This is a genomic window from Lysinibacillus sp. NPDC094177 (assembly GCF_050279145.1).
Lineage (GTDB): Bacteria > Bacillota > Bacilli > Bacillales_A > Planococcaceae > Lysinibacillus.
Window position 1 is genome coordinate 57,672 of record NZ_JBNNTW010000005.1, and the last position, 57,671, is coordinate 115,342.

A 57,671-nucleotide genomic window follows, 5' to 3' on the forward strand; every position below is an offset into this window, starting at 1 on the left:
CTATAAATTGCCAGCAGATTATATTTGGTTTATGCAACAACAGAACGGCGGTATACCAGTAAATACTTGTTTTCCAACGACTATGCCGACTTCATGGTCAGAAGATCATGTGGCGATTACAGGGATTATGGGCATTGGTCGCGAAAAGGCTTATAGCTTGTGTGGCAGTTTGGGAAGCAGTTTTATGTTGGAAGAATGGGGTTACCCAAATATTGGCGTTGTCATAGCCGATTGCCCATCAGCAGGTCATGATGTCATTATGCTTGATTATCGTGCATGTGGTGCAGATGGTGAGCCTGCTGTTGTACATGTAGATCAAGAGGCTGATTACTATATTACTTTCCTTGCGCCGAATTTTGCGACTTTTATTGTCGGATTGGTGAATGAGGAAGAATTCGATACATCAGAACAAGATAAACTTGACGATTTGAATATGGTGAAACATGTACCATTCTCTCCTTTGTTACAGTCGTTATGTGAGAAAGCTGGAGATAGAAATCGGATGGAAGCAGTTATTCGAGGTATTTGTACGCAAATTGTAGAGGACAAAGGCTATTTTGCTTTACATGCAGATGAGATATCCATGCTGATGTATGATATCCAGTTTTGGTTGTACACTGGTGCTAATTCGGAGGTGACACAATCGCAATATTTAGCGGATTACGAGAATATCATTGCACTTGCACAAGGTTTCAGTACAGGTGGATATGCCCCCGACTTTGTTTCAAGTTGGTTAAATGAACGCATAGAGCAGGGAGAAATAGTAAGTGAAGAGGGGATATTAAGTTTTACATCGGATAAGCTAGCTAGTCTACATGCTCAAATAATGAATGAAGAACTAAAACCATTTAGATGGTTAGAACATGATAGTGGAAATATTTCATTCCTATTAGAAGCAGGCATTTATAAACAGGAGTTGTTTGAAACAAGGGCAGACGAAGGATTTCAAGGTAACGGCTACGATTGGTGCTCGCTTGCGGATGTGTATTTGCAAGAGAAGTTGCCAGAGCTAGAAGGCATTGTGCGTTTCGACCCAGAAGCAGATATGTTCTGTGCGTATGCCAGCGAAAAGGACGCATTGTTGCGATTCGCTGTTGGATTTAAACAAGCGTGTGAAAATGATGAACTGATACATGATTTATTTTCTAGGGCGATATTGGATTAATACAGAGGAAAATAAATTAGTTTTATTTGGATATTATTGAAGAATAATAAATTTATTGGGGGAAAATAAGATGAAAGAAATCAATTTTTTAAAGGATATGTATCAAGATAGTTATTATCCTAAATTTTTAGTTGATAAAATTAAAGATCTATTGGAGCAAATTGTCCAATATTTAGAGCAAGGTCCTCATTCATTAGAAGATATACAAGTAAAATTTGATGAAATTACATGTGCGATTAATGATTTAGAAGATGAGTTCTTAGAACATGACAGTGAAATTGAAACGATTGCACGAGATTGTATTGCATTAACTGTTATTGATATATTGGATGTATACAACGTGAAGCTTGATATTGAAGACGCATTAAGAGAACGTGAATGGTAATGAGTTATGTTTAAAATAACTATTACAATGCTAGCCAATACTCTAAATTATAAAGGTTTTCAAAGAGGTTTTTTTATTCATTAGAAACTAAAGATAAAGGGGAATGGCCGATGCAAGATATTCGACCTACGACACGCTGGCGCAGTGCTAAAAGAGAAGAAGAGGAAGAATTTACTGCTGGATTGATTGAGAAAGATGACTGTATTTACGCGGAATTGTTTCCAGATAGTTTTATTCATCAGACGGAAATGGTGCTAGAGCAGTATGCAGCATCCATTGCGAAACTACCAAATCACCCAGATAGCTATCCTGCCATTATGAAATCTATTGAAACGGCGGTACTTGCCTTAAATGAGATTAATGAGGTGGGTGGAGGCGGATTAATTGAAACTGGCGAACGAGAGGAGCTTTGCGACTATTTTGACCAAGTACTGATTCATTGTGGACTTGATGTTGATGACCTTGCTAAAAGCCAGAATCTGGGGCGTTATGAGTTAACAGATCATTGGCGTGAGTGGTAATTAGAGGGAAGTGTACGTTTTGCTTGAATTGACGAGTGCAGTATGGGGAAATCTTACAGGACCATATGGCTCTGGAGATTATGTGCCAGCGTTGTTACATCGCTTGAAGCAAGCATACGACCAAAAAACAGTTGATGCGCTTTTTGAAGACTATTTGTTTCATCAAAATACCATTTATACAGTTACATATGCTACTGTTCCTTATTTGATGCAAATAGCTTGTTCAACGAACTATCCCGAAGTGCGACATCATTTGTTTATTATCTGCGGTATTATTGAGGCGAATCGTGGTGATAGCGGTTTTCCGACAGCTTTAAAGATACTTGATGAACATATCGGAGCAGATATTTACAATAGCTATATTGAGGCAATACGTGAGATGGCGTTATTAGGAAAAGATGTGCGTGCCTATGCAACTACTTTGGATGATAATGTGGAAAAGCGTTATGTTCTCGCCGCCGATGCAACTTATCGAGGAGCGTACAAACTGGCGGATATGCTAATGACGTTTGTGACAGGGGATGAGTATATTGCTATATGTCCACATTGCAAGGAAGTTGTATATTTGTGGGAGGGAGCTACACAGGCATTTGTACAAGACCCTGTTTTCGACAAGGAACAAAAGGCTCACAAAGTTATACCTGCCTCGAAATTTTCAGATATAGAGCAAATAGTGTTAGCGGAACAAGCGGCAATGATTGGTGAACACGAACTTGTACATGATTTACCATATTTAGCTGGTGAGGTAAACTGTCCTTCTTGTAGTGTAAATATACAAATTTGGTCGGCACTACTTGAGCAGTAATGGACATTTTGAAAATTGAAATGTCAAGAAGAAATGAACTTCAATATAGTTTCAACATTGGCGTTGCTCCTTTTTGTAACATTCCAATTAACCCACCAACTACGAAAACTACTTGTATTTGCTGTGGAAATGAAGCGAAACATACAGTTTGGTTTGCTCAAGCATACTAATAAAGTAGTAGAATGAAGTTGTAACAGTAATTTCAAAAGAAACACAAGGCTATAAAAAAGAAAAGAAGTATCTACTTTCATGTCTTTTAAAGTGAAAGCAGATACTTCTTTTTCAGGTTTTAAATGATAAAATATTCATCCACACTTTATAAATCCAGAAATAACCAAAAAACAATTGAATTTTTTGAACGGTCATGCTAATTTTAAAACATGAATATAAATAATAATACGAACAATCAAAAAAAACTTACTTTTATTGAAGCAGCTAGGCAAACGCAAATTGTGGAATGCGCAATCGAGACAATTGCTAGTTTGGGATTTGCACAAGCATCCTTAGCGCAAATTGCTAAACTTGCTGGTATTAGTACAGGAGTGATATCCTACCACTTCAAAAACAAAGAAACGTTGATTCGGCATGTCATTGAAAAGGTCTATACTTCCGGTGATTCTTATATGCGCCCGCTTATACAATCTGCCACTAGCGCAAGGAATATGCTAAGCGTATACCTCGAAAGCAACATTGCTTTTATGTCTACACATAAGACGTATATGCTAGCTCTATTAGAAATTTGGTCTGGAATTCGGCCTGAGGAAGGAAAGGAGTCGTTTGTTTATAATCTTCAAGAGGCAGCTATTTACGATTTAGAGCAGATTTTGCAATTTGGACAAAAGAACGGAGAATTTCGAACATTTTCTACCAGAGTTATGGCTATTACAATTAGACAGGCGATCGATGCATTGCCTCCGCAAATTATGATGAATCCCGAATTGGATCTGGATGCTTATGCAAAAGAATTAATCACCTTGTTTCAATTGGCTACCGATAAGAACGTTACTTTGTAAGCATAGTGAGAAGGAAATTTAAGGGGGGGAATTATGAAAGAAACGGAATCGGCCCTTCAACTGCTCGGGTTGAGCAAACAATTTGGAGACCACATCGTAGTTAACAGTGTCAACCTGACTGTACCTTGTGGTTCATTTTTCGGTTTGGTAGGCCCGAACGGTGCAGGTAAAACGACTCTATTATCAATGGCAATAGGTTTGCTACGCCCAGACAGTGGGGCGTCGAGAATATTTGGAGTTGATGTTTGGTCAAATCCATTACAAGCAAAGACGTTAGTCGGGGTTCTGCCGGATGGCATGTCATTGCCAGAAAGGTTAACCGGTCGTGAACTTTTGACTTACATGGGATTACTGCGTGGACTTGATACGAAGACTGTTGCACAGCGTACGGAAGATCTGCTTGACATCTTGGAATTCTGTGATGATGAGCGAACGCTAGTTATAAACTATTCCACAGGAATGAGAAAGAAGATTGGTCTTGCCACGGCCCTTCTACATTCACCAAAGCTTCTTGTGCTTGACGAGCCGTTCGAAGCCGTTGATCCCATCTCTGCGTCAACAATCAGAACCATCTTGCAGCGTTTTGTTACCAATGGCGGATCTGTAATCTTATCCAGCCATGTCATGCCGTTGGTCGAGCAGCTATGTGATCATGTTGCTGTTATTGCGAAGGGAAGTGTGGCGGCTACTGGTCCATTGGATCTAGTGCGTAATGGTAAAAGTCTGGAAGAGTCTTTTATTAGTTTAGTTGGACACCGCCCTGAAGAAGGAAAGAAACTATCATGGTTAATGTAATGGTTCGAATGAAGCTGTCCTTGCTTCGCCACTCGATGAGCGGAGGTCGAGCGGCTCTCATAATTATAGGTGGAGTCATCGGTCTATTGCTGGCAGTTAGTACGATTCTCCTTGGTGTACTATATAGTAATGATATAGCAGCTGATCTTATCTGTATCGTTTTTGGCTTTTGGATGATTGGTTGGATCATAGGACCTATGTTAGTTGGCGGAGAAGGGGCGTTGAAAACAGAATACTTCACCTTGTTACCTATCGTTCAACGAAGATTGGCTATGGGGTTGCTTGGCGCTTCGTTCATTAGTATCGGACCAATCGTTAGCTTAGTCGCGTGTTTCTCTCTCATCATTTATGCAACAAGATTTGGATTCTGGGCTGTTATCGTTGCTGTACCTGCGATGTTGTTGCAACTGGTCATCTTCATGCTGATGTCCAAGGTAGTGCTGGGAGCGATTGGGGAGACATCGAAATCCCGGCTAGGTTTGGAATTTGGGGCGTTGATTATTGGAGCCGTTATTGCTTTTCTTAACGTTGGTTGGTATTTACTTCCTGCAGTTAACCTGTTCGTAGAGAAACCTTCACCAGCAATTTCCTTAGCGGTTCGAATATTACCATCAGGGTGGGCGATGGTTGCGATCGAAGCCGTAAATCGATCCCATTATTTTTTAGCTGTTGGTGTTCTCTGCGGATTGGCTTTATTGTGTGGATTACTATTCATTGCATGGGTAAGATTGCTGTCAGTGAGCACAACGAATGAGGCTCGTTTTAATCGATATAGCAGGAATAAATCATTGTTCCTTACTTGTGCTAGCATGCTAACGCCGAAAACTTCAAAAGTTGGGGTAGTAGTTCTAAAGGAACTTAACACTTGGGTGCGTGACCCACAGCGAGGACGTTTGTTGCGTATGGGGCTGTGGACGGGGTTATTCTATGGCTTATTCGTATCGTTTGGCGGTGTTACATTATTAATGCCCTGGATCGGCGTAGTCCTCATAATGTTCTGTTGCATCTTTTCAAACAATCTTTATGGGTTTGACGGTGGTGCATTGTGGATGTCTATTTCTACACCGGGTTCAGAACGAGTCGATGTGCGGGGACGGCAGATTGCATGGTTATTGCTTGTAGCACCCGCATCGATCGTAATTTCTCTCATATTCCTTTATTTTAGCAAGTTGGACTGGGCGTGGGCATGGGTTTTGGCTTTACTTCCATCTCTATTGGGTGGAGGGGCAGGACTATTCATGTTCCTCTCAGTTTACAAAGTTGTACCTGTGACAGACCCACACCGACGCGGACGCGGAACCATTATCTCTGGTGATGACATGAATGCAGGAAAATTATTTTTAACCAATTTACTTTTGTTGGCATTGCTGTTTATTGCTTCGATTCCTACCTTAGTCATATTGATCTTAGGGACGTTGTTACATCAAAATTGGCTAAAATGGACCGGTGTACCTGTGGGGTTGTGTACCGGGCTTCTCATCGCTTGGGGTTTCGGACGATTAGCATACCGTCGTTTGGAAACTCGTGGTCCAGATATTCTTTCTTTTATGCAGTGCGGTGGAATAGTTCAATCCGTGGATAACAAAGTAGCTGAAACAGAGGAGACCTTATCTAATCTATCTGCAGGAAAGTCCGTTTTGGTAGGACTACTTGTTACGATAGGAATTATCTTCACGTTGCCACAGGGGATTGTGCCCATTATTCTAAAGCTTTTAGACATAAAAGTACGAAGTTGGTTTATTGCTCTTTATCTCCAAGAGAACGTCCAATTACCTGTATGCATCTTCTTCATTTTAGCTGGTGTGAGTGCCTTGATGATAACTAGAATCATAATTCGGAAACGATGAAAAAGAGAAAGAAGAGACAAAATATACTTCTTGTAGAATACCATTTAACCCACCAACTATGAAAACAACTTTTGCTCAAGCATACTAAAAAATTTATTCATAACATGTAATCCTAGCAGGCAAGCTATAACTGAAGATCGTTACGTCCATCTTATAGTATCCAAACACCCTCTTACCAATCGAATAAGAGGGTGTTTAACATTTCAAAGTGTTTGACCATTATCAATTGTAAAAACTTGTCCTGTCACTGATTTTTGAGTCAATTGAAATATAATAGCCTCTGCAATATCATCTGGTGTTGAAATTCTTTTCAATGGTAAGTTACCTGCAAGTTGATACATTTTATCTTCATTACCAGACCACCATCTCGTTTCAATGGCACCAGGAGATATACAATTCACTCTAATATTAGGCGCTAATGCGATAGCTAACGATCTAGTCATTGTGTGAATGGCTGATTTTGTTGCTGCATAGGGGATAGATGAGCCTATTCCGGTCATTCCCGCCACGCTACCCATATTCACAATCACACCCGATTGTTGCTTCTTCATATAAGGGACAACTGCTTTTACGCAATGAAACATTCCTTTCACATTTACTTTGAAAAGGGAATCCCATACTTCATCAGTAACGGCATCTATATCATCCAAAGCTATTTGAGCTGTAATACTTGCATTATTTACTAAAGCATCAATCGTCCCAAAAGTTTCCGCAATATAGGATACTAAATCATTCACTTCTTTTTCTATCGCTACATTTGCTTTATAAGCGACAGCAGTTCTTCCTAGCTGTGTAATTTCATTTACAACTTCGAAAGCTTCTTTTTCAGAACGGCTATAATTAATGACAACTTTTGCACCTTCAGCTGCTAACTTTACAGCCGTTGCTCTTCCAACACCAGTTCCGCCACCCGTTATTAAAACTACTTTATCTTTTAATTCCATGCTAAGACATCCTTACTTTATTTGTATTTTAATATGTTTCTATTATATTTTTATGAATATGAAGTGTATAATACTGAATAATGAATAAGGTATCATTTTAAATGATATCAGTGAGAGGAATATAATTCTTGGAAAGTCATGATTTGTGGATTTTTAAACATGTTGCGGAATTACAGTCGATATCAAAAGCCGCTGAAAAACTGGGCTATGTACAACCTAATGTTAGTCAGCGCATTAAAGGGTTGGAAGAAGAACTAGGGGTAAGATTATTTAAACGTAATAATAGAGGGGTAACATTGACCGAGGAAGGAATAATCTTACTAGAATATACAAATCAAATTATGCTTTTAATGGATGAAGCCAAGTCAGTAGTTAATCCTAGAAAATGGAGAGAATCTCTTACAATTGGTGCTTCTCAAACGATTTCTGCAGTTAAAATTCCTCAATTATTTTCTTCTTTTTTGAGTGAACAAAAAAATATTAATGCAAAAGTAAGAACGAACAATCAGGAAAAGTTACAAGAAATGCTTACATTTGGCGAGCTCGACGGTGTTTTTATAACGGGTCCTTATAATCATCCACAGTTTGAAACCGTTTATAGCTATTTTGAGAAACTCGTACTTATTTCACCTAAAAATAAACAATGTGAAAAGCAACATCATCAAACGTTAATTGTAAATAGTGATGAAAATTGCCTATACAGAAATAAAACATTAGATCTTTTCAAAGATAATAAATCCATTATAGAGTTTGATTCTCTTGAATCTATTCTTCAAGCAGTTCATGATGGACTTGGTATCAGTTTAATACCAGAAGACGTTGCAAATAGTCGAAAAAAAATACAATCTATTCAATATAAGGAGCTCTCTGAAACAATAAAGATAGACTTTATCATCAAACATAGAAAACAGCAATCGCAAAGTCTAAAAAAATTTATTGATTTTTTACAGAGGATATAACTCCTAATTTATAGCAAGTTAATTAAAAAAAGAACCAAAAAGTTCGAGTGGCGAAAACAAGCATTCAACGAATGAAGAAAAAAATACGAGAAATTACCTCTAGAAAGAAGCCATTTCCAATGGACTACCGGATCGAGAAATTCAACCAATATCTAATTGGATGGTGCGGATATTTTGCGCTCGCAGACAAACCTTCAATATTCAACAGATTAGACAGTTGGATTAAAAGGAGGTTGCGAAAGTGTCTTTGAAAGAATTGGAATAAACCCCTAACGAAAGTCAGAAATCTCATTCGTATAAAAGTTCCATACGGAAAAGCATACGAATGGGGAAAAACCCGAAAAGATACTAGCGCATCTCAAAAAGCCCCATATTACACAGAAACCTCGGCAATGAAGGGGGAATTAAAAGGGATATCGGTTCGAATTGAATTAGGACCTCGTGTCTTAGAAAACAACCAGGAATTGTTAAAAGCACGAGATGAAGATGAGAAACAATCAATTGACCTGAATGGGATTGTATCAGCAATTGAAGTAGAAATCATTTATACAGGAAAACTTGTAGGTTATCATTTTGGTCGATTGTGGCTAAAAGGACATCTCTAATCTCTCCATTATATATTGATGTGATTTGATTTTTTAGCCAATCCTCAGTAAATTTTGTTTTGCTTAATTGACAGTAATCAATTTTCCCTTCTTTAATAAGGACAGAAGGGAGAGAAAAAGGTTCAGGTATTATCTTTAGATCTGCCCGTGTTGGTGTTTGGTGTTGTGGGTATAAAAAACTTGAAATAGTTCCGTCTGGTTCCCATAATACGAGAGCAATTTTTTGAACATCTTCTATCTTTTCTTTTCTTAACTCTGATAAAAGATAATCAACAGAGATCCTAGCTTTTCGCAAATTTGCGGATATAATCTGCCCGTTTTTAATAAGTGGAATCGGAGGAGGGTCTAAAAAATTTTGGAACGAAGACCATTTTAGTGTTAACAATACACCGACTGTATATAAAATAACTAAAACCGACATAGTAATCATGGAACCCTTCATTCCTAATCGTTCATCAGACAAGGGATGGGCAATGATATTACCTAGTGATATTGCCATTGCAAAATCGAGTAATCGTAATTGAGAAATAGAGCGCTGTCCAAGAATTTTTGTCGCAAAGAGTAAAAAGAAAAAAGCAACAATCGCTCTTAGAATCCATTGAATTCCTGTAAGTGATTCTTGTCCATGAAAGAATTCCACTATGACACGTCCTTTCTCTCTTTATTTTTTCTTATTCTCTCCTTTAACACTATTTTTATGTATTTGTCCCAATGGAATATCTCGGTCACTCTTCGTTTTATCCCAGTAAAAGAATAAAACGAATGCCAATATCTCAAAATAAAATTTGACTGGACACTATTTGGTGTCGTATAATTAAGACACTAATCAGTGTCCTATTCAAAAGGGAGAGGGGATTTTGAGCGAAAAAAATCAAGACCGTGATGTTTATGCTGCTATTGCTGATCCAACAAGACGTCAATTAATACGTTTGTTGGCAGATGCAGAAGAATTACCTCTTCATGAATTAACGTCTCAATTTCAAATGGGTCGTACAGCAGTTTCTAAGCATTTGACTATCCTTAAAGATGCTGATCTCGTAATTGCTCGAAGGGTTGGTAGAGAGACGAGGTATCGCTTGAATGCCGGTCCGTTGAAGGAAATTCAAGATTGGGTATCCTATTACGAAGGATTCTGGAAAAAAAGAATGGCTATATTAAATCTTTTATTGGAGGAAGAAAAATGACAGCAGATGTATCTTTAGATTATCAATTTACAAGTTCAATCGAGAAGGTTTGGAACGCATTAACGGATTCAGACATTCTTGAAAAATGGATATGGAAAAATGACTTTAAACCAATCGTAGGACATCAATTCCAATTCCGAGCTGAGCCAAATGAATGGTGGGATGGAATTGTCAATTGCGAAGTGCTCAAAGTGGAAGAACCTCATACATTATCTTACACTTGGGCTAGTGCCGGAGAAACTACTACTGTGACATGGACGTTGACAGAAGGTTCAGATGGAACTACACATTTACATTTTGATCAAAGTGGATTCAGTGAAGCAACGAAAGCTCGCCAAGGAGCAATCGAAGGAGCTAAATACGCTTGGATTAACAATGGTAATCAGCTTGAAAAAGTGTTAGCAGAACTGTAAAAATATGATTTCTTCATCATGATAACTGCTCTTCAAGATCAAAAGTAGGATCAAAAAGGAAATGAATAAAATAAACTGTTCTTCAACACTTGGACGCTTTCGGAACACGGAAGCGTCATTTTTTTAACTTCTTTCAGCAAAGGCTGAAAGAAGTTAAAGCCTTCGGCGGATGTCATAAACACAGCAAATACAGTTGAAGTTATACTAACATGACATTACTAGATGAAATGGAGAGAATATCCGATGAAAATAAATCAATTAATTGCTAACAATATAAATCGTTTAGATGTCGACTTGCCGGAAGATCAATCTTTAGGAATTGCTGGTTTGTCCGGATCTGGTAAAACTACATTTTGTCAAACAATTGGTGAAGAATCTAAGAAGCGTCTCGTTTCTTTATTACCAAAAGCTGAGTATCAGTATTTGTTTCCTAATATTATGGAAACGAATTTCAGCGCCATCAAGATGGAAGAAATGCCTTTAGTACTTTTTCTCGGAAAATCATCAATTTCTACCAATCCACGTTCAACAGTTGGTACTCATACTGGCGTTTTTAAAGACATTCGTGAAAAGCTTGCAGATAAGTTTGATCTTTCGCCAGAGGTTTTTTCCTTTAATAATGCGTTAGGTTGGTGTCCTGCTTGTAAAGGACGTGGAACGACCAAAAATGTCGAATGTAAAAAGTGTGAGGGCAAGCGTTATAATCCGGAAGTCGAGCAATATAATCTTGAATTAAACAATCAACCTCATAGTATTTCCGATATCAACAATTTAAGCATTGAAGCGATTTATTCCCTTTCAGAGGAATTAACTATTAGCGAAGAAAGACAACATGTTCTTAAAAATATTATCAATATGAATATTGGTTACTTAACAATAAATCGGATTATGGGTACTTTATCTGGCGGGGAATTAACACGACTTTACTTAGCAGAATTTATGGCAGCTAGTGAAAATACCGTGATAATTATTGATGAAATCTCTGTTGGCCTTGATCACCAAACCTTGTTGAAAATTTTAGAACAGATTAAACAATTGGGCTTAAAAAATCAAATCTGGCTGATCGATCATTCTGATACGGTGCTAAATACAGCGGATGAGCAATTGTTCTTTGGGCCAGGTAGTGGGAAATACGGCGGAAAAATTGTCGAAGAATCACCACGTCCAAAACCAGTTTATGGGGAACTAAATCAGTCAATACCAACAGAATACTATGAATTTCATGATCTTTACTGTCGTAATATTGAAATGGCTGAAATTCAGATTCCTAAAAATAGACTTGTAACCGTTACGGGTGAATCCGGATGTGGAAAATCGACCCTTGTCAATGAGTGTATCTCCAAGGATTTCTTAAATCGATATCCAAAAGATAAACTAGTCATGGTAGGACAAGACCGAAACCAATCGATTACTAGCCGATCAACTGTTGCAACGTTTCTTGATATCAAAAAGAAAATGACGAAATACAGTGACGATATTGACGATATTTTCCAACGTTCCATCGAAGACATTATTGAGGAGCTTCCAAATGAAGATATCGCTCATAAACGTTTAAGTTTACTAATCAAGCTGGGGCTCGGTTATTTAACGTTGGAAAGAAAAACACAATCTTTATCGACAGGTGAATTTCAATGTGTTCATTTAGTTTCTGAGCTGTTTTCGAACTCAAGAAACCCCCATACACTGTTTATTTTTGACGAACCTTCAAAAGGTTTATCACAAAATATTTTGAACCAATTCATTGATAGTGTCAGGGACATTCTGCAAGATGAATCTGTTTCTATTGTGATGATTGAACATAATGCCTATATGATGGAAAGCTCAGATTTTATCGTTGATTTTGGTAAAAGACAGCAGGAACCTGTTCGACATCTTGACGTTGTCAGTCACGAAGATTATTTCAGTCAACATAACAGTACAAATAGTGTTGCTCCTTTGCATATATCTTCAACACTAGATTCAAAAAATGGCATTCATTACTTAGAAGAAAATCATATTAGCTATTTTAAAGATGCAGAAAACGTCTATAAAGGCGGTATCTTAAAAAGCTTATCATCAATGGCTCGTTTAATTTATGGTGAATACGAATCTGCAACAATCGCACCCGTCGTCGCTATTGATCTTGAAAGACATTTGTATAGTCAGTATAGCTTTTTATATGAAATTGGTGGCCTGATCAACCATATTGTGGCTACCCATCCGACCAATAAAGATACAAGAAACTTCGATTTCTTTAGTCAAGAAAATCATTGTCCAAGCTGTTCTGGCCGCTTAGAAATTGAAAAATTTGATTTTGATATAGTCATTCAAGACAAAACAGTGCCATTCTGGGATGGTTTATTACATCCTGACGTGATGGAAGTATTAAAATATTATCAATATCCGAAATTGCAATTCCTGTTTGATGAAATCAAGAATGAACTCGGCCAAGATATAAGTAAAAGCTATAACGAGATGACAGAAGCAGAAAAGCATACATTTTTATATGGTTATTGGGAAAAGTCATTTTATGATAAAGCAAGTAAATCCTCAAAAAAATGGGAAGGTTTTAATTTTATCCTTGGACGATATATAGTTATCTCAAAATCAATTATTAAAGAGCAAATGAAAGAATCAAAAGAGATGATTGCCTGTCCAATCTGTCAAGGAGCCGTACTAAACCATAAGAAAAAACTAACATTTAGGGACACTGATATTCGCGATATTATTCACCAACCTATCGACCAGGTCATAAAAACAGTAGGGAACTTACCAGAGCTTGAAAAACTAAAAGCAATAGTTGGTGGCGATATGACCCTTACAGAAGATGTCTCCTTACTTCCTAAGGAAACACAAGTATCGTTGAAAATGCTTGAATTAGAACTAGCAAGCTTTGCCGATTATGAAATAGTACTACAAAATGTTTTACCATTCTGGAATAGCATTAAAAATAATATCGAATCCATAAGCAGCAAAAATCAAATAACAATCTGTGATTTTGCCAATATTGGCGAAACGAGAGAAACCATTATTGATAAGTATTTCACAAATGGAAAATATAAAAAACTAACATACGTCTATGAAGCATTTGGCTACAAAAAAATTGTTACACAAATTAATAAAATTAAAGCAAGTCATAAATGTCCATTCTGTGGTGGGAAGAAAGTCATTTCAGAAGACAACCTCCATGATGGCGTCTTTAAATTGTCGGTACCATGTGTTAGTTGTTATGCAAGTGGCATCAATGATGAAGGACTTAAGGAAATCGTCGATGGCATAGACGTGCAAACATGGCTTATTGGCAAAGTAAGTGATGTTGTGGCTGAAAGCTTATTAACGGAGGCTGTTGCAGATATTCCAATTTTCAACCGCATTCGCGAGTTAAATAAACGAGATATGATGGCTATTTACCAATGCCTTGAGCACAATAATTAAATCAAGCCATATGTTTCATACGCGTAGAGTGGCGACTCCTACAGGATGAGCTTGCACTGAAAGCCAGTGACGAGAAGCTTGAAGCCAAGCAAGGAGAAAGCGTCCACTCGAAGGGAAAATCAACTATTTTTTATTAAAATACATTAATTTATATATTCTTTTGTCGACAAGCTAAGCTCATGTGCAATAATAAAATTGCACATGAGTTTTTATGCTATTCTGAGGAGGAACTTAAAAAAGTCATTAGAATAAAGGGGAAAGATATGAATGACCGCATTATTAGATTGGAAAACTAGTGCTCGAGGGCATAAATTTATAGCTTCATTTAGCGGAGGAAAGGATAGTGTTTTAGCTCTATATAAATCAATGCAGATTGGAGAGGCGATTGGACTAATCGTAATGTTAGAGGAAGAAGGGAAACGTTCCAGATCCCACGGAATGCCTCCAGAACTAATTAGTGCTCAAGCTAAATCTATAGGTTTACCTGTTTATACTGCTGCTTCCAGCTGAACAGAGTACGAAAAAACATTTATGCATCTTTTAGAAGATGCTAAATATAAAGGTGCAGAAGTGTTAGTAACTGGAGATTTAGATATGCCTGAACATGGATGCTGGCATGACAAAGTTACGAAGAATGCTGGATTAAAGCTAGGCATGCCTTTATGGGAAATGAATCATCTCGAAGCTGTCGAAGAATTCATAAATCTAGGATTTGTAACGATCCTCGTAACTGTTAATTTAACTTTAGGAATGCGAGAGGACGATTTAGGGCGAACGTTAACCCATGATTACGTGAAGGAGCTTGAAGCTCGCGGAATTGACCCTTGCGGAGAAGGTGGAGAGTTCCATACAACCGTATTAGATGGGCCCATTTTTAAACATCCTATTCCAGTTCGTAAATGTGAGGTTATTAGGAATGGAGAGTATGCTTTTCTGCCTTTGGAGCTAGATTAGATTGTAGAAAGGGATACCTTTTAAAGTAGGGGAGGCGGAGAGTTAAAGTTAGTTCATTTTACAATACAATTATAAGATCTTACTACATTGTATTGTGGTAAAGCTCTTTAAAGTTGTTTAATCCATAATACGGAAGAACCCAACACTTTCTTATCCATATTATTTTTAGCACTATTGACGAACTTTTTCGCGAAAAACTTTATTAACATTCGCCTTTAAGCGATAAAAATGCTATTTCTCCATCAGCTGAATACTTCGTTAATTACATAAAACACGAATATTATAGTTGCCAGCTATCCCGCTAACTGAATGTATAATAAGATGTTTTTTACTGTATTTTCCTGCAAGTATTAAATGGAGAATATTGAAAGGATCACCGGAGGATAGTGACCCTTCATTAGATTTGGAGGGTGAAGGATAAGTTTGTATTATCATAAAATTATGAGCATTAGAGGCGGTATTGGGTATTAATAAGCTGTCATGAAGCTAGCGCCTACAATAATAAGTAGGATGAATAGTACAACAATTAACGCAAATGCTGAACCTGTGCCGCTACCATAATATCCTGACATAGTAATTTCCCTCCTCTCTATAATTTATAATATGTATAGTTGTCAAAAAGAATTGCGATATTTATCTTAGGATATCTTTTTTTAAAATAAAAATATCTATACGCTAACATAACCATATGTTAGGTGTTAACGAATTTCATATCTAAAAGGGGCGTGGCTTTTTATTCTGTTCGAGAGGTTGAGATGACATTGTATGAGGAAAATAATAATAGGGCCACCGGAGGATAGTGACCCTTTGTATAGATTTGAAGGGAAAGGATAAGTATATTATTTTACCCTAATAATTATGGGATAGAAGGCGGGATTGGGTATTAATAAAATCCTATGAAGCTAGTGCCAACAATAATCAATAGAATGAATAGAACAACGATTAGCGCAAATGCAGAACCTGTGCCATAGCCGCCGCGATTACCACAATATTCAGACATTGTAGTTCCCCTCCTTTCTATAATCTATAGTATGAATAGTTGTTAAAAGGGATTGCGATATTTAACTACTCATTAAATAAAAAATAAAAAAGTTCAAGAGATTAACAAGCGACCCAACATATTGTGATGAAAGGCAAAATAAGCTTTATATATATTTATCACTATTTTAATGTGTCTAGACAATCATATATATTTCATTGAGTAGTCACTATGTAAGTGTAATGTATATTACACACAAATAGACACAGTATTTTGATTCAAGATTACTCTAAACTCTTGATATCGCTGCATATAAAATGCCAACGTTTTGAAAAAAATTTAATCAAAACGTTGGCATTCCTTTAAATACAGTAACTATTTTTTATAATAACTAATTAGGTTTAATGTATTCTCCTGTTGAAGCATTAAAGCCCGCAGCTTCCATTTTTGTCTGATCACTATTCCACCCTATCACTAATAGTAGGTTAATATTTCTTTCTGTATCTTTTCTAAGCATAAAATTAAAACCTTTAGCCCAATCTTTACCAGGATAAATACTGCCCATTTTCAGTGCTTTTTTAAGCAACTCTGGTGAATCATACTGAATATCTTTCATTTGAATAAACTCTTTTTTAGGATAAGGAGAAGAGTCATCCCCCGTTAAATCACTTGTATGATCTACTTTTCCTTCGTGAATGGTAACTAAGAAATACTTATTAGTATCTGGTACTCCAAATGAAATATTCCAATTTTTCCTTTTACCGTTACTTCCAATTGACTTCCCAGGCTTATCTAAATCTATATTGATCGCCTGTAATAATTGAGCATCTTTATTCCATTTCAAAGCAAGCGGAGATGCTAATTCAATCGCTTGCTTTATTGATAATTCTCTATGATTATTAATTTCAAATGTATCTTCTACTTGTAGGGAATAGGCAGATACTATCTCAACAGCACCAACTGGAACTAACAAAAGTAAGACAATAAAAACGATTTGTTTCATTTTCTCAAGCCCTTTTTAGGTATATTGTTTCCTAACCATGTTCAATTATTCTGCGTCGGTCAATAAGCATAATTTGTAGAGCAATTATTTCAATGACAAAAAGGGGTATATTGGATTTTATCGAATACTATTAACGAACCTATTAAATTAATCGGGAGTGAGGAAATTGGAAGTTACTCAAGTACAAAAGTCGTTATTCAGTAGAATTGGGTATCTCTATTTACCAGCTAATAATATTGATGAGACAATTGAATGGTACCAAAATAAGCTCGGCTTTAAGCTTAAAACACCAAAGTTTCAGGATGATATTGGTTATGTTGCAGTACTAACCCCGCCAGAGGGATATGTTGTCTTACTCCTTGTAGAAACAGGGGAAAATACAACAGCAGATTTTTTACGCGATGGTCGCCTATATCAAACTTTTACTTTGAATTGTCCAGACCTTGAATATACACATAAATCATTAAAAAATAATGGTGTAGAGGTTACCGAAATTGTTTTGCGTGGGAAAAATGCAAAGTACTTTGTCTTGACCGACCCATCAGGGAATCATATTGAGGCTGCTTGGTCCATATGGGATTAGGTGACTAAACATACAAGTTTGGATGAAATTAGAAAAGAGAATTTTGCGAAAAAAATGAAGCCTAGCTGATTCAGTAGGCTTCATTTTTTCATAGATACCATGGCAATTTATAATCCATTTTCTTACCTTGTTTACTAATTTTATCTATTATTTTCCATTTATCATCTTTCTTTTGTACTTGATAACTTACATTTGTCCCATCAGACTGTTTAAAGAGTATATAACCTGTATTGCCTTTCATAAAGGTTACAGGGTCTATAACATTTTTGTAGGGTATCTTTCGCTCAGGTAACAAAATGTTGGTTACTATTTCTTCTACAATATTAGCAAGGGGTTTAAATTCATTATTTATTTCTGCTTTGTATTGCAATTGATTATATGTGTAAGAATTGTAAGACGCTAAGTTCAGCTTAAACGTCTGTTTTATATCAGAAAGTGTTGCACTATAGAATGCATTTAAATTCTTTTCTACTTGATCTCCCACATGTTTAAAACTAATTGTTTTTATCCCATTTGGTCTTACCTCAAAAGTCATTGTTTCTGTACCAAAAGGAGGGTCATGTGCATGTTCAAATGTTGTGACTTGAACTTCGATAATAAAACTAAACTGACTATTATGTTCTCTGATGATACTCAGAATCTTAGCATCATATAAACCATATTGCTTAAGATTTCCATAGTAATTTATAATTTCTTTTTCTATGGATGGGTTAAGGATTGTAATCAATGTATCATACATAAGCTTATTATCAGCTTGTTCACTTACGGCATTCATCTTACTAGGGATAATCAAAATAGTTACTGTAGCCATTAAAATAAAAGTTAATTTTTTCATGGAGTATTAAGCCTCACTATAATATGTTTATAAATAACATGTGTTAATAAGAGCAAATTATCTATAGTTTTTTTTGAAATTGAAGAAACGCGATTGATCCTGAGGTGAGAACATGAGAAAAATATTATCGCTTTCGTTATCCGTAATGTTTTTAATGATACTATGCACAGCGGACATTTTCTCAAATCCACTACGATAACATGCATCTAATTGTTTCTTTTCACACGATTAACAAAGCTATCTTATTATGTTACTTTTTGCTTTTTTTGCTGACACAGAATCTATAACGTTTTCAGCTTTCACTATGGGCGATAGTATTTGTTACAAAAACAATCTTGGGAAAAACCAAATAAAGATATGAAAAAGGCTTTGAATGGCGGTTATTACCGTTTATTCAAAGCCTTTTCACTGCGGATTATTGAATCATACTCTTCTTAATTAGATGGTATTACAGCACCATTATGACTTTAGTAAAAAAATAATGATATATACATGCCATATTCGCAATTCGTTTACTATTTAGCAAGTCAAACACAATACAAAACTACTATATTTTAACAAAATACTTTCATGGTATAATGTTCCTGAAAAAGGAGTGATTTATTTGGGAAATCGAAATTATTTTAAAGTAATAAAATTTCTAGTATGTTTATCTGTTTGTTTATGTATCATAAACTATCCGATTATTTCCTTTGCTGAGACATTTGATACCAATTTAACTAGCGAAAAAAGCAATTCTAATGATATTGATACTGGTATAGCAAACTTGAACTACAATAACAACGAAGTATTAGCAGTGAAAGGGGATAAGATTGATAGTTTTGTTCCAAGAGAAGGTATAAACTCCAATGATAAATTTATAGTGGTTGAACGGAACAAAAAATCACTTACTACTTCACCAGTGGATATTTCAATTATCGATTCAATGGCGAATCGTGCCTATCCAGGAGCAATACAACTTGCAAATCAAGCTTTTGTGGACAATCAACCTAGTTTATTGACGGCTAAAAGAAAACCGATGAATATAAGCATAGATTTACCTGGCATGAGAAGAGAAAACACAACGACCGTGAATAATCCTACATATGGAAATGTATCTGGTGCAGTAGATGAGCTAGTATCTACTTGGAGTGAAAAATATTCAACAACCCATACTTTACCCGCAAGACTACAATATTCAGAAGCAATGGTTTATAGCAAATCTCAAATAGCAAGCGCTCTGAATGTTAACGCCCAAGTTCTTGACAATTCACTGGGAATTGACTTTAATGCGATTGCTAATGGAGAGAAAAAAGTGATGGTTGCGGCATATAAACAAATATTTTATACCGTAAGTGCGGAACTACCTAACAATCCATCAGACCTGTTTGATGATAGTGTTCATTTTGAAGAGTTAACCCGTAAAGGGGTAAGTAATGATGCGCCTCCTGTTATGGTGTCAAATGTAGCTTATGGCAGAACAATTTATGTGAAATTGGAAACAAGCTCTAAGAGCAAGGACGTACAAGCTGCATTTAAAGCCTTACTGAAGGATGCCAATACTAATGTAGAAACTAGTGGACAGTACAAAGATATATTTGAAGAAAGTTCCTTTACTGCTGTAGTATTAGGCGGGGATTCACAAAAGCATAATCAGGTTGTCTCAAAAGACTTTAATGATATTAGAAAAATAATTCAAGATAACGCAGAATTTAGTCTTAAAAATCCAGCATACCCACTTTCATATACAAGTGTTTTCTTAAAGGATAATTCAATTGCTGCTGTTCATAACAATACAGATTATATCGAGACGACAGCTACAGAATATTCTAGAGGCAAAATCATCCTTGATCATTACGGTGCATATGTTGCTCAATTTGAAGTAGCTTGGGATGAAATTTCATATGATGAAAACGGGAAAGAAGTACTATCCCATAAAACTTGGGATGGAAGCTGGAAAGACAAAACGGCTCATTTCACTACAGTAATACCACTTCCGCCTAATTCAAAAAATATAAGAATTTATGCAAGAGAATGTACAGGTCTTGCATGGGATTGGTGGAGAACAATTATTGATGAATACAATGTTCCATTATCTAATGAAATAAAAGTTTCAATTGGAGGAACTACATTATATCCAACAGGTAATATTAATTAATTAGGTATAAACTTAAACTTCCATCCTGAAAAAACAAACGGCTGAGACTCTTGTTACACAAGAACTTCAGCCGTTTTTGTTTTAGATGAAAATTGTTTTGTAACTTAGAATAAACAATTCCGTCAAATATTAGGGGGGATGTGCATGAGGAAATATTTTTTATATTTAGTAGCTCTTTTTGGACTTACTATAATGGGGTGTTCAAATACTAATGGATTGTCAGGAGGAGAGCCGCCTAAAGTCTATATAGACATTGATAATAAAAAATTTGAAACTACACTCGGTACTTATTGTTGGCAAAGTACATGCGTTGATACTGCTGGACCAGTTGAACAATTAGCAGGTAAAAAGCCTATAAAAGTTAAATCTGGTGAAAATATAACTATTGTGATAAATTACGAACCAAAACCAAGTGAATTTCATCTTGCACAAATAAGTAATAACAAGGAAACCGAAGTCATGGTTAAAGACAATAGTTTTACCGCACCTACACAACGTGGCGTTTATTATTATTCTTATGGCATATGGTGGAAGGATGAAAAAGAAGCGAATTTATCTAATGGCGACGCTTTCTATGCCTTCGTTTTAGAAGTAGATTAGTTATTCCATAACAAATTGGCTGAGTATCGTGTGCTATAGGTTTGCCAGTAGAGTAAATCAGAAAACGTCAAAATTAGCGAAGATGCTGTCGAGATAACAAAAGCCAAATGCGAAGTTCTAAAAGTCAAAAGAAGTTTGTTATAAGAAGGACCCTTATAGTTCATTTAGAGTGCGAAAATCGCCATTATCGCACTCTACCTTTGATTTAATAATTTTCATATTAATAAATGTTGAAGGTAGAGTTTTAAAATATCGGTAAATTTTCTAATTCTGCGAAAATTTTAGAGCTAATATCTTCAGGTGAAGTAATTGATAATAACGGAATATCAATTGATACAGCACTTTGCATTCCCCAGTAACGGTTCTTTGCTTTTTCTAAGGTTGTGCTTGTCCATACGCCATTAATTTTAGTAATTTCAAAAAATTTATCTACTCTGAATGGATCCCAAAAAACCCAGTGATCAGAAATCGTTGGAATTTTGTTCCATTTTGAAAAATCGAATTGATACCTAGTTAATGAAATAGTAGGATAATTGTTTTCTCCTTCGAGGTCAACCTCAATACCATAAATAAATCCATCTTTCAAATTTTGAATATGTTTTAGAGGGACATCTTTTTCTAGTTGATATAATTTAATAAAATTGTTTGTTAACCATCCGTCATAATCTGAATCTGATTTCCAACGTAAAAATTTTGGAGTAAGTGGAATAAACCCTTCTTTCTCTGCAATCCTGTCTAATTCAGAAAATAATAAATTTAAATTTTTATAGGTTTCTTTTAATACAAAAATTGAATTCGAAATATTTTGTCCCACATTAGTCAGTTGTGTTGTATTCATAAACTTGGTCCTCCTTAATTGTTTTAGTTGGCCAAATCCAAGTGTTATTGCTTATTGAATCTTCATGCTTAAAAGAATAGGCTGATCTCACAATCGGTTGATTAAAAATATTTGAATTAAAGCCTTTAAAGCAAGTAAGTCCCTTTTTTGATAATAAAGCTTGTAAATCGCTGAGTATTAGCTGCTGTCCTGTTTCAATTTGATCAACATCCAGATTTAGTAACGAGTCGTGAATATCTTGCCAACACATAAATCCAAGTTCGATCGAAGGTGAAATAATAGATCTATTCAAAATGTTTTTCCTTACTGTATTCATCATCTCGTATGGAGCAAGAAACAGTAAGTACGATTCTCGATCTTTTGAATATTTCTCAATCATTCTTGAATAACGGGCCAATTGATGTATACTTTCTGTGTAATCTAGCTCAATTCCATCAACTTGATCCTCGGATGAAAGGCCGCTCAAATATTTAACTTCTATACCAATAACCGCTTTGTCATTAATAAGTAAAACATCAATTTCTCCCTCTTCCTCACGGTGCCAGAACTCTATTTGAGTTGCATGTCCTTTTTCATTCTCTATAAATTCCAGCCATTTTTCACTAACTTGTTTTTGATTAAATTGCGCTGTTGAAAAAACATGCTTCAAACCGAGTTCAAAAGGCAGATATCGAATGGTCCCAAAGAAATCACCTGTAAGCTTATCTTCAAGACGATCTGATAAATTGCTACCAGTCTGTGAAATTTTATTATAGATTTCAGCTAACAAATTCATCACTCCATTCTACTATTTTTAGTTTACAATAAGTAAATAGGAAAATATATCCTTAATGAGGTGTAAAGTATTTTATTTAATAATTGTATTCAGTCATAAGTAAGATAGTTTTCGGTGAAATAAATGATAGTAGTTAGGGAGGGGAAGATGTTTGGAGTTTATTGATTTCCTAAAAAATAGGTATTTACTAATTAATGGTGTAAAAAAGTTGAAAGACAACTCAGTTTCTCAATATAATAGCAGACTTATCCAGCTGAAAAAATTTACTTTATGGTTATAATTGATGTATGAAAAACACCAGCAACTAAAATAGATTAAGTTTAAGGAGGAAGAGTATGTATAATGAACTTCTCAAAATAGGACCGATAACCATTTATGGATATGGATTAATGATTGCACTGGGTATATTCCTTGCATACCGACTCATTGAATATCGTGCTAAGAATCGTCAGTTAGAATTATCACATGTTTTTTCTTTGACAGTGTGGGGATTGATAGGTGGTTTTACTGGCGCAAAGCTTCTGTATTGGATCACTCAATTCCCAAATATCATCAATAATCCTAGCATTCTTTGGAACATTGGTGAAGGATTTGTTGTTTACGGTGGAATTATTGGCGGGATTGTGGCCGGTTTCATTTATTGTAAACTACATAATATTAATTTTTTGCAACATCTTGATCTTTTTGTCCCCTCAATTGCACTAGCTCAAGGATTTGGAAGAATTGGTTGTCTACTTGCTGGCTGCTGCTATGGAGAAGAAACACATAGTCCATTTGGAATTACTTTTCATAACTCAGAAATTGCACCGAATGATATTAAATTAGTACCTACACAAATTATGGAGAGTGTGTTTAGTTTTATACTATGTATACTTTTGCTTTTATTAGCGAGAAAGACTAAAAAACCTGGACTAGTTTCTTGTGTGTATTTGCTTCTTTATAGTGCAGGAAGATTTGTAATTGAGTTTTACAGAGGTGATGTAATTCGAGGACAAATAGGGATATTTTCAACTTCGCAATTTATTGCATTACTTATCGTCCTTATGACTAGCCTAGTATTAGTTTTTTCACAATACCATAAGAGTAAATATACAGGTAAAAATGCATAGTAGAATAAGTACTATTTGACTTGGCTAAAATATTACGCTTCTGTCCATTATGGACAAGAAGCTTTTTTTGTTGCTTTGAAAAAAACAATGGGATAAGGCAAATAGCTGTTTTAAATCTGTTAATGACATACTGACAGGGAAATAATAATCGGTCTTTGGTGATTCAATCACTGTGTAAAATCATTAGCAAGTTAGTGATCTTTAAGACAATATTTGGAGAACGATTATAAGACAAGAATATTCAGACAAACATGTTAAATTTTTTATATAAACCCAAAAGAAATAGTTGTTGATGGATAAGATCAATCTCAGTTGGATAAAATATTTGTGAGCTAAAAAAGTTCAAATTTCAAGGATTGGGAGGACTAAATATGTCATCTGAAATGGGAGAAATACATCGTACTGGTCGAGACATTAATGACGAAATAGTACATTTTGGTGGGCAAGCTGAGAGTGTTTTTAGTTCATTGGCTGAACCAGCTCGACTTTCAATACAAAAGAAAGCAGACGAATTAGCTGCACAGTATCTTGAAAGTAATCCTAATCCAGACTATTATGATTGTGTTGAAATTGTAGCAGAGGGAGTTTTGACAGCAGGGAAAGATATAAAGACTAGCAGTGGTTCTTGGGGAGAATCAGTAGATGTAGCACTTGGTGCTGGTGTTCAAATTCCAGCAGCAAAAATAGCTTGTAAAAGAATAACGACGTTGTCTTAACATTAATTTTTGAAAAAGCGTAGGCGTAAAAAGCTTATGCTTTTTGATATTTATTGAAGTCTTTTATCCTCTCCTCAATAGTAATATTAGTTGTCTGGACATTCTTGTCCAAAGTGTCTGCAAGTTCTTGACAATATACGATATGTTCATATGAGTATTTTTCGATCCAAGCCCATTTTCAACGCTAAATAATTTTAGTTTACATAATATTAATTCCTTGGTCACTACATTCTAATTATCGAATGGTTCCTATAATTTATCATTCAAAAGGGAATTATTCGTTTAAATAAATGTATATCTATCCAATATTGATAAAAATTATTCAAAAGAGAGATGAACCTAGCTGGTTGTTACTGAATCACGATACATGTTTGTTAAAGAATAAATATATAGGATTTAAGAACAGGAATATCCGAAGTAGAAAAATGGTCGAATTTGTTTTAATAAATAGCTGAAATGGTTGAGAAAAAAGTGGTTGTACTTAAGCTAGGGCAAAATAGCTCAATATCATACACTTTCATAGTCCGATTACCTGAGAGCTTTCTACTCGAATGTAATTTATAGTATGCTAACCATAAGGAGGAGAGGAATTTATGGTTAAACAATTGATCGTCGGTGACGCAACGTATGAATTGGCTAATACACGTCGCCTTCTGGAACGCTTACCCGAGGAGCATATGTCATGGAGACCACATGAGAAATCAATGAGGCTTGCCGAGCTGGCCACGCACCTGATCAACCTGCTGAACTGGCAAATTGCAATTCTTCAGTACCCAGAGTTTGATCTTTCAACCGTGCCGCTGCGACGGAAGTCTTTGGAAAAACAATCTGAAATTCTGGATGAGTTTGACGCAAACGTCGGCAAATTGAAAAATTTGCTGGATGAATGTGACGAGAAAACGCTCGGTGAGGAATGGACGCTGCGCCACGGTGACCAAATCATTCGCCGTGAGCCACGAGCAATTGCGTTACGCACCTTCGGATTAAACCACATGGTCCACCATCGGGCGCAACTCGGGATATACTTGCGCCTACTTGATATTTCGGTGCCGGGCATCTACGGTCCCTCGGCCGACGAGGACGCCAAATGAACTAAGTATCTTGATCCTATAAGTGTAATAGACTTATGTATAAAATCTCATATTTAATGAAGATATATGTCACTTTTAAGTAACGTGGACAGTTATATCAAAACTTTGATCAATATTGGTTGTAAAATAGCTAATCAATACGCTAGAGCAACTACCCTTAATCGATGTGCAGGACACCGCACCGTTAGATACACTCATGCTCAGATCAGAGAAGATTCTGACTATCTTTAAGGTGCCGAAAAAATAATGATTTATATTATGGTAACAGTAGCGCCCCCTGAACAACAGGTGGGCGCTATTTGACGCTTACATTTATTCTTTCTTTGCTATAATATTGTGCGGCTTTCCTCGGATGAATCCTCATCATTTGGTATAATAAAGTATAGACTTTTTTTAGAACGGAGCAATTGATATGAATAGAGCGCAAAAAGCGTTTTTTGAGGAAAAGGAGCGTTCACTTGGCGTTCGTCTAAATGATGTGCAGACGCAGGCAGTGCTGCAAACGAATGGCCCGCTGTTACTATTGGCATCTCCCGGTTCAGGAAAAACGACGACAATAATTATGCGTATTGGCTATATGATTGAGGCGCTTGGTGTGAATCCTTCTCGCATAAAGGCTGTCACGTTTAGTAAGGCATCGGCCAGTGATATGAAGGAACGTTTTGCAAAGTTTTTCCCGCATTTGCCACCGGTTGATTTTTCGACGATTCATAGTTTAGCATTTCAAGTTGTGCGGCAGACACTTGAACGACAGGGAATTTTGTACGGCATCATTGAAGAATCGGACAAGCCTGGTGTTGTTTCAAAAAAACGAGTGCTTCGCGAGATTTTTGAACAATTAAATGGCTCAAAAATTACTGAAGATGAGTTAGACGAGCTACTGACGTACATAACGTTTATCAAAAATAAAATGCTGCCAGAACAGGAATGGGCAATTGCAGAAGTAAAGGTGCCAAGAAAAGTCGAGATTTTACAGCGTTATGAGGAATATAAGCGCACAGGTAGTGACCGTTTGTTAATTGATTTTGACGATATGCTATTAATGGCGAATGATATTTTCACGAAAAATCGAGAGGTGCTGTCGCAATTCCAACGCCGCTACGATTATTATTTAACGGATGAAAGTCAGGATACATCGCCCGTTCAACATGCGATCATCGCAAAGCTTGTCGCAGTCCATCAAAATTTATGCGTCGTTGCGGATGAGGATCAGGCCATTTATAGCTGGCGCGGTGCAGAGCCAGATTATTTGTTGAATTTCCGAAAGATATATCCGGAGGCGCATGTTTTACTTATGACGCAAAACTATCGTTCATCCGCAACGATTGTAGAGCCAGCCAATATATTCATTCGGCGAAATAAAAAGCGTTATAACAAACAAATGTTTACGGAAAATCCTGCAGCAGAGCCAATCTCGTTTAAAATCCTAGAGAATTACAATTTGCAGGCCAAATATTTAGTGAACCAGTTGAAAAATCTGTCTAAGCGTGGCTCAACGGCTATTTTATATCGAAATAATACGTCAGCCATTCCGCTTATGGACGCGATTGACAGAGCAGGTTTGCCTTTCTATATGAAAGATTCCACGATTCGCTTTTTCACGCATTGGGTCGTGGAGGATATTATGAACTTCATGCGTCTAGCGTACAATACAAAAAATATATCGGTGTTTGAAAAAGTTTACAGAAAAATGAATGCTTATATTACACCAACGCAATTGAAGGCACTACAGAAATTGCCGGAAGATGGCTGCGTATTCACACAGTTGTTAGAGCATGTTGAGTTAAAGGATTATCAGCCTGAATATATTAAGCGGATTCGCAAAACGTATGATAGCATTCAATTTGATAAAACCACGCCAACAGCCATGCTAGAGCATATCCGTAATGACTTTGGTTATGAGCGTACCTTAAAAAACATGAGTGAGAAACTCGGTTTTAATTATGAAAATTTACTAGATATTGTGGATGTACTTGGTTTAATTGCTCGTCATACACCGACAATGACCGAATTTGCAGGTCGTTTGAAGCAGCTTGAAAATTTAGCACGCTCTTCTCATATAAAAAATGATTTGAATGCAATTACACTGACAACATTGCACAGTTCAAAAGGCTTGGAGTTTGACCGTGTGTATTTGATTGACTTGATTGAGGGGATTATACCTAGTGAGACGGAAGAAGAAATCGAGGAAGAAACGCGACTCTTTTATGTCGGTATCACACGTGCGATTCGCCATCTAGAATTAATTTCGTATAATAGGCGCTTTAATACAAGTGTGGTGCCATCGATTTTCATGAAGGAATTAAAACAAATCGTCTCACCTCAGCAATTGCCTAAGAAAGCGCCGAAAAGTCCGAGGAAAGCTCAGAAACAATACCGTAATGAGCGGACGATTACAACCGAGTCAGCGTTAATCGTTGGCTCAAAAGTAAAGCATGTGATTTTGGGAGAAGGGGAAATATTAGCCGTTACGAGTAGCACGATTGAATTGTCATGTGCTACGGGGATTAAGAAGTTTTTAACGGATACATGTTTACAGCAAGGCTATTTAGAAACGATGGAAGATTAAATGAAGCGTATTCGGGATATTTTCGAATACGCTTTTATAGTTGTGCTATTTTGTAGGGATTCCTTAATGGGAAAATATCAGACTTTACTTCGTAATGTGTCAAAGTATGCGAGTTATGTGTGTATATAAAATTGAGAAAAAAGAGAGCCAGTGTCTCAAGTCTGTTTATGTTTGACTGTTTTCTTATAGATTGTTGCTATCAAAGAAACGAAGTAGGTTTTTGAATAAAAAGTAACAAGATACGAAGAATAAGCAGTAAACATAAATCAGAGGTGAGTGTTGATGGTTAAACAATACTTAGTCATATTAGGAGTTTTATTTATTGTTATTACTTCTACGCAAGTTGTTAAATCAGAAACAATTCCAAAAGCAGAAGAAATGTATGTCACAACAGAGGACATTATTTTAGATATTGTATTCCCACATATTGATAAAAGAGTAATAAGTGAGTATGGGCAGAATACACTTTTGAATTGGCAATGGAAAGGAATTTTTGATATAACTTACAATGACAATCATTCCTATGATGTTACTGTAAAAATTGAAATCCCATCGAAAAATCTTGACGATGCTAAAGAAGATTTAGTTAAAGTAAGAATTTCCCCAGCTTGTGATAGTGAAAAGATTAATAAGCAGAAATGTAATCATGGTTTCAAAATTGATATATTAGATTACAAACATTTATCACAATTGCCTTCACACTGACCTGAGCCTATGCCACATTAACAAGTATCCATCTATCCCATTCTTTAATAGTCTGAGCGCTGTTCATTAGGACCAAAAAGAAAAGCACATCAGCTACCACAATCCATCAAAAAATACTGAAAAAGGTACTATGATATAATTGCGGTAAATTTGATTAAGTTAAAAAAGTTGATTAGGAGTAGATCTCCTTATCAACTTTTTTATGTGCGCCCGGCATGCGCATGAAGTAGAGGATGCAAGACAGAAGTAGAGGTTAGCCACGAGCAAGGGGCGGTGTTTTAAATGAAAGCTTATTCCTCAATAAATACCATTAGTTAAAACTTATCTGTATTTTATAGTTACTCAAAAGTACACTATAGGATAGACTTCAGTCTAGAAACAGAATGGTTAATTATAAGTATTAAAAAATAATATTTACTATATCTTCACTCCACCTTCCTTATTGTCCAAACAACTATATTCGATATGAATAAAATAATATATAGAATAGGAGGTGAATATAAAATGGCATCATTTGAAATTGGAGCGAGAAGTCTTTTCAATTTTCGAAACGAACGCTTTTTCCTATTAGTTGAAGATGAAATTACAATTCCAGATCAAGGTGTGGAGATTGACCCAGTCAATATCTATGAGATTGACCAACAAACTTTCAACTTTATAAGAGATGAAGGAGATACACCTGTAATTCGACCAGTTATTACTCTTCCACCTGTACCACCTGGATTTAAATTAGAACGAAAATGTATTTTTACAGTTGATAATGCATACTACGTAATTTATGATTTAGAAAATGGAACAGATAACAATGTTTTATTAAGAATCGGTGCAGCTTTATTTAACTCCATGAGAAATTCTGGTGTTCGTGAATGTGTTCCACAAAATTTCATTTAATTAGATGGGTATGTTATATATCCCCTCAATAATGGCTTTATATTTAACAAACGGCTTTACAAAAAACAAGCGATCAATTTTATTGGTTGCTTGTTTTTTATTTTGAAGGTACTTACGCATGTTTAACACTTCAAAATTAAACGGCTGAATTATTATTTAACAGTTTACAAATAAAACACACTGGATGTTGTCCTTATTTTGATATAGCGCTTCATCTGTACGATTGTCATAAACTCTAAACATATTTTCTTTCCTTCTTTGTGACACGATCCTCATATTGTTCATTATTTTTTATTTCCCTTTTTACTTTGATAACTTATACTTCATAGTAACGAAAGGGAAGATTTTCAATGAACAACAGTTTAATATCAAAATTAAAAGGCTATGCAAAAAAATTAAAACAAAATTTATATGTACTTTATTTGTCCTATAAAGATCCCAGAACACCATGGTATGCTAAGCTTGTAGCAATGTTCGTAGTTGCATATGCTTTTAGCCCTATAGATTTAATTCCAGATTTTATTCCTGTTATAGGGTATCTTGATGATTTAATAATTGTACCTTTGGGAATTATCCTCGCCTTAAAATTAATTCCACCACATGTAATTGAGGATAATAAAGAAGCTGCAGATAAATTAAAACTATCTGAAAAACCAAAGAATTGGTTTGTTGGAATACTTTTTATAATCATCTGGATTATATTCGCTGCTTGGATTAGTAAAATTATTATTCATCATATTTAAAGAAATGTTCAGCAAGATTCCTCCTTCCTTGCTGAACATTTCTTTTAGATACTCATTCAATAGAGAGGTTGCCCAGAATGCCAGAGACAGATTATTCAAAGGAGATTACCGATAGGCTGTATATATCCGTAACAACTGTCTGTACGATTCTAAGAAATGTATACAGAAAACTAGACATTCATTCAAAAAACGAACTAGTTTCAAAGAAATTCTGATAAAAACGATTAAATTGTTGGCAGTAACATTTGCAATTTGCATTTACACTGTATTTGAAGGATATTCTGAAAGAGAAATTCACAGTAATTACGAGTTACTAATTTGGTCTGAGGCAACTTATTTTTATGTTCTAAATTTATTTAGTGATGGTAAAAAAGGTTGTTGTAGACCCACTCGATATTCGTCTGATATCATAGTTGAGTATTAATTTAAGGTAAAAGATTAAGGGCATTTGGGGAGAAATTCTTCCCTCATTTTTAGTTATACAACTCTTAATCGGAGGAGAAATAAATGGTTAGTGAAAGAGAACAAATTAGCAAAAAAGTTGCATGGATTGCACTTATATCCAACCTAATTCTAATGATGGGTAAAATCTTCTTTGGTCTTTTTGGAGGGAGTGAGGCTGTATTTGCAGACGGAATACACTCTGGTGCAGATGTAGTAGCTTCGATTGCTGTGCTAGCAGTTGTAGGTATCTCTAATAAACCACCTGATAAGGATCATCCCTTTGGGCATGGTAAGGCAGAGGTTATTAGTGAGGCGATCGTCGGAATTATTCTAATATTAGTTTCACTTTATATATTAGTAGAAGCAATTTTAGCATTTTTTGATAAACCCGGTGTACCACAGTACAGTGCATTAATTGTAGCTATAATTTCTTACATAGCGAAAGAAATATTATATAGATACTCCATAAAACAGGGTAAAAAGTGGAATAGCAAGGCTATTATAGCGATTGCTTATGATCATAAAGGTGATATCGTTGCTTCCCTTGCAGCATTTATAGGAGTCCTCTTGGCGATTATAGGAAATGCAATTGGATGGACATTTTTGTTATACGCGGACGCTATTGCAAGTGCTTTAGTAGCATACTTTGTTTTTAGAATCGCAATGGAATTAGTAAAACCTTCTGTTGATATTTTAATGGAAAAAAGCGTGGATCAAGATCTTTTAGATGGATATGAATCTACTATTCATGAATTTTACCAAGTAAAACGAATAGACAAAATCCGTGCAAGAGAACACGGTCACTATAAGATTCTAGACGTTCGTCTATCACTTAATCATGATTTAACAATTAAAGAAGGCCATGATATTGCTCGTGAAATAAAAAATAAACTATTAAATAACTATCCAGATGTAGGGGAAGTCCTTATTCATATAAATCCTTACTATATAGAACCTATTCAAGAGTAGTAGTACCATTTTGTGCAGCTTGAACTAGTGACGCTAATTTCGATGCAGTTATTGCTTGTTTTACAGCTTTAATAACCACCGTATTCATGAATTGCCTAAATCGAATCATGTATTTTGATAAAAACAAGAAGCCTTCAAATATAAGGCTTCTTGCTTTTTTATTGGCTAACCTTGATGGTCATTCAATTGTAGAGCGCCTTAGAAGTCCTGTTCACTTATGAATGCACCCATTTCGGTTCATGTTCGATGAACCTTATACGAACGAATGATAGCATTTTGCTCAGGCGCACGGTTTATTTTTGTTATAATTAACAGAAAAGGGAGGTATTATATGAAATTAACCGTTTTAGTTGACAATAATACTTTAATTGATCGCTATTTTTTGGGGGAGCCTGGGCTTTCTTTTTTTATTGAAGAAGGGGATAAACGTATCCTTTTTGATACCGGATATTCTGATGCATTTTTAAAAAATGCAGATAAAATGAGAATTGATTTAAGAAATCTCGATTATGTTGTCTTGTCGCATGGGCATGTGGATCATACATGGGGACTTACGCATTTAATTAGACTACATATGGAAGCAAAAAATGAAGAAATACTACACAATACGCCTAAGATTATTGGGCATCCATTGGTTTTTAACACTAAACTATTTGATCCAGTAGGAGAGATAGGGAGTATCTTATCTCATGAAAAGTTAAGTAGACACTTTCCAGTCCGATTAACTAAAGAACCATTGTGGCTAACAGATCGACTAGTATTTCTAGGAGAAATTAAAAGAATTTTTGATTTTGAAGGGAAAGATTCTATAGGCCAAGTTGTGACAGATCAAGGGAATGTTAACGACTTCGTTTTGGATGACACAGCAATCGTTTATAAATCTTCAGAAGGGTTAGTTATTATCGTTGGATGTGCACATTCTGGGATATGTAACATTATTGAATATGCCAAAGAGGTATGTCAGGAAGAGAGAGTAGTTGATATTATTGGAGGATTTCACCTATTAAATCCGACGAAAGAGCAGTTAGACAATACAGTTCGTTATATAAAAGATCTTAAACCTACTAAGCTTCATGCTTGCCATTGTACAGATTTACACTCTAAAATAGCTCTTTCGACAGCTGCTTATTTAGGAGAAGTTGGAGTAGGTTTACAACTTTCCTATATGGAGTTGGGAAAGTAAGTATTTAAAAGCACTATATAAATGCAATTATATTTCGTGTTACAATAGATTCGCAGCATCCAGCTGACTCCTTTTTAGGAAGGAGGTGTACTGCTGTTTCTTATCCATCACGCGTTAAAAAGGCCAAGGCTGAAACGAAAAAGAAACGTGAAAAAAGATTAGCCATCTTTCGTCACGCTACAGATTTATTCCGTTTTTTTGATACTTTGTATCGTCTTTTTCGGATGATGCTGTAAAAAACTTACGTTTCACCGCTTTGTCTAGCCAACAAAGCGGTGTTTTTTAGTAAAATAATCAAAAAAAGCGACTGGGAGCCACCCAATCGCCGTGTACTGCTGTAGATCCATCACGCATGAATCTTACTATCTTCATTGTATGCAAATAGCACAAACATGTCAATGAATTACTTTAATCTATGCAACAAAACTTCATTTTATGCATAGATATTATGGACAGCTTAAATTGACTTATTAAAGTTTAGTAGATATTCATAATTAATTCCGTTGAGGCCAATATTATTTTGGGATTTCTTATTAACAGCTATTATGTACTTAACATAAGCATTAATGTTGAAAAATCTTTGTAAAATGCACTTTTCGTACAGATTGTTGCTATAATAGCCTTGATCAAATTTTGTAGAAGTAGTTTATTTTTGTTCTTGATAATGAATGGCCACTTTAAATTCTTCGGTAGCTAAGATATTGTAAAACATATTTCTACTATTTCCGTTTGCTATTGTCCCTGTAATCGTATGGACTATCCATAAATAGAATTCCTCATCGTTAAGTTCGATCTTATATTGCGGACCTATTTTGTTATCTACTTTACCGAATTCTCTAGCTTAAATTGGTACATAATCGATTTATTATTGAACTTATAAGCAATGATTACACTGTAAAGAGTCAAAATTTATTAGAAAAAATGGGTGAAAATCTGTTGCAATTATCATTTAATATGCATAACATAAGTGTATAGTTATATATTAATTTAATCACCTGTACTTATCCGGTGATTTTATTTTAGATAAAATATAAGCAAATGATTATATAAGGAGAATAGATATGGAAAACACACTAATTGAAAAACAATTAAAAGCAGCAGCAGATTTGAATCGCATTAAATTACTTGCATGCATGAAAAATGGGGAAGTTTGTGTATGTGACTTTGTGGATGTTTTAGGTATTTCACAACCAGCAGTTAGTCAGCATCTTCGAAAATTAAAGGAGGCAGGCATTATTACCGAACGCAAGGTTGGTACATGGAAGCATTATCGTTTAGTTGAGGAACAGACGACACTTATGAAAGGTATTTTAGAACAAATTGAGCCTTTAAAGGGTTGTAATTGTAGCTCGGACTGTACACAAATAGGGGATGAAAATTAATGGATAATGAATCTTTAACAAAACAGCTCTCATTTTTAGATCGCTACCTTACTCTTTGGATTTTTGTTGCTATGGGTATTGGCGTTCTTTTAAGTATAACAATGCCCAATATCGGAGAAGCATTAGAATCCATGTCAGTTGGTACAACTTCGATACCGATTGCCATAGGGCTAATTGTGATGATGTATCCACCACTGGCAAAAGTAAAATATGAGGAAATGTGGCGTGTGTTTAAGGATTGGAAAGTTCTTTTACTGTCACTTTTCCAAAACTGGTTACTGGGTCCGTTCTTAATGTTCTTTTTGGCCATTATATTCTTACGAGATTATCCAGAGTACATGGCTGGGCTCATTATGATTGGCTTAGCTCGATGTATTGCGATGGTAATCGTGTGGAATGATTTAGCTCGTGGAGATCGTGAATATGTGGCTGGTTTAGTTGCCTTTAACTCCATATTTCAAATCGTTACATATTCGATTTTTGCTTACTTTTTCTTAAATGTATTACCTGGTTGGTTTGGCTTAGTGAATTTTAATGTATCCATTTCCATGTGGGAAATTACGAAAAGTGTCCTTATTTACTTAGGAATACCGTTTGCAGCTGGATTCCTAACACGTTTAATAGGTATCAAAACAAAAGGGAAACAATGGTATGAGGAAAGGTTCTTACCAAAAATTTCACCCCTTACTTTAATTGCACTACTGTTCACAATTGTGATGATGTTTGCATTAAAGGGTGAGAAATTAGTGGAATTACCACTTGATGTTGTACGAATTGCTATTCCATTATTTATTTACTTTGTTGTGATGTTTGCAGTTTCATTCTTTTCTTCTCGTAAAGCAGGTGCATCTTATCCTGTCACAGCAGCTCTTTCGTTTACGGCTGCTAGTAACAACTTTGAGTTAGCCATTGCTGTAGCTGTAGGCGTTTTTGGACTTCATAGTGGAGTGGCTTTTGCCGCTGTTATTGGTCCACTTGTTGAAGTACCGGTACTCATTGGACTTGTATGGGTTGCTCTACGATGGCAAAAGAAATACTTTAAAACTATTAAATTATAAGAATTATAAGGAGCACTTAATATGACAAACACACTTTATTTCTTATGTACTGGGAACTCTTGCCGTAGTCAAATGGCTGAGGGGTGGGCAAGAAAATTATTGCCTACAGATTGGACAGTCAAAAGTGCTGGTATTGAAGCACATGGAGTAAATCCGAATGCTATCAAAGCTATGGCTGAGGTAGGAGTTGATATTTCAAATCATACTTCTGATCTAATTGATTCTGAGACATTAAATAATGCAACACTAGTTGTTACTCTTTGTGGTGATGCAGCAGATAAATGTCCAATGACGCCACCTCACGTTCGTCGTGAGCATTGGGGGTTTGAAGATCCTGCGAAAGCTACAGGGACAGAAGAAGAAAAATGGGCAGTTTTCCAAAACGTACGTGATGCTATTGGAAAACGAATAGAACAATTTGTTGCAGAGGAGTCGAAATAAAATGAAAAAAATTCATATTTATGAACCAGCAATGTGCTGTTCTTCGGGCTTATGTGGACCTTCTATTGACCCAGAGTTATTACGCATGTCATTTGTAATGAATAATTTAAAGAAAACAGATATAGAAGCTGAACGATTTAATCTAACAAATGAACCAAATGCCTTTGTAGAAAACGAAGCCGTCAATCAGCTTCTAATGTCAGAAGGGATGGATGCCCTGCCTGCAACATTTGTTGATGGAGACTTACTTTGTAAAGGGAAGTATCCTACAAATGAACAATTTTCACAGTGGTCAGGACTTTCAGAAGAAGAACTATTACAAAAACCAAAAGTACGCTTATCACTAAAAGGAGATGCGTAAAATGGAACGCTTTACAAGAAGTCATTTCCCTGATACCCCGTTCTTGTTTTTCACGGGGAAGGGGGGCGTTGGAAAAACATCAGTTGCTTGTAGCCTATCTATAGCTATTGCAGGTGAGGGAAAAAAGGTGCTGTTAATTAGTACAGACCCAGCATCCAACTTACAAGATATTTTCGGTCAGACGCTATCAAATAGCCCGACAAAAATTGAAGGTATAGACAATTTATTTGCATTAAATTTAGACCCTGAACAGGCAGCACAACATTATAAAGAGCAAATGGTTGGTCCGTACCGAGGGAAATTGCCTGATGTAGTTCTTCAGAACATGGAGGAGCAACTTTCAGGCGCTTGTACAGTTGAAATTGCTGCCTTTAATGAATTTGCGACACTATTGACTGATACTTCAGTGATTGAAAAATTTGATACCGTTGTGTTTGATACGGCACCAACAGGACATACGTTACGCTTGTTACAATTGCCTTCTGCATGGTCTACGTTTTTAGATGATAACACTACTGGTACCTCTTGCTTAGGTCCATTAAAAGGACTTGAGCCGCAACGTGAAATCTACAAAGAGGCAGTTGAACGTTTAACAAATGCCGATCAAACGACACTAATGCTTGTGACACGTCCAGACGTAAACCCATTAAAAGAGGCAGCACGTGCTTCTCATGAACTGTTTGAAATCGGCATTCAAAATCAGATTTTACTAATTAACGGATATATGAAAAATGTTAGTTCTAATGATGAAATTGAGAAGGCATTCATTGCCCGCCAAGCAGAGGCATTAGAGATAATTCCTAAAGAGTTAATGCAATTTGAACAATACTACTTACCGTTTGTACCATACTCATTGTCAAATATTGAGCGTATGCAAGCATGGATGACAGATCAAGATATCAAACATGAAACTGAAGTAGACAAAGGTATGACGATCCCTGAAGTAGAAAAAATGATTGCTGATTATTTAGAACGTAAACCGAAGCTTATTTTTACAATGGGTAAAGGTGGTGTTGGTAAAACAACAGTTGCTTCGTATATTGCCCTACGCTTAGCAGAAAAGGGTATGCGCGTGCATTTAACAACGACTGATCCTGCAGCGCATTTAAATTGGACGTTCGGTGATGACAAAGTTAAATACGTAACGGTAAGTCGTATTGATCCGAAGGTAGAAGTTGCAAATTATGAGGCAGAAGTACTTGCAAAAGCAAGTGAAACAATGAATGAAGAAGGCTTAGCATTTGTGAAAGAAGACTTAGCTTCTCCTTGTACTGAGGAAATTGCCGTATTCCGAGCATTTGCCAATGTTGTAGAAAATCATCAAGATGAAGTCATTATTATTGATACAGCACCAACTGGCCATACGTTGTTGTTACTAGATGCGACAGAAGCTTATCATCGTGAAATAAGCCGTTCGCAAGGTGACATCCCTCCAGCTGTTTCAAACCTGTTACCAAGATTACGTGATGCGAATTATACAAGTGTAGCAATTGTAACACTGCCAGAAGCAACACCTGTTTTTGAAGCAACACGTTTACAGGAAGATTTAAAGCGAGCTGGTTTATTTGTTGGTTGGTGGGTTGTCAATCAGACATTTTCATCTATCAAAACAACAAGTCCGACATTAATACAAAAACAACAAGCCGAAACAAAATGGCTAGAAGAAGTCAAATCTATCAGCAACAATCAATTCGTGGCAATCCCATGGATAAAAACGCCACCAGTTGGAACAAAAGGTTTACATGAACTTAAAGGAGAGAAAATTAAATGAAAATGAGTCCAGAAGGTAAAAATTATTTAGAGCAAGTATTAGCTGATTCTGAGGTGAAAACACTTCGCTTCTTTGGCATTCCAGGATGCTGTGGCGTTAATTTAGGTGTGGGCTTAGAAGCGCCAACAAATGAAGATGCTGTTGAGACAATTGAAGGTATCGAAGTTGCTATTCATCCTGATATTGCACCTCAATTAACAGAAATTACAATTCATGCAGAAGAAGAGAATGGTGAACTAGGTTTAGTGTTAGTAGGATATTCACCAAAATCTTGCTAAGAGGTGATTTTATAATGATGAAAGAGGACGATATTCGTACGAATGTACGTGAAAATTATGCGAAAGTTGCCTTGAAATTAAACAGCACACAAGGATGCTGTACACCTGCCTCTAGCTGCTGTAATCCGAATGACAATCAAAATATTTCCATTGAAGAAATTTCGCAAAAAATGGGCTATACAAAAGAAGAACTAGCTTCTATTCCTGATGGAGCCAATATGGGACTTAGCTGTGGTAATCCACAAGCTATCGCCGATATAAAGCTTGGAGAAATTGTTGTTGACTTAGGTTCTGGTGGTGGCTTCGATTGTTTCTTAGCAGCACCAAAGGTAGGAAGAGAAGGTCAGGTAATTGGCATTGATATGACACCTGAAATGATTTCTATGGCGCGCCGTAACGCAGAGAAACCAGGTTTTGAAAATGTAGAATTCCGTTTAGGTGAAATTGAACATATGCCTGTTGCGGATCATACAGCTGATATTATCATTTCAAATTGTGTGATCAATCTATCGCCAAACAAACAACAGGTTTTGAAAGAAGCTTACCGTATTTTAAAAACAGGTGGTCGTTTAGCAATTTCAGATGTTGTGTTAACGGCAGCCTTACCAGAGAGTTATTTAACAGATATGAATTTATATTCCGGATGTATCTCTGGTGCCATTTCAATTGAGGAATATGAAGCACTGTTAAAAGATGCAGGCTTTACAAAAATCTCGATTGAGCCAAAAGACGATTCAAAAGAATTTATCCGAGAATGGGAACCTAATTATGATTTAGAAAATTATATTGTCTCAGCTATTATTCAAGCTGTTAAATAAAAGGTTTAATTAACTGAAGTTGAACAAAACCACAAGCAAGCATAACCCCGTTCTAAATTAGAACGGGGTTATTTGAAGAAACATTAGTGCATTGTTGATTAGAAAGTAGATAACCATAATCTTCAACATCATTGTTAATTTCTCCAGACATTCTTGTCCATAAACACAAGGATAGTTAACGTATCCAAGCCCTCCTCCACACCAGATAATTTTAGTTTACATAATATAAATACCTTGGTCACAACTTTCAAGTTATCGGATAGTTCATATAATTTTTCGTTCAAAAGGGGACTATTCGTTTAAATAATGCTAATTATGGAGCTTGTGACACGAGAAAAGTGATGTGTCGTTTACAGGTCTATTAACTCTGACTTGTAGGCACTTTTTTTATTCATGTAAAGATTTTGCTCTTTCTGGATAAATGACTGTTGATAGGGGAATATATAACCTATTCACACTATTTAGGCGGTGAGTAATTAATGATTTCATCCATAAAAAGGCTTTTAATCGGACGACCTTTGAAATCCAATGAATTAGGAGAACAGAAGCTTAACAAAACAAAAGCATTAGCGATTCTTTCTTCTGATGCTCTGTCATCCGTGGCATATGGCCCTGAACAAATTTTAATAGTATTAGTTACGGTCGGTGCAGCAGCATTTTGGTATTCAATTCCTATCGCAGTTGGCGTATTAATTCTCTTAACAGCTCTCATATTATCTTATAGGCAAATCATCTTTGCTTATCCACATGGGGGTGGAGCGTATGTGGTTTCAAAAAGCAATCTAGGTGTAAATCCAGGCTTAATAGCTGGAGGTTCTCTATTGGTGGATTATATATTAACTGTTGCTGTAAGTATGTCTGCTGGTACTGATGCGATCACATCTGCCTTTCCCACCTTACATGGCTTTAACGTAGAAATTGCCATTGCTTTTGTGATTTTTATTACAATTTTGAATTTAAGAGGAGTAACGGAGTCTGCTTCCATATTAGCCTACCCCGTTTACTTATTCGTTTTAGCGTTGTTAATATTAATTGGTGTGGGTATTTATAAAATTCTAACTGGAGGAGTTTCGCCCGAACTACACACCCCAATAGGTACACCTGTGGCGGGAATCAGTTTATTTATTCTTTTAAGGGCATTTGCTTCAGGAAGCTCTGCCTTAACAGGGGTTGAAGCCATATCGAATGCCATTCCTAGCTTTAAAGACCCAGGTCCTAATAATGCTGCTAAAACATTAATGGCAATGGGAGCCTTGCTTGCCATACTGTTTTCAGGAATCATATTTTTAGCTTATTATTATGGCATTGCTCCAAGTGGGGAGGTAACCGTTGTTTCCCAAATTGCTGAAAAAACTTTCGGCCGAAATTTCATGTACTTTTTTATTCAAGGAACTACAGCATTGATATTAATCCTTGCTGCAAATACTGGTTATTCCGCTTTCCCATTATTGGCGGTTAATCTCGCAAAAGATAAGTTTATACCTCGAATGTTTCTGATGAGGGGAGATCGATTAGGATATTCTAATGGAATCATCATACTCGGAATTGCTTCTATCATTTTAATCATTGCTTTTCATGCAAAAACAGAGCATCTTATCCCCCTTTATGCAGTTGGAGTATTCCTTCCATTTACTCTGTCTCAATCGGGAATGATGGTTAAATGGCTACGAGAAAAACCCAAAGGGTGGACTCTAAAATTCATAATCAATACAACGGGTGCCGTTATTAGCTTTACGGTCACAATGATGTTCTTTTTAACAAAATTCTCACAAGTTTGGTCAATTTTAATTTTTCTCCCTATTATTGTATTCATTTTTCATCGAATTAGAAAGCATTATGAAGCTGTTGGAGACCAACTTAGGCTCACAACTTGTGAATCATCTATGACCATCGAAGGTAATGTTATGATAGTGCCTGTTGCTGGCATGACTCATGTTGTAGAAAATTCCTTGGATTATGCTAAATCTCTTTCTCCTGAACAAATTATTGCTGTATATGTTGCATTTGAAAGAGAAGACGAGCAGAAGTTTGAAGAAGAATGGAAGAAGTGGCAACCTGATGTAAGATTGGTAACACTGCATTCTCATTACAGAAGTATCATCAATCCACTTACAAAATTTGTTGATATTGTCGAGCATAAAGCGAGGGAAGGGAATTATAAGGTAACTGTTGTCATTCCACAATTTATTCCTAAAAAGGGCTGGCACAATATTCTTCACAACCAATCAAGCTTACTGATTCGTGCCTTCTTGTTATATCGGAGAGACGTAGTAGTAACAACTGTACCTTATCATTTAAAAAAATAAAAAAGCTGGGCTTCATGAGCTTCCTTACTTTGATATTAATCAGAGCTATTTAAGCAGCTCTTTCTTCTTGAACTACCATGTAAGAACAGTATTTTCTTGCTTATCATTGATTAAACTTTTTTTCAAAATGGATTCTTTTATTTGCCATAAAACACGGATTCGAATGATATTTTTGCTCAAACTTTGTTTAAAAGCCTATACGGCACCAGAGTATAAACTTATTGACATTGAAGCAAAGTTTATACTCTGGTGTTTTTTAAAATTTAGACTTTGATATCCATTTTGACAGGTGATTCAGCAGAAGAATTCGCTGAACAAAAATGGGGAGAAGTTATTGAATCGACAGTTAAATTACATGAAAACATGGCTTTATTATCTCTAATATTGTTTGGTGAGATTTATTATCTCTAATATTGTTTGGTGAGATTTATTATCTCTAATATTGTTTGGTGAGATTTCTATTTTAAAATTATTTGGAAAGAAACTGAAAATAAATACTTTAATATCAGTTCCATAAGAAATTTTATAAGGTATTCAACACTTCCCATGGTAGTTCTAATTCCACCTCTCATATTTATATATTAAAAGGTATGTATAGAGGGGGAGGGTAATTAATGCAATATTATTATGGAAACCAGATGCCGTTACGGGTACTTGATGAAGCTGAGTTTTGGAAACACCAAGAAATGGAACATACTGTTGTAATTAGGGAGCTTGTAAAAAATCTTGAACAGAAATATGTGGAGGCATTGAAAGAATGGGAAAAAGCATTTGCCCAGACACATCAACAAGTAATAAGATTTATTGAAACCGTCAATCGTTCACAAGGACAGGTTTCACAAGTACTCTTCCAGGATATTCTGAAACTTTCTTCTTTTTGCTTAAATCAGAGTCAGCAGTTTATTAATTTTTGTCGTACAATTATGGAAGAAAGTAAACCTATTAGTACCAATTCAACAGCCAAAGTTGTATTAAATCATATTATTGTTGAATCAGAGTATTTTATTGGAGTTGCACAAACTATTTTATATCAGCAGAAACTTTAATTGGGTTGTTTAAAGAATCAAAAAAAGCTATCGTTTTGATCAATCTTATTTCAAAACGATAGCTTTTTTATATGAAGTGAAATTAAGAATTTATATTAAATATAAACTTAAACTTTATTGTATTCCACAATGGGGTACTGATATTAGCGGGATAGCGTTGTGTAACAACACTTGGGGCGATACATTCAACAGTTTACTATCCCAAAATAAGTGTATGCACTTGTAATTAAAACCATCATTAAATCTATAAATATGTGTGGAAAGAATGAAAAAAAGCCATATCTTTAAGAAGAAATGGCTAATTGGCAATTTAAGAATATGAGAAAATTGAGGTATTTTTCATTCTTGGGAGTACATTAGGATTTTTTAATGAAAAACAAAAACCATACAGCATGATTTTGTTCATCTGATGCAGCACGTCGAAATCTTTCTCTAATAATGGTATCATTTGCTTTATCTGCTATATCTAAATAAGAATCAACGGCTTCTTGTTCATCTTTAAAGGCAAATTCAATCCCTTTCCTATAATTATCTGGGCATTCCTCAGTGATTTGATAAGAGGGATTTCTACCTGTTAATTTTGTATAAAGTTTGCTAAATTCTTCAAGATGGCGTTTTTCATCTTTTTGTATTTCAAGTATTATATTTTTTTCATCCTCTGTAGGTGCCAGTTTGGATAATTTCTCATAACAAGCAATAGCACTGTATTCTGCGTTAATTGCTTTCTGAATATCGTTTACAAGTTGAGCATCATTTTGCATATGATAATAATCATTATACTGTGGAACATAAGGATAAAAGTATTGATTTGGATACATGATTGTCCTCCTTTTATTTAACCATCAACTTATCTTATGTTTTTGTATGGGAAGCTGTGCAAGTTCAACAATTACTTATTCCATCTACCGTAATTGTTTCATTACTAACTTCATACTCCTCATAGCTAATATTATGGGTAGTTGAAGCATTCAAGCCCTCCTCCACGCCAAATAATTTTAGTTTACATAATATAAATACCTTAGTCACAACTTTCTAATTATCGGATGTTTCTCATAATTTATCGTTCAAAAGGGGAATATTCGTTTAAATAATGCTAATTATCGTTTAATGTAGATTTGTCCAATCTTCATAAGAGGGGCAAACTTAGCTGGTTGGTACTATAACTTAACAAAAGGAAAAAAAGTTGATATGGAGTACTATTTATCAACTTTTTTATTGTCAAATATCATAAGTTGGGTTTAAATAGCGAAAAATGAATAAGGTTGTTAGTTTATTATCAATTTTTTATAATGGAAGGAAAAGGACACTTTACTGAGTACTCTCTCGGATGCAAACAAAAACTATCTTATTCAAACGCAGAAGTTTTGTATGGAATTACCATACTTACTTCTGCTTTTTTGTAACCAATATTATTTTTTTCGAAGCAAATTACATTTAATGCAAAGCCTTTTCTGTTTAGTTTTGTTAAATCGTTTCCACTCTAACGGTGTCATTGCATCGCCGAACTTCTCCGTTTTTATTAACTTCCCACAAGCATCACAAATTATCATTCGAATGTTAGGTATAGGCATTATTATCTCTCCTTTGGCTTGAAAAAATATCACAATATAACCACAGGTGATGGTATAATTTAGGTATATTGTAATATATATAATACATATTTACATGGTCATAATATGTCCTATTGTTTTGGTATTATGATTTTAAAGAGGTGATTCAATAAGGCGCGAAAAAGAAAAGCAGAAAGCAAACAACCTTCTCATATAAATTCCCATACTACGAGCGCTTTCAAGAAGTCGAATTTCGCAAGCCAGTGAAGTTTATGTATACAGGTGAGCTGATAAAGATTAAGTTTCAATTACAGGATCTTCACCACATGCGTTATTAGACCGATTAGCGTTAAAGGTTAGTAAGAAGTTTGGTGATGGCCTGATTTTTGAAGCTGAGGTGATTGGTCAGGGTATTAAGATGTGGATACGATTCAAGGAGAGTTTGTTGAAGTCCTCGAACCGGAAGCATTCGTAAAAAGTTGATTGTAAACTTGGAGCGGATGTTCATGAATTATCAGAAAAGTATAGCATAAAAACGATTTTTAATTAAGGGAGTGTTCAAATGTTAGTAAAAGAGAAAGATTATATTATTGAATCTTATCATGAGAAAATTAAAGAATTAGTAATTCAACTTCATACAACTACGTTTAATAGTGTGGGTGAGGCTAAAAAATCGGAGTTGTTAACACAATTGACTGCACTGTATAACAAATTTGCATTGTCAAATTTAATGGTAGACCGTTCATTGTTAGCTATTACAGGTTTACAAGGAACAGGGAAAACGACACTCATGAAAAACCTTTATGAATTACCTGAAACTCTATTGCCATCGAATAGTTCAAGGGGAGAACGTTTGCCAGTTTTTTTCACAGAAAAAAATGTTGAAAAAATTGAAACATACGTGTATCGCTTTTCAAAAGATGAAGAAAATCAAATTCAGGTGAAGCGATATGAAATCGATGAGGAAATATTTAATCGAATTTCGATGAATCCGGTCCCGAATTCGGATTTATGGCTTGAATGTGTTGTCCCATATCGTTATTTGAAAGATGAACAAAAATCGATAGTTCTCTTACCAGGCTTTGAAAAAGATCGACAAGATATTTCACAGCTATTGTTAGAACATATTTTATATTTGTCTTCTTCTTCAGTTATGGTTATTCGAAAAGATACATATGCACGTGAATCGACGCAATCAATGATGACAAAAGTAAAAAAGATTTATCGCTCAGTGAAGCCGATTGTCGCAATTTCATTCGGTAATATTAATGAAGAACAAAATGAGCAATTTAAAAAAGAGATTTTAGCTGAATTTGATGTACCAGCTGGAGAAGAAAATCGTGTTGTCATCACAGGTGTTGGTCCTAGTTTTTCATCAAATTGGAAGGCGGAACTCATTGATTCAATTAACGATTATGGCTACTCGTCTCAAACGTCTGATGATTTAGGGAAACAGTTAGTTTTTAGTTTAGTTGCCGAAATTGATGATTTAATGCTGCAAATTCGTAAGCTCGTTGAAGATGAAATGAAGTGCCGTCAATTAAGCACAGCAAATATAGAAAACAGCAATCAAGTCATGTATGAATATGAACAGGCGTATAAGAAAAAATTAATTGAGCTTGAACAAGAAATCATTGAAGATTTGTCAAAGCGTATTGAACCAGCAAAAGAAAAGCTTCGTAAATACTTAGATAGAAATTCGAGCTGGAAGAAAGAGTTACATACAAAATTTTTCGGACAAAAGCCTCGTGAGCTATATGAATTTGAAGAAAAACTGAAAGAAATTTGGGGAAATCCATCAGAAGATAAAATGATTTTAGAATCGGGAGAAGCAAAGCCACTCACTTTCCTTACGCCAAATTTAACTGTACTAAAAGTTGTGTCGAATTATATTGCGCGTGAAGGAAAGGAATTACTAGAAAGCTTTGACAGTCCGATAGAGGAAGTGCCAGCGACAAAAAATTTATCACCGTTCCAACTGAAATTGCAAAAAAAACAAGAGAAGCAAGCAACAATTCAAATAAAAGGGCAGCCACTTGATCGTATCAACAAATATTTTGATACACAAAATAATCAATATTTTGCTCTAGAACATAAAGATTTTAAAACCTTAGCAATGATGGGAACGATGCTAGTACGTGAATCGTATATTGATAACAACCCAAATGATTCTAATGAAGTGACGCTTGATAAACAACTTTTACAGTTAGATGTACAAGAGTTTAATGTGATGAAAGGTGTAGAAAAGCTTTCTACAACAACACCAAAAATTTTAAAAGCAATCCCATTAATTTTAGGGACCGATGCACTAATTGATGGAGAGTTAGATTTAATAACAAATGCATCAACAGCTTTATCATCAATCGGTTTGACCATTTCTGCTGGGCAATTAATGGGGGTATTGGGTGTAGGAATTGCTGGTGCCTATGCTGGTAAGGCAATACAAGAAAGTATGAAAAAAGCGAATGAACGTCAATTACAACTTGAGCAAGCTGGTGTGCGTGTATTCAACGACCTACCTAAAGTACAAGCTAAAGCGTTTATTCATTCGTTAGAACGTATTTATGAACGTATTGGCTATCAATTGTACGAACGTCATGCACAGCTATCAGGAAATTTTGATAAAATTGGTGAACTTGAACAGCTAACTTATACAATTCGTCATATTTCTCAATTAACTAATGATATTAAGAGGGCAAAACATGAGCAATCACTATTTTTATCTGTATGATTCGACAAAATGGGATTGGACAGTACAAGCTACAAAAAAATTTATGAACGGCTTTAAACGTTTTGATACGAACTTCGAACAAAAAGAGCAAGTATATGTTGGGGTTTACGGGCCAACACAGGTAGGAAAAACGACGTTTATTTTGACTTTGCTTGGCATTTCTCCACTATATTTAAATGAAATTGCAGACAAGCTTCGCGGTGGGCGAGAAAAAGGTAAATCAGCAACGATTACATGTACAATATTTGAACGCTCATCGAATCATGAATTTCATATTATTTGGCCAACTGGTGAAGCGTTTCAATGTGTCCATCTTGATGAAGTTGAAAAAATAATGGGCAATTTAAGAAGGAAGATTTATAAAAATCAATCTTTTTCATTAGAACCTTTAACTATTAAAGTTCCAAGCCGTTTCTTTAATCAGCAAGATGTAGATACACGTATTCGTGATTTATCCATTATTGATCTTCCTGGTGACGATAGTAAAGATTCACTTGAAATGCTGCATGTTGATAAAATATTAAAAGAATACATCGCTCGCTGTAAAGTCTGTATCATTATGGAAATTTCGAGTCAAATGACAGCATTAACGAAACTTGATAAAGAGATTGTGCGTGATTGGCAAGAGCTACCTGAGCAGTTTCGAATTGTGTTAACACGTAGTATTTCAAATGATTCTGTAATGGAAAAAATAGATAAGGGTGAAATACAATCAACAGCTCAGCTAAAAGCGGAGTATGATTATGAATTAGGGAGAGTTTGCGAAAATAGTCCGTTACAAACCCGTATATATCCATTAGAATTTGGAGATTCATGGACAGACTTAAAAGGCAGATTCCCAAATGTTTTTTCAAATGCTGCCGTATGGGTAGAAGAATTATTTTCAGATTTAGTCGATGATTTAACTAGAATAAACTCTCCAGAACAGGAAATAAAAAAATTAAAATCAATGGAGCGCTATATTGAAAAGCATCAAAAAGAAGAACTTGAAAAATTAGAAATACTTCAACAAATCGCGACAGCCGAGTTTTCTCAGCAAACGATAGATGTCGCTCTATATGTAAAGCAGTTAACAAAAGAATTAAAGATGCTTAAAGATATGCAGGCGTTTGAAAAAAAATGGGCAAATCGCTCTTATAAGCTAGAATATACTGCTTCTTTGCCAAGCTGGAGCAATTTACAGTTATACGAAAAGAAAAGTAGCTACTTAAAAGCACGATATTTTGGAGAACTGGAAGATTTGAAAGATGCAGCAACAGAAATTGTTAATCGACTAAATGACGTAGCAAAAGAATCAAATCGTTTCCAACATAATGCGCTCCGTCAATTCGATTTAGATGAATCATGCTTTGATCGTAATTTAACGTTGGATTATTTGGTCGATCGGTACTTTTTTGAATCGCGCTATAGTGAGGATAGAGAGAAGGCGTTAACTCAGTTAAAGGCATGTGTTTCACATTTTGATAGTTGGATTAATTCTTGTATAGCTGAAAATACACGACAAATTCAAGATACGATTAAGCAACATCAAAAAATTTGTCGTCTAAAGCAGCAAGATTTAAAGAGGTTGATTGAAACGAGTATAAATAAAGTAATTGAAATAGAAAAGAACGCTTTAGATATTCAACTTGCTAATGAAGAGTGGACACTAGACAAGGAACGTGCTTCGCAGTTAGATTCATTTCTAATGGAGAGCTACGTGACACATGCTAATCGCTTAAAGCAAAAGTTATTTGACCCGAAAACTGAACTAGTTGAAAAATGGTTTGTTCATTTTTATTGGAACGTTATGAAAGAGCAAGCAAAAGGACTGATTACGAATGAATAAAGTGATGAAGGAATACAAACAATCGCTAGAAGATTTGAAAAAAATTAATGATGATTTGTTTTATAATGAACTCAAAAATAAAATGAATGAGCATTTGTCAAACATGAATGCTGGAGCTGAAAAAGTGGAGAGTACCGTACAGCTTATTAAAAATGAAATGGAAAAAATGCATTATTCATTTGAGGATAAAACGACAAATGCAACAAGTGCGATGCGCAGCGCGGCTAGTCAAGTTAATACGAATATTTCTGAAATACTTGAAAATGAAACGAATAATATGGTCAGTACTTTAGAAAATGTGTATGGCATTTTTCATGAATTAGCAGAAGCGCAAAAAAAGTTTGTTGAGCAAGAATTTATCGAAACGTCAAAAGCATTGTTTGAGACAAATTTAAAAGAAATCGAGGCTATTCAGTTTAAAATTAACTCTATTTTTGAGGATCAATCATTATATATTGAAAATAAAGAAAAGAAATGGTTAGAGCAATCTAAAAAACTTGAAGCAGATTATAAAGAGGAAATGCAAAAGTTTGAAGCGACAATCAATCAAAAGCTTGAGAGCCTTTCTTCAATGAATCAAACGCTCCAAAAAACGATTAAAGATAATGAACAAAATGCGCAGTTAATAATTCAACAAGGCTTTCAGCAAACGGAACAAAACATGCTTGCCGTCAAGGAGTTATTTAAAGAAAGCGAACAAAACTATCAGCTTGTAGTAAGAGAACAGCAAGAAAATCAACAAGTAAAATGGACAGAACTTGAAGCAATGCAAGTAGAGCAAGGCACAACTACGAAAAAATGGCTAGTAGCTCTTTCAATTTCACAAGTTGTTACGTTCGGAACAATCATTGGTTTGTATTTCTTTTAATGAGTAGAGCTAATACCAAAATTGAGTTAGAAAAAAGATACCGAATGGTGAAATTTATTATAAGTAACCTGACAAATATTTAATGTGATTCTTTAGGATTTACGAAGGTTTTGATTTACACATATTCTCCAGAAATCCCCACAAAACCAATAACATCAAAGTCCCAGCGAATACTTAAAAGTAATCCTTGGACGTCCAATAAAACTGTCTAACTTGATTTTATATCGAGTTTGGCGGTTTTTTATTATCAAATTTTTTGGGGAAATTTATTAAGCAGTGTCTTAACTTTACATTTCACGCAAAGGTGCTTCCTTCGAGAATTTTGCATTTTTTCCCATTCCATCGGCGTCAACCCAAGCCGAGAGAAGTTGCTTTAAAGATTTATTCTTTATTTAAGTAGAAAACTAGCTGATGAAGTGTAATGTTACTAAACATTCTGAGAATAGAAATTATAAAAGGGTCACTGAGTTAAGCTGACCCTGAATGTGGGAGGATGCGACGGTCAACCAACGCCACAACCGAATAAGTGCGTGCGATACACTAATAAATTTGTGCAGGTAGAGGTTACTTATACATAAAAAAACGTAGCATCGTCACACGCTACAGCTAAATAATGGAACAATTATTAGGAAGATTAATCAAATGATATTGTTCAGAAAAATTATGGCTAAATGTGATGATTGTAATTAACAAGGATTATGTAATTAACATCCATTGCGAAACATTCGAATTATATTACTTTTTTAGGACTACTTTTTATTACTTAATATGTGAACTAATAAGAATAAGTGTAATTCCCGTAAATAGGCAAATGATTCTCGCCACAGGAATTTTATCAGCTAGTCCAAATAATGCAATTGCAGTCGTAACGATTAAAACTGTTGGACCAACCAATGCAAGCATTGTATTAATATAGAATGCTTTTTCTAAATTATTCAACTTTAGCATCAACAATCCAGCACTTACTTCAATACTTCCAGACAATACACGTAATATAACCATAGCAAGAACCGATTTTTCAATAATTGTCATCATCCAATCTTTATAGATAATTTTTTCTTATATTATAATTCCATCATTAGGATAATTATAGACTTCTGTTTTAATGAAATACTAAAATCAATATATGTATGATTCGTATCAAATATTCTATTATGCTTTATAGTGTTAGTTAATAATGATTTTCTAGTTAAAAGTTCAAAGAATTTATTAATTGAATTAATTTCATAAATCCATTTTTTGTTATTGAAAGGAAATAGTATAGGTGCATATAATTAAATCTTAAAGATTTATGGGAAAGATATATTCATTCAAACACTATCTAGAGATAATACACTCCTTTTACTGTCGAAGGAGATTGCTCTAGTGGTAATATTATTTAATTAAAAACGCTTAACGGCGCAATGTAATCCTTAAACAATTTGAGTAAAAACAATTAGGGGGAAACTAATATGACAAAGAAAAATAACGAGCTATCACTAGAACAACGTGAGGAAATACTCAGAACTTTGAAAGCCCGTTTTGAGAAAAACATGAACCGCCATAAAGACCTTGAATGGGCTAAAGTACAAGCTAAGCTCGAAACTAATACTGAAAAACTGTGGTCGCTCAATGAAATGGAGGGAACTGGCGGTGAACCAGATGTTGTTGGCCATGATAAAAACACGGGCGAATACATTTTTTATGATTGTTCAGTGGAAAGTCCTAAAGGTCGCAGAAGTGTTTGTTATGACCGTGAAGCACTGGAGTCAAGGAAAAAACACAAACCAGAAAATAACGCTATTGATATGGCAACTGCCATGGGCATTGAACTTTTAACAGAAGAACAATACCGGGAGCTTCAGAAACTTGAAAATTTCGATATAAAAACGTCGAGCTGGGTGAAAACACCTGCTAATATTAGAAAACTCGGTGGGGCCATCTTTTGTGATTATCGCTATGAAACTGTCTTTGTGTACCACAATGGAGCAGAATCCTACTATGCTGCAAGGGGCTTCCGCGGCTCACTAAGGGTCTAAAAATTTGCATAGACAGAATAAATTTATATTGTTAAGTGATGTGTCTTCAGGTCTACTAACTCTGACTTGTAGACATTTTTTTTATTCATGTAAAAATTTTGCTCTTTTTGGATAAATGACTGTTGATAGGGGAAAATATAACCCATTCACACTATTTAGGCGGTGAGTAATTAATGATTTCATCCATAAAAAGGCTTTTAATCGGACGACCTTTGAAATCCAATGAATTAGGAGAACAGAAGCTTAACAAAACAAAAGCATTAGCGATTCTTTCCTCTGATGCTCTGTTATCCGTGGCATATGGTCCTGAATAAATTTTAATAATATTAGTTACGGTAGGTGCAGCAGCATTTTGGTATTCAATTCCTATCGCAGTTGGGGTAATAATTCTCTTAACAGCTCTGATATTATCTTATAGGCAAATCATCTTTGCTTATCCTCATGGGGGTGGAGCATATGTGGTTTCAAAAAGTAATCTAGGTGTAAATCCAGGCTTAATAGCTGGAGGTTCTCTATTGGTGGACTACATATTAACTGTTGCTGTAAGTGTGTCTGCTGGTACTGATGCGATCACATCTGCCTTTCCCACCTTACATGGCTTTAATGTAGAAATTGCCATTGCTTTTGTGATTTTTATTACAATTTTGAATTTAAGAGGAGTAACGGAGTCTGCTTCCATATTAGCCTACCCCGTTTACTTATTCGTTTTAGCGTTGTTAATATTAATTGGGGTGGGTATTTATAAAATTCTAACAGGAGGAGTTTCGCCCGAACTACGCACTCCAATTGGTACACCAGTGGCGGGAATCAGTTTATTTATTCTGTTAAGGGCATTTGCTTCAGGAAGCTCTGCCTTAACAGGGGTTGAAGCCATATCGAATGCCATTCCTAACTTTAAAGACCCAGCTCCCAATAATGCTGCTAAAACATTAATGGCAATGGGAACCTTGCTTGTCATACTGTTTTCAGGAATCGTATTTTTTGCCTATTTTTACGGAATTGCGTCAAGTGGAAAGGTAACCGTTGTTTCCCAAATTGCTGAAGAAACTTTCGGACGAAATTTCATGTACTTTTTTATTCAAGGAACTACAGCATTGATATTAGTACTTGCTGCAAATACTGGTTATTCTGCTTTCCCGCAAAAGATAAGTTTATTCCCAGAATGTTTCTGATGAGGGGAGACCGGTTAGGATATTCAAATGGGATCATCATACTTGGAATTGCTTCTATCATTTTAATCTTTGCTTTTCAGGCAGAAACAGAGCATCTTATTCCACTTTATGCAGTTGGAGTATTCCTTCCATTTACTTTGTCTCAATCGGGAATGATGGTTAAATGGCTGCGCGAAAAACCCAAAGGGTGGATTCCAAAATTCTTAATCAATACAACGGGTGCCGTTATTAGCTTTACGGTCACAATGATATTCTTATTAATCTTCTACATTACCGAACGGGCTAGATACATTAACATGTGGAACTTTTCACCCTTAACATGATAATCAAAAAAAGGTCCAGGATCTGTACAATAACCGATATTATCGCTTTGTGTTATTTGAAAGCCATTGACTAATAAATTCTCCTCTATGTAATTTGGATATAAAATGTGTTGGTGAGAATCTGGATATATGGATGAAATATTTTTCAATGAATTGGACGAACTTTCGTAATAAGAGTAACCCCCAACTATAATTGAATCGCTGTGGAAACGGTCTTTTAGAATTGGTATAGGAAACTGTGGATTGAGTAATGAAAAATCATTTGTTGTAAAACTGTCCACAAAAACATCGATACTAAGTGGTTTTAATGGCAGGTTTAAATCGGAATTCAAAATATAAAGTACGTTAAGTAAAGGATTGATACATTCAATCCTTTTTCTAACCTTCTTGAGCATCTCAAGTGAGTAGCCACTGAATACATAGGATGCACTCAAGTCAAAATTATCACTAAATTTGGGTAGTGTCACAAAAGCATCGATGTTGGTTTCCACAATTAATTTGTTTTTCAAATCTATATTTTGCAGTGTTTTTTGAAACCAAAAGTTACTTTTTTCAAACAAATTTATCATCCCGTGATTCATCTCTTTAATTGTTTGTATGTCATAAAAATAGGACGGGTATGGAGAAATCTCATACAAGTTAGCGGTGATGATAATACCTTCTTCAATAACTGCTTCGTAATCACAAGTACAAGTTAAATAACCTTTTTGAATGGAATTATTAATAATCGACACATCTTTTATTTCAAGTGGGATGTGGCACTTTGGACAATAGAGAATATTTACAAAGGATAGCGGGACACCTTTTAAATATTCCTTTTCGGACGCAGAATTTTTGGTGTGAATCGATTTATCAATTAATTGGATTGCCTTTGATAACTCGTCTTTTTTCTGGACTAACTGGTCCTTTTTATCGATTAGCAAGGTATTGTAGTAGACGAGATCTTCATGGTCCATGAAATTTGTAACACGCTGATACGATAGAATTTGTTGTATTTCTAGCAGTGAAAAATGGAGCTTTTTTAGCTTAGCAATAAAAGTCATATCATCGTGGCTCGATTGATTCATTTGATACTGAGTGTTTTTTTTGTCTGGAAGTAACAAACCAAGTTCGATGTAATAACGAACAGTATCGATTGAAACATCGAAAATCTTTGCAAATGTACCGATTTTCATAGATTCCCCCCAGTAAAAAGTGGAGTTACTCCACTTTTTTTTTGAAATGTGTCTAAAAAGTGAAAAAAAGACTATTGACCTTGAGTCAGCTCCAAATATTATGATAGCTCTAATAAGTTTAAATAATCAGAATATTGTTAGGGTAATTGTAACATATCAGTCAACAAAGGAGAATTTCTATATGGATAAAATGGATCGAATGGATACGCTTTCATTGTGGAAAGCGACCGAAAACAGCTATAAAAAAGAGAATTCTCTTGAAGGAAATCAAGAGGCAGATGTCGTTATTATTGGCGCAGGATTTACAGGTCTTTCTTCTGCGTATCATTTACAAAAATTAGGGCGAAGCGTTATTGTGCTTGAACAAGAATCGATTGGATATGGTGCTAGCGGTCGTAACGGTGGAATGGTCTTACCAGGCTATAAACCAACAATGCAGGAGCTTTCTAAAAAATATGGGTCTGTCGAGGCGGAACAACTAAATAATCTTTCATTACTTAGTGTTGAGCTAGTAAAAGAAATTATAGAAGAGCATCAAATTAACTGTGATTTTAGAAGGACAGGTCATATTGTAACAGCTTTCAAGGCGAAACATTTTGAAGGATTGAAAGCTGAAAGCGAATACTTAAATAAAAATTTCGGATATGAATCAAGTGTACTTGATAAAAGTCAGTTACATGAAGAGATTGATTCTCCAATTTATCATGGTTGCTTAGTTGACAATTCAAGCTACTCATTCCATCCGTTGAACTATGCAATTGGTTTGGCAGAAGCCGCTAAATCAGTTGGTGCGAAAATCTTTGAGTTTTCGAAAGCGCTATCAATTGAATATGACCAATCAAGTGTGAAAGTTGTAACAGCAAATGGGGTTGTTACTGCGAGGGATATTATTGTGGCTACAGATGGCTACTCCGGGAAAATTGTAAATGAGTTAAACAAAGCTGTACTCCCTATTTCAGCACGTATTATTGCTACAGAACAGCTTCCGGAAGCACTGTTAAATGCCGTTATTCCTAAAGATCGTATGGTTTTCGATACAAGCAATTTTTTATACTATTTCCGTCGTACACCTGATAATCGAATGATTTTTGGAGGGGGGGATATCCGACCCAACTTAGGAGATAGCGTCTACCAGAGTGTTTATAATGCTATGGTTACAACTATGCCAAAATTGGCTGGAAGCAAGATCGATTACCAATGGGGTGGATTTATTGGAGTAACTATGGACACTTTTCCGGTTATAGGTAGATCTAAAGAAGGTGCCTATTTTGCAACAGGTTATTCTGGACATGGAGCATCGCTTAGCACTTTGTTCGGTAAGTTATTGGCTCAATGGATTGTTACGGGAGATGCAGGAGGATATCGTTTTGAAAAGGAACGTTTAAAAACAATCCCATTTTATAATCAAAAAACGATGTTGGTAAACCTCGCACATATCGGATTCAAAGTGCTAGATAAAATTAGATAAAGGAGAGATACAAATGAAAATTGATATGTTTATTGATGGGAAATGGAGAGAATCGTTATCAGGTGGAAGAAAAGACATTTTAAATCCAGCAACTGGAGAGGTAATGGCTTCGGCTGCTAGTGGAACAGTAGAAGATACAAAATTGGCAATCAAGGCAGCTCGTGTAGCGTTTGATAGTGGCATCTGGTCAAATTTATCAGCAGATGAAAGAGCGAATTATCTTTATAAGATAGCAGATCGTCTTGAAGTAAAGGCGGCAGAAATAGCACTCTTGGAAACGGAAAATAACGGTAAGGTTATCCGTGCAACGACAAATGTGGATATTCCCGCTACTATTCAAATCTTCCGCTATTATGGAGACCAGATTAAACTTATTAAAGAGAAATCCTATAACCGCGAGGATTCTTCGGAAACGATTATTACTCAGGAACCGATAGGTGTTTGTGGTTTAATTGTCCCATGGAATTTTCCACTTATGATAGCTGCTCAGTCTATTGCTCCGGCCCTTGCCGCAGGAAATACAGTTGTACTTAAGCCTGCTGAAGTCACTCCTGTAAGCGCATACAAATTATTTGAAATTTTCGAAGAGGTCAGTCTTCCAGCAGGTGTGGCCAATTTGATTTTAGGACCTGGATCCAAAATGGGGAACGAGCTTGCTGAGAGTTTTGAAGTTGACCAGGTAACCCTTACCGGTGGAACAACAGCGGGACAAAGCATATTGCGAGCTGCTGCTGGCAATATGAAAAATGTCACGCTTGAGCTAGGGGGGAAATCACCACTGATAGTATTTAATGATGTGGATTTTGAAACGGCAGTCGAAAATGCAATGTTCGGCATATTCCACAATGCGGGTCAAGTTTGTACAGCCGCTTCACGTTTACTAGTACATGAGACTATTTATGATAGGTTTGTAGAGAGATTGGCAGAACGTGCAAACAAAATTGTAATTGGCAATGGGGAAAGTGAGGACATTGAAATGGGGGCACTTACAAGTGAGTCCCATATGAATGAGGTTTTACAATACATTAAAGTTGGAATTGAAGAAGGCGCAAGATTAGTATGCGGTGGTAATCGCATAACGGAAAATGGGCTTGATAAAGGATTTTTTGTTGCTCCAACGATCTTTGCAGATGTAAATTCGAACATGCGTATTGTTAAGGAGGAAATTTTTGGTCCAGTTCTTGTAGTAGAGAAATTTAAAGATGAGGAAGAAGCAGTCCAAAAAGCGAATGATTCCATTTATGGATTAGCGGCTGCTGTATTTACGGAAGATATGGATCGCGCAAGACGTGTGGTTAGTAAATTGCGGGCAGGAATTACTTGGATAAATAGTTATCACTTAGCTTATATTGATAGCCCTTGGGGAGGGTATAAGCAAAGTGGAATTGGCAGATCATTGGGTGTTGCTGGACTAGAACACTTTATGGAATTGAAGCAGATTAATATTCATCAGAAAGCTAAGCCTGTAGGTTGGTATGAAAATTAGAGTTAACTTGCTAATAAAATTGAATATATAGGGGGATATGCCTATGGGGGATAAAGAAAATCGCCCTTCTCTAAAGAAAGATCATGGAGAAGTATTAAATAACTTGGAGAAGGATTCAATACTAGGAACAAAAAGTATTCCTTCACTGTATTTTCGGTTTGCTTTAGCAGGAATCATGGCTAACTTGATTCTGGGGGTTTTTGCCCTTATTGATGGTCATTTCGTCGGCTATTTTTCAGTTTTAGAAATTGAAGGGATCGGAATTGGTTTCACAGTAATGGTTATTACTCGTATGGTAGGGATTCTTTTTGGAGTAGGAGCAGGAGCAGTTATTTCTCTCCGACTAGGTAAAGGGAAGGTAGAAGAAGGTAGATCAATAATGGGGCAAACCCTATGGTTCACACTATTCGTCTCTAC

52 protein-coding genes and 3 pseudogenes (2 of these 55 cut by a window edge) are annotated in these 57,671 nt (G+C 35.6%); 44 read left to right on the plus strand and 11 right to left on the minus strand.

Annotation, left to right across the window (positions count from 1 at the left end; all coding sequences use genetic code 11):
- From ACQKNC_RS10115 to ACQKNC_RS10145, 7 genes are all read left to right on the plus strand, one after another.
- Positions 1–1,165: the 3' portion of an Imm51 family immunity protein gene (locus tag ACQKNC_RS10115; RefSeq protein WP_427424720.1), read on the plus strand. 500 nt of this gene lie to the left of the window's left edge; only the last 1,165 of its 1,665 coding nucleotides appear in the window; the start codon falls outside the window, past its left edge; its stop codon occupies positions 1,163–1,165.
- Between the two features lie 70 nt (positions 1,166–1,235).
- A complete protein-coding gene (locus ACQKNC_RS10120; protein WP_427424721.1) occupies positions 1,236–1,550 on the plus strand; it encodes a DUF5713 family protein in 315 nt (104 codons plus the stop codon).
- A 110-nt stretch (positions 1,551–1,660) separates the two neighbouring features.
- Positions 1,661–2,071 carry a hypothetical protein gene (locus ACQKNC_RS10125; protein WP_427424722.1) on the plus strand — a complete coding sequence of 137 codons (411 nt, stop codon included), beginning with the start codon at positions 1,661–1,663 and terminating at the stop codon, positions 2,069–2,071.
- A gap of 19 nt (positions 2,072–2,090) precedes the next feature.
- Entirely contained in the window at positions 2,091–2,876 is a 786-nt protein-coding gene (locus ACQKNC_RS10130; protein ID WP_427424723.1) for a hypothetical protein, read from the plus strand.
- 380 nt (positions 2,877–3,256) lie between these two features.
- Complete coding sequence (locus ACQKNC_RS10135; RefSeq protein WP_427424724.1) at positions 3,257–3,889, plus strand: TetR/AcrR family transcriptional regulator; 633 nt, start codon at positions 3,257–3,259, stop codon at positions 3,887–3,889.
- Between the two features lie 33 nt (positions 3,890–3,922).
- Complete coding sequence (locus ACQKNC_RS10140; RefSeq protein WP_427424725.1) at positions 3,923–4,684, plus strand: ABC transporter ATP-binding protein; 762 nt, start codon at positions 3,923–3,925, stop codon at positions 4,682–4,684.
- The gene (locus ACQKNC_RS10145; protein WP_427424726.1) at positions 4,672–6,531 is read left to right on the plus strand and encodes a hypothetical protein; all 1,860 of its coding nucleotides are present in this window, start codon (positions 4,672–4,674) and stop codon (positions 6,529–6,531) included. Before ACQKNC_RS10140 ends, ACQKNC_RS10145 begins: the two co-directional genes overlap by 13 nt.
- 203 nt (positions 6,532–6,734) lie before the next feature.
- Here the strand turns inward: ACQKNC_RS10145 and ACQKNC_RS10150 are convergent, their stop codons facing one another.
- The gene (locus ACQKNC_RS10150) at positions 6,735–7,475 is read right to left on the minus strand and encodes an SDR family NAD(P)-dependent oxidoreductase (RefSeq protein ID WP_427424727.1); all 741 of its coding nucleotides are present in this window, start codon (positions 7,473–7,475) and stop codon (positions 6,735–6,737) included.
- A 128-nt stretch (positions 7,476–7,603) separates the two neighbouring features.
- Here ACQKNC_RS10150 and ACQKNC_RS10155 point away from each other — a divergent pair, with 128 nt between their 5' ends.
- Together ACQKNC_RS10155 and ACQKNC_RS10160 are read left to right on the plus strand one after the other, a co-directional pair.
- Complete coding sequence (locus ACQKNC_RS10155) at positions 7,604–8,434, plus strand: LysR family transcriptional regulator (RefSeq protein WP_427424728.1); 831 nt, start codon at positions 7,604–7,606, stop codon at positions 8,432–8,434.
- A 29-nt stretch (positions 8,435–8,463) separates the two neighbouring features.
- Positions 8,464–8,864, plus strand: a pseudogene (locus tag ACQKNC_RS10160) (group II intron maturase-specific domain-containing protein); the annotation flags it as partial.
- Between the two features lie 110 nt (positions 8,865–8,974).
- On the opposite strand, the gene ACQKNC_RS10165 reads toward ACQKNC_RS10160, so the two are convergent.
- Positions 8,975–9,679, minus strand: coding sequence for a DUF421 domain-containing protein (locus ACQKNC_RS10165; protein ID WP_427424729.1), 705 nt, complete (start codon positions 9,677–9,679; stop codon positions 8,975–8,977).
- Between the two features lie 217 nt (positions 9,680–9,896).
- Here ACQKNC_RS10165 and ACQKNC_RS10170 point away from each other — a divergent pair, with 217 nt between their 5' ends.
- The 4 genes and pseudogenes from ACQKNC_RS10170 (at position 9,897) to ACQKNC_RS10185 (ending at position 15,004) form a co-directional block, all read left to right on the plus strand.
- Positions 9,897–10,223, plus strand: a complete 327-nt coding sequence (locus tag ACQKNC_RS10170) for an ArsR/SmtB family transcription factor (protein WP_427424730.1) — start codon at positions 9,897–9,899, stop codon at positions 10,221–10,223.
- On the plus strand, positions 10,220–10,636 hold the full coding sequence (locus ACQKNC_RS10175) for an SRPBCC family protein (RefSeq protein ID WP_427424731.1): 417 nt from the start codon (positions 10,220–10,222) through the stop codon (positions 10,634–10,636). Before ACQKNC_RS10170 ends, ACQKNC_RS10175 begins: the two co-directional genes overlap by 4 nt.
- 243 nt (positions 10,637–10,879) lie before the next feature.
- A complete protein-coding gene (locus ACQKNC_RS10180; protein ID WP_427424732.1) occupies positions 10,880–14,050 on the plus strand; it encodes an ATP-binding cassette domain-containing protein in 3,171 nt (1,056 codons plus the stop codon).
- 267 nt (positions 14,051–14,317) lie between these two features.
- Positions 14,318–15,004: pseudogene (locus tag ACQKNC_RS10185) on the plus strand (diphthine--ammonia ligase).
- 467 nt (positions 15,005–15,471) lie between these two features.
- Here the strand turns inward: ACQKNC_RS10185 and ACQKNC_RS10190 are convergent.
- The 3 genes from ACQKNC_RS10190 to ACQKNC_RS10200 all read right to left on the minus strand — a co-directional run bounded on the left by ACQKNC_RS10190 (position 15,472) and on the right by ACQKNC_RS10200 (position 16,986).
- Entirely contained in the window at positions 15,472–15,576 is a 105-nt protein-coding gene (locus tag ACQKNC_RS10190) for a YjcZ family sporulation protein (RefSeq protein ID WP_427424733.1), read from the minus strand.
- Positions 15,577–15,887: 311 nt separating this feature from the next.
- Positions 15,888–16,004: a YjcZ family sporulation protein gene (locus ACQKNC_RS10195; protein ID WP_427424734.1), complete on the minus strand. Its 117-nt coding sequence runs from the start codon at positions 16,002–16,004 to the stop codon at positions 15,888–15,890.
- 370 nt (positions 16,005–16,374) lie between these two features.
- Positions 16,375–16,986, minus strand: coding sequence for a hypothetical protein (locus ACQKNC_RS10200; RefSeq protein WP_427424735.1), 612 nt, complete (start codon positions 16,984–16,986; stop codon positions 16,375–16,377).
- Between the two features lie 166 nt (positions 16,987–17,152).
- Between ACQKNC_RS10200 and ACQKNC_RS10205 the strand changes: the two genes are divergently transcribed.
- The gene (locus ACQKNC_RS10205) at positions 17,153–17,569 is read left to right on the plus strand and encodes a VOC family protein (RefSeq protein WP_427424736.1); all 417 of its coding nucleotides are present in this window, start codon (positions 17,153–17,155) and stop codon (positions 17,567–17,569) included.
- A gap of 88 nt (positions 17,570–17,657) precedes the next feature.
- Here ACQKNC_RS10205 and ACQKNC_RS10210 read toward each other — a convergent pair whose 3' ends face one another.
- Positions 17,658–18,404, minus strand: coding sequence for a DUF3888 domain-containing protein (locus ACQKNC_RS10210; RefSeq protein WP_427424737.1), 747 nt, complete (start codon positions 18,402–18,404; stop codon positions 17,658–17,660).
- A 604-nt stretch (positions 18,405–19,008) separates the two neighbouring features.
- On the opposite strand from ACQKNC_RS10210, the gene ACQKNC_RS10215 reads away from it, so the two are divergent.
- Together ACQKNC_RS10215 and ACQKNC_RS10220 are read left to right on the plus strand one after the other, a co-directional pair.
- Complete coding sequence (locus ACQKNC_RS10215) at positions 19,009–20,541, plus strand: thiol-activated cytolysin family protein (RefSeq protein WP_427424738.1); 1,533 nt, start codon at positions 19,009–19,011, stop codon at positions 20,539–20,541.
- Positions 20,542–20,685: 144 nt separating this feature from the next.
- Entirely contained in the window at positions 20,686–21,141 is a 456-nt protein-coding gene (locus ACQKNC_RS10220; protein WP_427424739.1) for a hypothetical protein, read from the plus strand.
- 244 nt (positions 21,142–21,385) lie between these two features.
- Here the strand turns inward: ACQKNC_RS10220 and ACQKNC_RS10225 are convergent, their stop codons facing one another.
- Positions 21,386–21,979: a hypothetical protein gene (locus ACQKNC_RS10225; RefSeq protein WP_427424740.1), complete on the minus strand. Its 594-nt coding sequence runs from the start codon at positions 21,977–21,979 to the stop codon at positions 21,386–21,388.
- A complete protein-coding gene (locus tag ACQKNC_RS10230; protein WP_427424741.1) occupies positions 21,957–22,748 on the minus strand; it encodes an NERD domain-containing protein in 792 nt (263 codons plus the stop codon). The genes ACQKNC_RS10225 and ACQKNC_RS10230 overlap by 23 nt, the downstream gene beginning before the upstream one ends.
- A 341-nt stretch (positions 22,749–23,089) precedes the next feature.
- Here ACQKNC_RS10230 and ACQKNC_RS10235 point away from each other — a divergent pair, with 341 nt between their 5' ends.
- From ACQKNC_RS10235 to ACQKNC_RS10325, 19 genes are all read left to right on the plus strand, one after another.
- Entirely contained in the window at positions 23,090–23,863 is a 774-nt protein-coding gene (locus tag ACQKNC_RS10235; protein WP_427424742.1) for a prolipoprotein diacylglyceryl transferase, read from the plus strand.
- Between the two features lie 371 nt (positions 23,864–24,234).
- Positions 24,235–24,579, plus strand: a complete 345-nt coding sequence (locus tag ACQKNC_RS10240; protein WP_427424743.1) for a hypothetical protein — start codon at positions 24,235–24,237, stop codon at positions 24,577–24,579.
- Positions 24,580–25,172: 593 nt separating this feature from the next.
- Positions 25,173–25,670 carry a DinB family protein gene (locus ACQKNC_RS10245; protein ID WP_427424744.1) on the plus strand — a complete coding sequence of 166 codons (498 nt, stop codon included), beginning with the start codon at positions 25,173–25,175 and terminating at the stop codon, positions 25,668–25,670.
- A gap of 412 nt (positions 25,671–26,082) precedes the next feature.
- Positions 26,083–28,239: an ATP-dependent helicase gene (locus ACQKNC_RS10250; protein ID WP_427424745.1), complete on the plus strand. Its 2,157-nt coding sequence runs from the start codon at positions 26,083–26,085 to the stop codon at positions 28,237–28,239.
- A gap of 282 nt (positions 28,240–28,521) precedes the next feature.
- The gene (locus ACQKNC_RS10255; RefSeq protein WP_427424746.1) at positions 28,522–28,944 is read left to right on the plus strand and encodes a hypothetical protein; all 423 of its coding nucleotides are present in this window, start codon (positions 28,522–28,524) and stop codon (positions 28,942–28,944) included.
- Positions 28,945–29,448: 504 nt separating this feature from the next.
- On the plus strand, positions 29,449–29,835 hold the full coding sequence (locus ACQKNC_RS10260) for a spore coat protein (protein WP_427424747.1): 387 nt from the start codon (positions 29,449–29,451) through the stop codon (positions 29,833–29,835).
- Between the two features lie 350 nt (positions 29,836–30,185).
- Entirely contained in the window at positions 30,186–30,578 is a 393-nt protein-coding gene (locus tag ACQKNC_RS10265) for a YkvA family protein (RefSeq protein WP_427424748.1), read from the plus strand.
- A 77-nt stretch (positions 30,579–30,655) separates the two neighbouring features.
- Positions 30,656–30,793 carry a LuxR C-terminal-related transcriptional regulator gene (locus ACQKNC_RS10270; RefSeq protein ID WP_427424749.1) on the plus strand — a complete coding sequence of 46 codons (138 nt, stop codon included), beginning with the start codon at positions 30,656–30,658 and terminating at the stop codon, positions 30,791–30,793.
- Between the two features lie 292 nt (positions 30,794–31,085).
- On the plus strand, positions 31,086–31,991 hold the full coding sequence (locus ACQKNC_RS10275) for a cation diffusion facilitator family transporter (protein WP_427424750.1): 906 nt from the start codon (positions 31,086–31,088) through the stop codon (positions 31,989–31,991).
- Between the two features lie 331 nt (positions 31,992–32,322).
- Positions 32,323–33,174 carry an MBL fold metallo-hydrolase gene (locus ACQKNC_RS10280; protein ID WP_427424751.1) on the plus strand — a complete coding sequence of 284 codons (852 nt, stop codon included), beginning with the start codon at positions 32,323–32,325 and terminating at the stop codon, positions 33,172–33,174.
- A 1,061-nt stretch (positions 33,175–34,235) separates the two neighbouring features.
- A complete protein-coding gene (locus ACQKNC_RS10285; RefSeq protein ID WP_427424752.1) occupies positions 34,236–34,556 on the plus strand; it encodes an ArsR/SmtB family transcription factor in 321 nt (106 codons plus the stop codon).
- A complete protein-coding gene (gene arsB, locus ACQKNC_RS10290; RefSeq protein ID WP_427424753.1) occupies positions 34,556–35,614 on the plus strand; it encodes an ACR3 family arsenite efflux transporter in 1,059 nt (352 codons plus the stop codon). The genes ACQKNC_RS10285 and arsB overlap by 1 nt, the downstream gene beginning before the upstream one ends.
- Before the next feature lie 21 nt (positions 35,615–35,635).
- Positions 35,636–36,055: an arsenate reductase (thioredoxin) gene (gene arsC, locus ACQKNC_RS10295; protein ID WP_427424754.1), complete on the plus strand. Its 420-nt coding sequence runs from the start codon at positions 35,636–35,638 to the stop codon at positions 36,053–36,055.
- A 1-nt stretch (position 36,056) separates the two neighbouring features.
- Positions 36,057–36,416: an arsenite efflux transporter metallochaperone ArsD gene (gene arsD / locus ACQKNC_RS10300; protein ID WP_427424755.1), complete on the plus strand. Its 360-nt coding sequence runs from the start codon at positions 36,057–36,059 to the stop codon at positions 36,414–36,416.
- A 1-nt stretch (position 36,417) separates the two neighbouring features.
- On the plus strand, positions 36,418–38,187 hold the full coding sequence (gene arsA / locus ACQKNC_RS10305; protein WP_427424756.1) for an arsenical pump-driving ATPase: 1,770 nt from the start codon (positions 36,418–36,420) through the stop codon (positions 38,185–38,187).
- Positions 38,184–38,465, plus strand: a complete 282-nt coding sequence (locus ACQKNC_RS10310; protein ID WP_427424757.1) for a Fe-S cluster assembly protein HesB — start codon at positions 38,184–38,186, stop codon at positions 38,463–38,465. Before arsA ends, ACQKNC_RS10310 begins: the two co-directional genes overlap by 4 nt.
- A gap of 14 nt (positions 38,466–38,479) precedes the next feature.
- On the plus strand, positions 38,480–39,283 hold the full coding sequence (locus tag ACQKNC_RS10315) for an arsenite methyltransferase (protein ID WP_427424758.1): 804 nt from the start codon (positions 38,480–38,482) through the stop codon (positions 39,281–39,283).
- 479 nt (positions 39,284–39,762) lie between these two features.
- A complete protein-coding gene (locus ACQKNC_RS10320) occupies positions 39,763–41,589 on the plus strand; it encodes an APC family permease (protein ID WP_427424759.1) in 1,827 nt (608 codons plus the stop codon).
- 614 nt (positions 41,590–42,203) lie between these two features.
- On the plus strand, positions 42,204–42,635 hold the full coding sequence (locus tag ACQKNC_RS10325; protein ID WP_427424760.1) for a DUF2935 domain-containing protein: 432 nt from the start codon (positions 42,204–42,206) through the stop codon (positions 42,633–42,635).
- A gap of 356 nt (positions 42,636–42,991) precedes the next feature.
- On the opposite strand, the gene ACQKNC_RS10330 is transcribed toward ACQKNC_RS10325, so the two are convergent.
- Positions 42,992–43,453, minus strand: a complete 462-nt coding sequence (locus ACQKNC_RS10330; protein ID WP_427424761.1) for a ferritin-like domain-containing protein — start codon at positions 43,451–43,453, stop codon at positions 42,992–42,994.
- Positions 43,454–44,747: 1,294 nt separating this feature from the next.
- Between ACQKNC_RS10330 and ACQKNC_RS10335 the strand changes: the two genes are divergently transcribed.
- From ACQKNC_RS10335 to ACQKNC_RS10345, 3 genes are read left to right on the plus strand one after another with little or no spacing between them, the layout of a single operon-like run.
- Positions 44,748–46,916, plus strand: a complete 2,169-nt coding sequence (locus ACQKNC_RS10335) for a hypothetical protein (protein ID WP_427424762.1) — start codon at positions 44,748–44,750, stop codon at positions 46,914–46,916.
- On the plus strand, positions 46,888–48,744 hold the full coding sequence (locus ACQKNC_RS10340) for a hypothetical protein (protein WP_427424763.1): 1,857 nt from the start codon (positions 46,888–46,890) through the stop codon (positions 48,742–48,744). The genes ACQKNC_RS10335 and ACQKNC_RS10340 overlap by 29 nt, the downstream gene beginning before the upstream one ends.
- Complete coding sequence (locus ACQKNC_RS10345) at positions 48,737–49,612, plus strand: hypothetical protein (RefSeq protein WP_427424764.1); 876 nt, start codon at positions 48,737–48,739, stop codon at positions 49,610–49,612. The genes ACQKNC_RS10340 and ACQKNC_RS10345 overlap by 8 nt, the downstream gene beginning before the upstream one ends.
- A 759-nt stretch (positions 49,613–50,371) precedes the next feature.
- Here the strand turns inward: ACQKNC_RS10345 and ACQKNC_RS10350 are convergent.
- A complete protein-coding gene (locus ACQKNC_RS10350; RefSeq protein ID WP_068984284.1) occupies positions 50,372–50,647 on the minus strand; it encodes a YqhV family protein in 276 nt (91 codons plus the stop codon).
- Between the two features lie 416 nt (positions 50,648–51,063).
- Between ACQKNC_RS10350 and ACQKNC_RS10355 the strand changes: the two genes are divergently transcribed.
- The 3 genes and pseudogenes from ACQKNC_RS10355 to ACQKNC_RS10365 all read left to right on the plus strand — a co-directional run.
- Complete coding sequence (locus ACQKNC_RS10355) at positions 51,064–51,630, plus strand: DUF4256 domain-containing protein (protein WP_427424765.1); 567 nt, start codon at positions 51,064–51,066, stop codon at positions 51,628–51,630.
- A 173-nt stretch (positions 51,631–51,803) separates the two neighbouring features.
- The gene (locus ACQKNC_RS10360) at positions 51,804–51,944 is read left to right on the plus strand and encodes a hypothetical protein (protein WP_427424766.1); all 141 of its coding nucleotides are present in this window, start codon (positions 51,804–51,806) and stop codon (positions 51,942–51,944) included.
- Positions 51,945–53,062 (plus strand): annotated as a pseudogene (locus ACQKNC_RS10365) (APC family permease); the annotation flags it as partial.
- A 5-nt stretch (positions 53,063–53,067) separates the two neighbouring features.
- Here the strand turns inward: ACQKNC_RS10365 and ACQKNC_RS10370 are convergent.
- The gene (locus ACQKNC_RS10370; RefSeq protein WP_427424767.1) at positions 53,068–54,300 is read right to left on the minus strand and encodes a MerR family transcriptional regulator; all 1,233 of its coding nucleotides are present in this window, start codon (positions 54,298–54,300) and stop codon (positions 53,068–53,070) included.
- Positions 54,301–54,481: 181 nt separating this feature from the next.
- Here ACQKNC_RS10370 and ACQKNC_RS10375 point away from each other — a divergent pair, with 181 nt between their 5' ends.
- The 3 genes in view from ACQKNC_RS10375 to ACQKNC_RS10385 are tightly spaced (at most 43 nt apart) and all read left to right on the plus strand, a layout consistent with a single transcriptional unit that may run on beyond the window.
- Positions 54,482–55,768 (plus strand): NAD(P)/FAD-dependent oxidoreductase, encoded by a 1,287-nt coding sequence (locus ACQKNC_RS10375; RefSeq protein WP_427424768.1) that lies wholly within the window; start codon positions 54,482–54,484, stop codon positions 55,766–55,768.
- Positions 55,769–55,781: 13 nt separating this feature from the next.
- The gene (locus ACQKNC_RS10380) at positions 55,782–57,254 is read left to right on the plus strand and encodes an aldehyde dehydrogenase family protein (protein ID WP_427424769.1); all 1,473 of its coding nucleotides are present in this window, start codon (positions 55,782–55,784) and stop codon (positions 57,252–57,254) included.
- 43 nt (positions 57,255–57,297) lie between these two features.
- A protein-coding gene (locus ACQKNC_RS10385; protein ID WP_427424770.1) for an MATE family efflux transporter crosses the window boundary here: on the plus strand, positions 57,298–57,671 show its 5' portion. 1,081 nt of this gene lie beyond the right edge of the window; only the first 374 of its 1,455 coding nucleotides appear in the window; it begins with the start codon at positions 57,298–57,300; the stop codon falls past the right edge of the window.

Bases quoted from the DNA above. Each gene is read 5' to 3' on its own strand.
- ACQKNC_RS10120 (WP_427424721.1), top strand. From the start codon at position 1,236: ATGAAAGAAATCAATTTTTTAAAGGATATGTATCAAGATAGTTATTAT.
- ACQKNC_RS10125 (WP_427424722.1), top strand. From the start codon at position 1,661: ATGCAAGATATTCGACCTACGACACGCTGGCGCAGTGCTAAAAGAGAA.
- ACQKNC_RS10135 (WP_427424724.1), top strand. From the start codon at position 3,257: ATGAATATAAATAATAATACGAACAATCAAAAAAAACTTACTTTTATT.
- ACQKNC_RS10140 (WP_427424725.1), top strand. From the start codon at position 3,923: ATGAAAGAAACGGAATCGGCCCTTCAACTGCTCGGGTTGAGCAAACAA.
- ACQKNC_RS10145 (WP_427424726.1), top strand. From the start codon at position 4,672: ATGGTTAATGTAATGGTTCGAATGAAGCTGTCCTTGCTTCGCCACTCG.
- ACQKNC_RS10150 (WP_427424727.1), bottom strand. From the start codon at position 7,475: ATGGAATTAAAAGATAAAGTAGTTTTAATAACGGGTGGCGGAACTGGT.
- ACQKNC_RS10175 (WP_427424731.1), top strand. From the start codon at position 10,220: ATGACAGCAGATGTATCTTTAGATTATCAATTTACAAGTTCAATCGAG.
- ACQKNC_RS10180 (WP_427424732.1), top strand. From the start codon at position 10,880: ATGAAAATAAATCAATTAATTGCTAACAATATAAATCGTTTAGATGTC.
- ACQKNC_RS10190 (WP_427424733.1), bottom strand. From the start codon at position 15,576: ATGTCAGGATATTATGGTAGCGGCACAGGTTCAGCATTTGCGTTAATT.
- ACQKNC_RS10195 (WP_427424734.1), bottom strand. From the start codon at position 16,004: ATGTCTGAATATTGTGGTAATCGCGGCGGCTATGGCACAGGTTCTGCA.
- ACQKNC_RS10200 (WP_427424735.1), bottom strand. From the start codon at position 16,986: ATGAAACAAATCGTTTTTATTGTCTTACTTTTGTTAGTTCCAGTTGGT.
- ACQKNC_RS10210 (WP_427424737.1), bottom strand. From the start codon at position 18,404: ATGAAAAAATTAACTTTTATTTTAATGGCTACAGTAACTATTTTGATT.
- ACQKNC_RS10220 (WP_427424739.1), top strand. From the start codon at position 20,686: ATGAGGAAATATTTTTTATATTTAGTAGCTCTTTTTGGACTTACTATA.
- ACQKNC_RS10225 (WP_427424740.1), bottom strand. From the start codon at position 21,979: ATGAATACAACACAACTGACTAATGTGGGACAAAATATTTCGAATTCA.
- ACQKNC_RS10235 (WP_427424742.1), top strand. From the start codon at position 23,090: ATGTATAATGAACTTCTCAAAATAGGACCGATAACCATTTATGGATAT.
- ACQKNC_RS10240 (WP_427424743.1), top strand. From the start codon at position 24,235: ATGTCATCTGAAATGGGAGAAATACATCGTACTGGTCGAGACATTAAT.
- ACQKNC_RS10245 (WP_427424744.1), top strand. From the start codon at position 25,173: ATGGTTAAACAATTGATCGTCGGTGACGCAACGTATGAATTGGCTAAT.
- ACQKNC_RS10250 (WP_427424745.1), top strand. From the start codon at position 26,083: ATGAATAGAGCGCAAAAAGCGTTTTTTGAGGAAAAGGAGCGTTCACTT.
- ACQKNC_RS10255 (WP_427424746.1), top strand. From the start codon at position 28,522: ATGGTTAAACAATACTTAGTCATATTAGGAGTTTTATTTATTGTTATT.
- ACQKNC_RS10260 (WP_427424747.1), top strand. From the start codon at position 29,449: ATGGCATCATTTGAAATTGGAGCGAGAAGTCTTTTCAATTTTCGAAAC.
- ACQKNC_RS10265 (WP_427424748.1), top strand. From the start codon at position 30,186: ATGAACAACAGTTTAATATCAAAATTAAAAGGCTATGCAAAAAAATTA.
- ACQKNC_RS10270 (WP_427424749.1), top strand. From the start codon at position 30,656: ATGCCAGAGACAGATTATTCAAAGGAGATTACCGATAGGCTGTATATA.
- ACQKNC_RS10275 (WP_427424750.1), top strand. From the start codon at position 31,086: ATGGTTAGTGAAAGAGAACAAATTAGCAAAAAAGTTGCATGGATTGCA.
- ACQKNC_RS10280 (WP_427424751.1), top strand. From the start codon at position 32,323: ATGAAATTAACCGTTTTAGTTGACAATAATACTTTAATTGATCGCTAT.
- ACQKNC_RS10285 (WP_427424752.1), top strand. From the start codon at position 34,236: ATGGAAAACACACTAATTGAAAAACAATTAAAAGCAGCAGCAGATTTG.
- arsB (WP_427424753.1), top strand. From the start codon at position 34,556: ATGGATAATGAATCTTTAACAAAACAGCTCTCATTTTTAGATCGCTAC.
- arsC (WP_427424754.1), top strand. From the start codon at position 35,636: ATGACAAACACACTTTATTTCTTATGTACTGGGAACTCTTGCCGTAGT.
- arsD (WP_427424755.1), top strand. From the start codon at position 36,057: ATGAAAAAAATTCATATTTATGAACCAGCAATGTGCTGTTCTTCGGGC.
- arsA (WP_427424756.1), top strand. From the start codon at position 36,418: ATGGAACGCTTTACAAGAAGTCATTTCCCTGATACCCCGTTCTTGTTT.
- ACQKNC_RS10310 (WP_427424757.1), top strand. From the start codon at position 38,184: ATGAAAATGAGTCCAGAAGGTAAAAATTATTTAGAGCAAGTATTAGCT.
- ACQKNC_RS10315 (WP_427424758.1), top strand. From the start codon at position 38,480: ATGATGAAAGAGGACGATATTCGTACGAATGTACGTGAAAATTATGCG.
- ACQKNC_RS10320 (WP_427424759.1), top strand. From the start codon at position 39,763: ATGATTTCATCCATAAAAAGGCTTTTAATCGGACGACCTTTGAAATCC.
- ACQKNC_RS10325 (WP_427424760.1), top strand. From the start codon at position 42,204: ATGCAATATTATTATGGAAACCAGATGCCGTTACGGGTACTTGATGAA.
- ACQKNC_RS10330 (WP_427424761.1), bottom strand. From the start codon at position 43,453: ATGTATCCAAATCAATACTTTTATCCTTATGTTCCACAGTATAATGAT.
- ACQKNC_RS10335 (WP_427424762.1), top strand. From the start codon at position 44,748: ATGTTAGTAAAAGAGAAAGATTATATTATTGAATCTTATCATGAGAAA.
- ACQKNC_RS10340 (WP_427424763.1), top strand. From the start codon at position 46,888: ATGAGCAATCACTATTTTTATCTGTATGATTCGACAAAATGGGATTGG.
- ACQKNC_RS10345 (WP_427424764.1), top strand. From the start codon at position 48,737: ATGAATAAAGTGATGAAGGAATACAAACAATCGCTAGAAGATTTGAAA.
- ACQKNC_RS10350 (WP_068984284.1), bottom strand. From the start codon at position 50,647: ATGATGACAATTATTGAAAAATCGGTTCTTGCTATGGTTATATTACGT.
- ACQKNC_RS10355 (WP_427424765.1), top strand. From the start codon at position 51,064: ATGACAAAGAAAAATAACGAGCTATCACTAGAACAACGTGAGGAAATA.
- ACQKNC_RS10360 (WP_427424766.1), top strand. From the start codon at position 51,804: ATGATTTCATCCATAAAAAGGCTTTTAATCGGACGACCTTTGAAATCC.
- ACQKNC_RS10370 (WP_427424767.1), bottom strand. From the start codon at position 54,300: ATGAAAATCGGTACATTTGCAAAGATTTTCGATGTTTCAATCGATACT.
- ACQKNC_RS10375 (WP_427424768.1), top strand. From the start codon at position 54,482: ATGGATAAAATGGATCGAATGGATACGCTTTCATTGTGGAAAGCGACC.
- ACQKNC_RS10380 (WP_427424769.1), top strand. From the start codon at position 55,782: ATGAAAATTGATATGTTTATTGATGGGAAATGGAGAGAATCGTTATCA.